At 73.2% G+C, this 55,657-nt stretch carries 51 protein-coding genes, 2 pseudogenes and 1 riboswitch (1 of these 54 running past the window's edge); of the genes and pseudogenes, 30 read left to right on the top strand and 23 right to left on the bottom strand.

All coding sequences use genetic code 11. The annotated features are described in order from the left end of the window. The 3 genes from rocD to ACFYW5_RS16115 all read left to right on the top strand — a co-directional run. A protein-coding gene (rocD, locus tag ACFYW5_RS16125; RefSeq protein ID WP_389417612.1) for an ornithine--oxo-acid transaminase crosses the window boundary here: on the top strand, window positions 1-130 show its final stretch. The gene continues 1,094 nt to the left of window position 1, outside the view; the window shows 130 of its 1,224 coding nt (coding positions 1,095-1,224); the start codon falls outside the window, past its left edge; the stop codon is at window positions 128-130. Between the two features lie 112 nt (window positions 131-242). After that, window positions 243-2,690: a SpoIIE family protein phosphatase gene (locus ACFYW5_RS16120; RefSeq protein ID WP_389417611.1), complete on the top strand. Its 2,448-nt coding sequence runs from the start codon at window positions 243-245 to the stop codon at window positions 2,688-2,690. 134 nt (window positions 2,691-2,824) lie between these two features. After that, a complete protein-coding gene (locus ACFYW5_RS16115) occupies window positions 2,825-3,547 on the top strand; it encodes a lysophospholipid acyltransferase family protein (RefSeq protein WP_389417610.1) in 723 nt (240 codons plus the stop codon). 28 nt (window positions 3,548-3,575) lie between these two features. Here ACFYW5_RS16115 and ACFYW5_RS16110 read toward each other — a convergent pair whose 3' ends face one another. The 6 genes from ACFYW5_RS16110 to ACFYW5_RS16085 form a co-directional block, all read right to left on the bottom strand. Beyond that, complete coding sequence (locus ACFYW5_RS16110; protein ID WP_389417972.1) at window positions 3,576-4,337, bottom strand: urease accessory protein UreD; 762 nt, start codon at window positions 4,335-4,337, stop codon at window positions 3,576-3,578. Next, complete coding sequence (ureG, locus tag ACFYW5_RS16105; RefSeq protein WP_389417609.1) at window positions 4,334-5,011, bottom strand: urease accessory protein UreG; 678 nt, start codon at window positions 5,009-5,011, stop codon at window positions 4,334-4,336. Before ureG ends, ACFYW5_RS16110 begins: the two co-directional genes overlap by 4 nt. A 62-nt stretch (window positions 5,012-5,073) precedes the next feature. Further along, on the bottom strand, window positions 5,074-5,748 hold the full coding sequence (locus tag ACFYW5_RS16100) for an urease accessory protein UreF (RefSeq protein ID WP_389417608.1): 675 nt from the start codon (window positions 5,746-5,748) through the stop codon (window positions 5,074-5,076). Beyond that, a complete protein-coding gene (locus tag ACFYW5_RS16095; protein ID WP_389417607.1) occupies window positions 5,748-7,469 on the bottom strand; it encodes an urease subunit alpha in 1,722 nt (573 codons plus the stop codon). The genes ACFYW5_RS16100 and ACFYW5_RS16095 overlap by 1 nt, the downstream gene beginning before the upstream one ends. Then, entirely contained in the window at window positions 7,462-7,773 is a 312-nt protein-coding gene (locus ACFYW5_RS16090) for an urease subunit beta (protein WP_328869781.1), read from the bottom strand. Before ACFYW5_RS16090 ends, ACFYW5_RS16095 begins: the two co-directional genes overlap by 8 nt. A gap of 10 nt (window positions 7,774-7,783) precedes the next feature. After that, the gene (locus ACFYW5_RS16085; protein ID WP_389417606.1) at window positions 7,784-8,086 is read right to left on the bottom strand and encodes an urease subunit gamma; all 303 of its coding nucleotides are present in this window, start codon (window positions 8,084-8,086) and stop codon (window positions 7,784-7,786) included. 659 nt (window positions 8,087-8,745) lie between these two features. Continuing rightward, window positions 8,746-8,949, top strand: a riboswitch (cyclic di-AMP (ydaO/yuaA leader). A 3-nt stretch (window positions 8,950-8,952) separates the two neighbouring features. On the opposite strand from ACFYW5_RS16085, the gene ACFYW5_RS16080 reads away from it, so the two are divergent. Then, window positions 8,953-9,426 (top strand): C40 family peptidase, encoded by a 474-nt coding sequence (locus ACFYW5_RS16080; RefSeq protein ID WP_389417605.1) that lies wholly within the window; start codon window positions 8,953-8,955, stop codon window positions 9,424-9,426. 125 nt (window positions 9,427-9,551) lie between these two features. On the opposite strand, the gene ACFYW5_RS16075 is transcribed toward ACFYW5_RS16080, so the two are convergent. Beyond that, entirely contained in the window at window positions 9,552-10,010 is a 459-nt protein-coding gene (locus ACFYW5_RS16075; protein WP_389417604.1) for an ATP-binding protein, read from the bottom strand. A 212-nt stretch (window positions 10,011-10,222) separates the two neighbouring features. Between ACFYW5_RS16075 and ACFYW5_RS16070 the strand changes: the two genes are divergently transcribed. Continuing rightward, a complete protein-coding gene (locus ACFYW5_RS16070) occupies window positions 10,223-11,089 on the top strand; it encodes a helix-turn-helix domain-containing protein (RefSeq protein ID WP_389417603.1) in 867 nt (288 codons plus the stop codon). Between the two features lie 9 nt (window positions 11,090-11,098). After that, window positions 11,099-11,326 (top strand): DUF397 domain-containing protein, encoded by a 228-nt coding sequence (locus ACFYW5_RS16065; RefSeq protein ID WP_389417602.1) that lies wholly within the window; start codon window positions 11,099-11,101, stop codon window positions 11,324-11,326. A gap of 87 nt (window positions 11,327-11,413) precedes the next feature. Here ACFYW5_RS16065 and ACFYW5_RS16060 read toward each other — a convergent pair whose 3' ends face one another. Continuing rightward, on the bottom strand, window positions 11,414-12,541 hold the full coding sequence (locus tag ACFYW5_RS16060) for an 8-amino-7-oxononanoate synthase (protein ID WP_389417601.1): 1,128 nt from the start codon (window positions 12,539-12,541) through the stop codon (window positions 11,414-11,416). Between the two features lie 147 nt (window positions 12,542-12,688). Between ACFYW5_RS16060 and bioB the strand changes: the two genes are divergently transcribed. From bioB to ACFYW5_RS16040, 4 genes are all read left to right on the top strand, one after another. Beyond that, the gene (gene bioB, locus ACFYW5_RS16055) at window positions 12,689-13,864 is read left to right on the top strand and encodes a biotin synthase BioB (RefSeq protein WP_389417600.1); all 1,176 of its coding nucleotides are present in this window, start codon (window positions 12,689-12,691) and stop codon (window positions 13,862-13,864) included. Next, window positions 13,857-15,137, top strand: a complete 1,281-nt coding sequence (locus ACFYW5_RS16050; protein ID WP_389417599.1) for an adenosylmethionine--8-amino-7-oxononanoate transaminase — start codon at window positions 13,857-13,859, stop codon at window positions 15,135-15,137. Before bioB ends, ACFYW5_RS16050 begins: the two co-directional genes overlap by 8 nt. 1 nt (window position 15,138) lies before the next feature. Further along, entirely contained in the window at window positions 15,139-15,849 is a 711-nt protein-coding gene (bioD, locus tag ACFYW5_RS16045; RefSeq protein ID WP_389417598.1) for a dethiobiotin synthase, read from the top strand. A 144-nt stretch (window positions 15,850-15,993) separates the two neighbouring features. Next, window positions 15,994-16,680: a class I SAM-dependent methyltransferase gene (locus tag ACFYW5_RS16040; protein WP_389417597.1), complete on the top strand. Its 687-nt coding sequence runs from the start codon at window positions 15,994-15,996 to the stop codon at window positions 16,678-16,680. 15 nt (window positions 16,681-16,695) lie between these two features. Here the strand turns inward: ACFYW5_RS16040 and ACFYW5_RS16035 are convergent, their stop codons facing one another. Both ACFYW5_RS16035 and ACFYW5_RS16030 read right to left on the bottom strand, forming a co-directional pair. Continuing rightward, a complete protein-coding gene (locus ACFYW5_RS16035) occupies window positions 16,696-17,070 on the bottom strand; it encodes a fic family toxin-antitoxin system, toxin component (RefSeq protein ID WP_389417596.1) in 375 nt (124 codons plus the stop codon). Window positions 17,071-17,077: 7 nt separating this feature from the next. Further along, window positions 17,078-17,302: pseudogene (locus ACFYW5_RS16030) on the bottom strand (antitoxin); the annotation flags it as partial. A gap of 134 nt (window positions 17,303-17,436) precedes the next feature. Here ACFYW5_RS16030 and ACFYW5_RS16025 point away from each other — a divergent pair. The 8 genes from ACFYW5_RS16025 to mug all read left to right on the top strand — a co-directional run bounded on the left by ACFYW5_RS16025 (window position 17,437) and on the right by mug (window position 26,711). Then, window positions 17,437-18,252 carry an ABC transporter ATP-binding protein gene (locus ACFYW5_RS16025; RefSeq protein WP_389417595.1) on the top strand — a complete coding sequence of 272 codons (816 nt, stop codon included), beginning with the start codon at window positions 17,437-17,439 and terminating at the stop codon, window positions 18,250-18,252. 4 nt (window positions 18,253-18,256) lie between these two features. Continuing rightward, window positions 18,257-20,824: an ABC transporter permease gene (locus tag ACFYW5_RS16020; RefSeq protein ID WP_389417594.1), complete on the top strand. Its 2,568-nt coding sequence runs from the start codon at window positions 18,257-18,259 to the stop codon at window positions 20,822-20,824. 57 nt (window positions 20,825-20,881) lie between these two features. Then, window positions 20,882-21,307: a GNAT family N-acetyltransferase gene (locus tag ACFYW5_RS16015; RefSeq protein ID WP_389417593.1), complete on the top strand. Its 426-nt coding sequence runs from the start codon at window positions 20,882-20,884 to the stop codon at window positions 21,305-21,307. A gap of 146 nt (window positions 21,308-21,453) precedes the next feature. Continuing rightward, window positions 21,454-22,800: a hemolysin family protein gene (locus tag ACFYW5_RS16010; protein ID WP_389417592.1), complete on the top strand. Its 1,347-nt coding sequence runs from the start codon at window positions 21,454-21,456 to the stop codon at window positions 22,798-22,800. Beyond that, the gene (locus tag ACFYW5_RS16005; protein WP_389417591.1) at window positions 22,797-23,810 is read left to right on the top strand and encodes a hemolysin family protein; all 1,014 of its coding nucleotides are present in this window, start codon (window positions 22,797-22,799) and stop codon (window positions 23,808-23,810) included. Before ACFYW5_RS16010 ends, ACFYW5_RS16005 begins: the two co-directional genes overlap by 4 nt. 60 nt (window positions 23,811-23,870) lie before the next feature. Further along, window positions 23,871-24,647 carry an SGNH/GDSL hydrolase family protein gene (locus ACFYW5_RS16000; RefSeq protein WP_389417590.1) on the top strand — a complete coding sequence of 259 codons (777 nt, stop codon included), beginning with the start codon at window positions 23,871-23,873 and terminating at the stop codon, window positions 24,645-24,647. Window positions 24,648-24,720: 73 nt separating this feature from the next. Then, window positions 24,721-26,163: an adenylosuccinate lyase gene (gene purB / locus ACFYW5_RS15995; protein WP_389417589.1), complete on the top strand. Its 1,443-nt coding sequence runs from the start codon at window positions 24,721-24,723 to the stop codon at window positions 26,161-26,163. Then, on the top strand, window positions 26,160-26,711 hold the full coding sequence (gene mug, locus ACFYW5_RS15990) for a G/U mismatch-specific DNA glycosylase (protein WP_389417971.1): 552 nt from the start codon (window positions 26,160-26,162) through the stop codon (window positions 26,709-26,711). Before purB ends, mug begins: the two co-directional genes overlap by 4 nt. Here mug and ACFYW5_RS15985 read toward each other — a convergent pair. From ACFYW5_RS15985 to ACFYW5_RS15975, 3 genes are read right to left on the bottom strand one after another with little or no spacing between them, the layout of a single operon-like run. Further along, the gene (locus ACFYW5_RS15985; protein ID WP_389417588.1) at window positions 26,689-27,072 is read right to left on the bottom strand and encodes a hypothetical protein; all 384 of its coding nucleotides are present in this window, start codon (window positions 27,070-27,072) and stop codon (window positions 26,689-26,691) included. The two genes, mug and ACFYW5_RS15985, sit on opposite strands and share 23 nt — an antisense overlap. A 56-nt stretch (window positions 27,073-27,128) precedes the next feature. Continuing rightward, window positions 27,129-27,854, bottom strand: a complete 726-nt coding sequence (locus tag ACFYW5_RS15980; protein ID WP_389417587.1) for an ABC transporter permease — start codon at window positions 27,852-27,854, stop codon at window positions 27,129-27,131. Further along, a complete protein-coding gene (locus ACFYW5_RS15975) occupies window positions 27,851-28,777 on the bottom strand; it encodes an ABC transporter ATP-binding protein (protein ID WP_389417586.1) in 927 nt (308 codons plus the stop codon). Before ACFYW5_RS15975 ends, ACFYW5_RS15980 begins: the two co-directional genes overlap by 4 nt. Before the next feature lie 108 nt (window positions 28,778-28,885). On the opposite strand from ACFYW5_RS15975, the gene ACFYW5_RS15970 reads away from it, so the two are divergent. From ACFYW5_RS15970 to ACFYW5_RS15960, 3 genes are all read left to right on the top strand, one after another. Further along, window positions 28,886-30,040 (top strand): sensor histidine kinase, encoded by a 1,155-nt coding sequence (locus ACFYW5_RS15970; RefSeq protein WP_389417585.1) that lies wholly within the window; start codon window positions 28,886-28,888, stop codon window positions 30,038-30,040. Window positions 30,041-30,054: 14 nt separating this feature from the next. Further along, complete coding sequence (locus ACFYW5_RS15965; protein ID WP_389417584.1) at window positions 30,055-30,717, top strand: response regulator; 663 nt, start codon at window positions 30,055-30,057, stop codon at window positions 30,715-30,717. Window positions 30,718-30,838: 121 nt separating this feature from the next. Beyond that, window positions 30,839-31,996 carry an ROK family protein gene (locus tag ACFYW5_RS15960; RefSeq protein ID WP_389417583.1) on the top strand — a complete coding sequence of 386 codons (1,158 nt, stop codon included), beginning with the start codon at window positions 30,839-30,841 and terminating at the stop codon, window positions 31,994-31,996. Window positions 31,997-32,060: 64 nt separating this feature from the next. Here ACFYW5_RS15960 and ACFYW5_RS15955 read toward each other — a convergent pair whose 3' ends face one another. Together ACFYW5_RS15955 and ACFYW5_RS15950 are read right to left on the bottom strand one after the other, a co-directional pair. Then, window positions 32,061-32,822, bottom strand: a complete 762-nt coding sequence (locus tag ACFYW5_RS15955; RefSeq protein ID WP_389417582.1) for a GntR family transcriptional regulator — start codon at window positions 32,820-32,822, stop codon at window positions 32,061-32,063. A 121-nt stretch (window positions 32,823-32,943) separates the two neighbouring features. Beyond that, complete coding sequence (locus ACFYW5_RS15950) at window positions 32,944-33,918, bottom strand: RNA polymerase sigma-70 factor (protein WP_389417581.1); 975 nt, start codon at window positions 33,916-33,918, stop codon at window positions 32,944-32,946. A 184-nt stretch (window positions 33,919-34,102) separates the two neighbouring features. Here ACFYW5_RS15950 and ACFYW5_RS15945 point away from each other — a divergent pair, with 184 nt between their 5' ends. Next, the gene (locus tag ACFYW5_RS15945) at window positions 34,103-34,933 is read left to right on the top strand and encodes an alpha/beta fold hydrolase (protein ID WP_389417580.1); all 831 of its coding nucleotides are present in this window, start codon (window positions 34,103-34,105) and stop codon (window positions 34,931-34,933) included. 102 nt (window positions 34,934-35,035) lie between these two features. On the opposite strand, the pseudogene ACFYW5_RS15940 reads toward ACFYW5_RS15945, so the two are convergent. Next, window positions 35,036-35,821, bottom strand: a pseudogene (locus tag ACFYW5_RS15940) (DMT family transporter); the annotation flags it as partial. 47 nt (window positions 35,822-35,868) lie between these two features. Here ACFYW5_RS15940 and ACFYW5_RS15935 point away from each other — a divergent pair. From ACFYW5_RS15935 to ACFYW5_RS15915, 5 genes are all read left to right on the top strand, one after another. After that, complete coding sequence (locus tag ACFYW5_RS15935) at window positions 35,869-37,314, top strand: PLP-dependent aminotransferase family protein (RefSeq protein WP_389417579.1); 1,446 nt, start codon at window positions 35,869-35,871, stop codon at window positions 37,312-37,314. 121 nt (window positions 37,315-37,435) lie between these two features. Further along, on the top strand, window positions 37,436-39,010 hold the full coding sequence (locus ACFYW5_RS15930) for an alkaline phosphatase D family protein (RefSeq protein WP_389417578.1): 1,575 nt from the start codon (window positions 37,436-37,438) through the stop codon (window positions 39,008-39,010). A 129-nt stretch (window positions 39,011-39,139) separates the two neighbouring features. Beyond that, window positions 39,140-40,558 (top strand): SWIM zinc finger family protein, encoded by a 1,419-nt coding sequence (locus ACFYW5_RS15925; protein WP_389417577.1) that lies wholly within the window; start codon window positions 39,140-39,142, stop codon window positions 40,556-40,558. Beyond that, window positions 40,555-43,179: a DUF6493 family protein gene (locus ACFYW5_RS15920; protein WP_389417576.1), complete on the top strand. Its 2,625-nt coding sequence runs from the start codon at window positions 40,555-40,557 to the stop codon at window positions 43,177-43,179. Before ACFYW5_RS15925 ends, ACFYW5_RS15920 begins: the two co-directional genes overlap by 4 nt. Window positions 43,180-43,378: 199 nt before the next feature. After that, window positions 43,379-44,785, top strand: coding sequence for a GNAT family N-acetyltransferase (locus ACFYW5_RS15915; RefSeq protein WP_389417575.1), 1,407 nt, complete (start codon window positions 43,379-43,381; stop codon window positions 44,783-44,785). Here ACFYW5_RS15915 and ACFYW5_RS15910 read toward each other — a convergent pair. Beyond that, window positions 44,782-45,981 (bottom strand): trans-sulfuration enzyme family protein, encoded by a 1,200-nt coding sequence (locus ACFYW5_RS15910; protein ID WP_389417574.1) that lies wholly within the window; start codon window positions 45,979-45,981, stop codon window positions 44,782-44,784. The two genes, ACFYW5_RS15915 and ACFYW5_RS15910, sit on opposite strands and share 4 nt — an antisense overlap. Window positions 45,982-46,041: 60 nt before the next feature. On the opposite strand from ACFYW5_RS15910, the gene ACFYW5_RS15905 reads away from it, so the two are divergent. After that, window positions 46,042-46,533, top strand: a complete 492-nt coding sequence (locus ACFYW5_RS15905; protein ID WP_389417573.1) for an Lrp/AsnC family transcriptional regulator — start codon at window positions 46,042-46,044, stop codon at window positions 46,531-46,533. Between the two features lie 32 nt (window positions 46,534-46,565). Then, window positions 46,566-48,254, top strand: a complete 1,689-nt coding sequence (locus tag ACFYW5_RS15900; protein ID WP_389417572.1) for a DUF885 domain-containing protein — start codon at window positions 46,566-46,568, stop codon at window positions 48,252-48,254. Window positions 48,255-48,422: 168 nt separating this feature from the next. Here the strand turns inward: ACFYW5_RS15900 and ACFYW5_RS15895 are convergent, their stop codons facing one another. Beyond that, window positions 48,423-48,905 carry a rhodanese-like domain-containing protein gene (locus ACFYW5_RS15895; RefSeq protein ID WP_389417571.1) on the bottom strand — a complete coding sequence of 161 codons (483 nt, stop codon included), beginning with the start codon at window positions 48,903-48,905 and terminating at the stop codon, window positions 48,423-48,425. Window positions 48,906-49,069: 164 nt separating this feature from the next. Here ACFYW5_RS15895 and ACFYW5_RS15890 point away from each other — a divergent pair, with 164 nt between their 5' ends. Further along, the gene (locus ACFYW5_RS15890; protein ID WP_389417570.1) at window positions 49,070-49,516 is read left to right on the top strand and encodes an Lrp/AsnC family transcriptional regulator; all 447 of its coding nucleotides are present in this window, start codon (window positions 49,070-49,072) and stop codon (window positions 49,514-49,516) included. Window positions 49,517-49,520: 4 nt separating this feature from the next. On the opposite strand, the gene ACFYW5_RS15885 is transcribed toward ACFYW5_RS15890, so the two are convergent. From ACFYW5_RS15885 to ACFYW5_RS15865, 5 genes are all read right to left on the bottom strand, one after another. Further along, window positions 49,521-52,514 (bottom strand): AAA family ATPase, encoded by a 2,994-nt coding sequence (locus tag ACFYW5_RS15885; RefSeq protein WP_389417569.1) that lies wholly within the window; start codon window positions 52,512-52,514, stop codon window positions 49,521-49,523. Beyond that, entirely contained in the window at window positions 52,511-53,674 is a 1,164-nt protein-coding gene (locus ACFYW5_RS15880; protein ID WP_389417568.1) for an exonuclease SbcCD subunit D, read from the bottom strand. Before ACFYW5_RS15880 ends, ACFYW5_RS15885 begins: the two co-directional genes overlap by 4 nt. A 104-nt stretch (window positions 53,675-53,778) precedes the next feature. Further along, on the bottom strand, window positions 53,779-54,405 hold the full coding sequence (locus ACFYW5_RS15875) for a YigZ family protein (RefSeq protein ID WP_389417567.1): 627 nt from the start codon (window positions 54,403-54,405) through the stop codon (window positions 53,779-53,781). A 24-nt stretch (window positions 54,406-54,429) separates the two neighbouring features. Beyond that, window positions 54,430-54,972: a SixA phosphatase family protein gene (locus ACFYW5_RS15870; RefSeq protein ID WP_389417566.1), complete on the bottom strand. Its 543-nt coding sequence runs from the start codon at window positions 54,970-54,972 to the stop codon at window positions 54,430-54,432. Continuing rightward, on the bottom strand, window positions 54,969-55,187 hold the full coding sequence (locus tag ACFYW5_RS15865; protein ID WP_389417565.1) for a hypothetical protein: 219 nt from the start codon (window positions 55,185-55,187) through the stop codon (window positions 54,969-54,971). Before ACFYW5_RS15865 ends, ACFYW5_RS15870 begins: the two co-directional genes overlap by 4 nt. Between the last annotated feature and the right edge of the window lie 470 nt (window positions 55,188-55,657).

Genomic DNA, 55,657 nt, shown 5'->3' with positions numbered 1-55,657 from the left:
GATGCGGGAGGGTGTGCTGGTCAAGGACACCCACGGCTCCACCATCCGGCTCGCACCCCCGCTGACGATCACCGCGGAGGAGCTGACCGGGGCACTCGCCTCGCTGGAGAAGGTGCTCGGGCAGGTCTGATCCGCGCGGTGGCCGTCTTTGCTCCTCGCTGCGAGGGTGAACACTGGGATCAGAGGTGGTAGACCACTGACGTGGACCGCTCTCAGCGAACCCAGCGACGGAGAGGTCGGCCGTGGGCACACACGAGGAGCACGCCGCGGAGCGGCATCGGTTCGACGTGGCCGATGCCGCCCCCGTGCTGCTCGACGCCCAGGGGCTGGTGACCTGCTGGACCAGCGGGGCCCAGCGGCTGTTCGCGTACCCGGCGGCGGAGGTGGTGGGCCGGCCGGTCTCGGGGCTGCTGGCGGCCGGGGACGCGGCCCGCGTCCCCGAATTGGCCGAACGCTGTCGCCGGGACGGCGGCTGGGCCGGGCTGCTGACCGCCCGGCGGGCGGACGGCCGTGAGGTACGGGTCATGGTGCGGGTCGTGGCGGCGCCGGAGCCGGGCGGTCCGGCCCGCTGGCTGGCGCTGCTGTCGGAGATGGAGCAGGAGCCCGGCTGGAACATGAGCCGGCCGGTGCTGGAGCAGATGGTGGCCCGCTCGCCCGTCGGCATAGCGATCGTCGACACGGACCTGCGGTTCGTGTGGTCCAACGCCGCGCTGGAGCAGTTCGGCGGCGGACCGGCCCACCAGCGGCTCGGGCGGCGGCTGGGCGACATACAGCCCGGTCTGGACGCGGCGGGCGTCGAGGCACAGATGCGGCGCGTGCTGGAGACCGGGGAGCCGGTGGTCGGGTACGAACACCTGGGCCGGGTGCGCTCCGCCCCGCACCGGGAGACGGCGCACATGATGTCGTTCACCCGGCTGGACGACGACCGGGGCCGGGCGATGGGCGTGTACTACACGGTCGTCGACGTCAGCGAGCGGCACCGGGCCCGCGGGCGGCTCGCCCTGCTGGACAAGGCGGGCCGGCACATCGGCCGCACCCTGGACGTGGTGCACACCGCCCAGGAGCTGGCCGACGTGGCCGTGCCCGGCTTCGCCGACCTGGCCCGGGTGGACCTGCTGGAGTCGGTGATCCGCGGCGGGGAACCGGCGCCGGGGCCGCTGAGCGACAGCGAGCCGGTGGAGCTGCGCCGGGCGGGCCATCGCTCGGTGCACGAGGACGGGGCCGTCGGCATCGGCTCGGTCGCCACCTATCTGGCCGGATCGCCGCCGATCCGCTGTCTGACCACGGGCAGCTCCTGGCGCGCGGAACAGCTGGATCCGCTGGCCCGGGAGTGGGCGACGGACGTGCTCGGCCGGGAGGCCACCTTCCGGGAGCTGGGCCTGCACAGCGTGATGATCGTGCCGGTCCGGGCCCGGGGCGTGACCCTGGGCATCACCACGTTCTTCCGGCGGGGCCGCCAGGAGCCGTTCGACGAGGACGATCTGCGGCTCGCCGAGGACCTGGTGTCGCGGGCCGCGGTCTGCGTGGACAACGCCCGCCGCTACACCCGCGAACGGGACGCGGCCCTCGTCCTTCAGCGCAGCCTGCTCCCCCACCGGCTGTCCGACCAGGACGCCGTGGAGGTCGCCGCCTGCTACCGGCCCGCCGACGAGCTGACCGGCCTCGGCGGCGACTGGTACGACGTGGTGCCGCTGTCCGGGGCGCGGGTCGCCCTGGTGGTGGGCGAGGTCCCGGGGCACGGCATCGGCGCCGCCGCGGCCATGGGCCGGCTGCGTACGGCCGTACGGACGCTCGCCGCGCTGGACCTGCGGCCCGAGGAGGTGCTGGCCCACCTCGACGACCTGGTCGGACGGTCGGCCCGGGACGACGGCGTGGCCCCGGACACGGAGGGCTCCGGCAGCATGCGGGCGGTGGGATCCGGGTGCGTGTACGCGGTGTACGACCCGGTCGACGGGCAGTGCACCATGGCCGCCGCGGGCCATCCCACCCCGGCCGTGGTGCTGCCCGACGGGGAGGTCACCTTCGTCGATCTGCCGCAGGGCCCGCCGCTGGGCATCGGCGGCCCGCCGTTCGAGTCGGTCGAGATGGTCCTCGCCGAGGGCAGCGTCCTCGCCCTGTACACGGACGGTCTGCTGGCCCGCGGGGACTCGTGGGCCGTCGACACGGACCCGGACCGGCTGCGGCCGGCCCTGGAGCGCCCGGCGGCCTCGCTCGCGCTGCACTCCCGTGCCGTGGTCGACGAACTGGTGCCGGTACGGCCGCGCGACGACGTGGTGCTGCTGATGGCCCGCACCCGGCTGCTCGGTGACGGCCAGGTCGCGGACTGGGACCTGCCGAGCGACCCCGCCATGGTCGCCGAGGCCCGCAAGAGCGCCACCCGCCAGCTCACCGAGTGGGGTCTGGAGCCGCTGGCCTTCACCACCGAGCTGGTCGTCAGCGAGCTGGTCACCAACGCCATACGGCACGCCTCTGGGCCCATCCGGCTGCGGCTGATCAAGGAACGCTCGCTGATCTGCGAGGTCTTCGACGGCGGCGCCTCCGCACCCCATCTGCGCCATCCCCGCGCCACGGACGAGGGCGGCCGGGGACTGCTGCTGGTGTCCCAGTTCGCCCAGCGCTGGGGCACGCGCTTCGCCCCCGAAGGGAAGATCATCTGGGCCGAGCAGTCGCTCACCGAACCGGTCGAGTGAGCACGGCCGCCGCTGTCAAGGTCGCCGGAAAGGTCTGCGCCAGTCGTCCCGGCCCGGTTACGGGCGCCCCTGCCTGCGCCTACACTGACACCCCCACAACACGCCGGTTGACCAGCACGTAGAGGAGCGCCTCTTTGTTCTACTACCTGCTCAAGTACGTGTTGCTGGGCCCCTTGCTGAGACTGGTCTTCCGCCCGCGCATCGAGGGCCTCGGACACGTTCCGTCGTCCGGGGCGGCGATCGTCGCGGGCAACCACCTCTCCTTCTCGGACCACTTCCTGATGCCCGCGATCCTGAAGCGGCGCATCACCTTCCTGGCCAAGGCCGAGTACTTCACCGGCCCCGGCATCAAGGGCCGTCTCACGGCCTTCTTCTTCCGCAGCGCGGGGCAGATCCCGGTCGACCGCTCCGGCAAGGACGCGGGCCAGGCCGCCATCCGCGAGGGCCTCGGGGTACTGAGCAAGGACGAGTTGCTGGGCATCTACCCGGAGGGCACCCGCTCGCACGACGGCCGCCTGTACAAGGGCAAGGTGGGCGTGGCCGTGATGGCGCTGAAGGCCGGGGTCCCGGTGATCCCCTGCGCGATGATCGGCACCTTCGAGGCCCAGCCGCCCGGCAAGGTCATCCCCCACATCCACCCGGTGGTCATCCGCTTCGGCGAGCCCCTGGACTTCTCCCGCTACGCGGGGATGGAGAACGAGAAGGCGGTCCTGCGCGCCATCACCGACGAGATCATGTACGCCATCCTGTCGCTCTCCGAGCAGGAGTACGTCGACGAGTACGCGGCCGTGGTCAAGGCGAAGGAGGCCGAGGCGAGCGGCCCCCGGCGCAGGTTCCGGAAGATGCCGCTCGGCTGAGCCCTCCGACGGCGCAGGGCCGGGCGGTTCACGCAGTGAGCGCCCCCAGCGCCCGGTCCAGCACCTGACGCAGCACCCGCGCGTCCGGCGCCACGGCGGTCACCAGTGCGGCCGGGCCCGCCAGCGGAACCAGCACGGCGTGCTCGGCGAGGATGCGGGGCGTCACGGGCTCAACCGCGAACTCGGGCCGTACGACGACGAGTTGCCCGAGCGCGCGATGCCCCGCCAGTCCGGCGGGCCCGTCCCAGCCGCCCGGCGCTCCGGGCCCGCAGGCGAGTTCCTGGTCCAGGACGGTCCGCCCGGCGATCCGCACGGTCAGCCGGCTGGTGAGCCGCCCCGGCTCCTCCCCCACCCGCCCGAGCACCTGCTCCTCGCGCAGCACCAGCCGGGCTCCCGCACCGAGGTCGGCCCGGGTGGTGACGTACAGATCGCTGCCGCCGGCGCAGATCAACTGCTCGGGCAGCCAGCGCAGTTCGCCGCCGTCGGCGACGGTGAGCCGGACGTCGTAGCGGGCGTCGCCCTTGGCCTGGCCGGGCAGGGCGATGGTCGCGGCGGCGGATCCGACGTGCAGGCGGGCCCCCTGCGCCACGTCGGCCTCGACGGCGAAGCGGTCACCGCCGAGGGGGCCGCTCATCGCGCCGACGAGCATGACCCGGGCCTCGCTCCCGCTCCCCCGGGTGCGCCGCAGCGCCAGCGGCCCCTCGCCCTCCAGCACGGGCAGCGCCGTACCGCCCCGGCCGTCGTCGCGGGCGCCGATCCGGGCGGTGGCGGCGACGCCGGTGGCGATCACGCCGACCACGCGGCGAGTTGCGCCCGCACCCACGCGGCGACGTCCCGCACGCCGTGCTCGGAGCGCAACGACTGGAAGATCACCGGAAGTTCGGCCCGCTGCGCCTTGGCGTCGGCCGCCATGCGGGCGAGGTCGGAGCCGACGTAGGGGGCGAGGTCGGTCTTGTTGACGACGAGCAGATCGGCGGTGGTCACGCCGGGTCCGCCCTTGCGCGGGATGTCGTCGCCGCCGGCCACGTCGATCACGAAGATCTGCGCGTCGACGAGCCCCTTGGAGAAGGTCGCCGTGAGGTTGTCCCCGCCGGACTCCACGAGGATGAGCTGCAGCGGCCCGACCTCGTCCTCCAGGTCCTCGACGGCTTCGAGGTTGGCGGAGATGTCGTCCCGGATGGCGGTGTGCGGACAGGCGCCGGTCTCCACGGCGGTGATCCGCTCGGGCGGCAGCACGGCTTCCCGCAGCAGGAACTCGGCGTCCTCGCGGGTGTAGATGTCGTTGGTGACGACGGCGAGGGACAACTCGTCGCGCAGGGCCCGGCAGAGGGCTGCGACGGTGGCGGTCTTCCCGGACCCCACGGGCCCGCCGAGCCCGATCCGCAGGGCACGGCGGGAGCCGTCGGGGCGCCGGGCGTCGGCGCTGAGGGCGGCGGGCCCGTCGTGGGAGTGGTCGAGATGCATGTACGGCTCCTTCTCTGCCGGCCTGGTCCGTTCAGCCCGTCGGGCCGGCCTTGCGTGTGATCTCAGGACGCGAACAACCGCACCGCCCAGGAGGCGTGCACCTCCGCGCCGATCTCCAGCAGCGGCGAGGACGCGGCGGGCAGCGCGTCGACTCCCTCGTCGGCCACCGCCCGCGCGGCCTGTACCGCCTGGTCCACGACCCGGTCCAGCTCGGGAGCGAGCCGGGCCAGCACGGCCGTGGCCTCGAACGGATCGAGGCTCAGCAGTCGTACGGTCGCGGACGCGGGCCCGCTGACGCTCTCGTAGACGGCGCAGTACGCCGCCTCCACCGGTCCGAGCCCCGCCGCCCGGGCAGCGACCCCTAGCACCACCGGCTGGTGTGCCCCCTTGGGGAACTCCCGCGCCAGCGCGTCGAGTTCGTCGCAGGGCCAGACGGCCCGGGCGGCCCGCAGCAACTGCCGCCCCAGCTTCCGCGCGGCGGTCCGCAACGCGGGCGAGGGGGTGCGGGCGTCCGCGGCCGCGTCCAACGCCACCGCGTCCACCCCGAGCGCGGCCGACGCGGCGAGGGCCGCGGCGACCCGCCCCGCCGTGTGCAACCGCCCGCGGCAGAAGTCCTCCAGGGTCCCGGTCCCGGTGATCCGTCCCGCCTTGACCGCGGCCTCGGCCCCGCCGGAGTGCGCGTGGCCCCCGGCGGGGAACCGTCCGTCGGCCAGGACGAGCAGCGCTGCCCTGGACATCAGAAGAGGAAGTAGCGCTGCGCCATGGGCAGTTCAGCGGCGGGAGCGGCCTCGACCAGCTCCCCGTCGATGTGCACGGCAAAACTGTCGGGATCCACCCGCACCTCGGGCCGGGCGGAGTTCTCCCGCATGTCGGCCTTGGTGACCCCCCGGGTCGACTCGATCCCCACGAACCGCTTGCCGAGCCGCAGCCGCTCGGGCAGCCCGTCCTCGAGCGCCAAGGGGGCCACGAAGTTCAGGGAGTTGGCGGCCGGGCCGCGGCCGATCGCGCCGTACATGGGGCGCGACAGGATCGGCTGCGGGGTGGGGATGGAGGCGTTGGCGTCGCCCATCTGCGCGTAGGCGATCTGCCCGCCCTTGATGACCAGGTGCGGCTTGACCCCGAAGAACGCCGGCTCCCACAGCACCAGGTCGGCGAGCTTCCCGGTCTCCACGGACCCGACCTGCCCGGCGATGCCCTGGGCGAGGGCGGGGTTGATCGTGTACTTGGCGACGTACCGCCGTACCCGGAGATTGTCCGCGCGCCCGTCCCCGGGCAGTGCTCCCCGCCGCCCCTTCATCACATGCGCGGTCTGCCAGGTCCGCATGACGACCTCGCCGACGCGTCCCATGGCCTGCGAGTCGGAGGAGATGATCGAGATGGCGCCGAGGTCGTGCAGGATGTCCTCGGCGCCGATGGTCGAGGGCCGGATGCGGGACTCGGCGAAGGCGAGGTCCTCCGGCACCGCGGGGTTCAGGTGGTGGCACACCATCAGCATGTCGAGGTGTTCCTCGGCGGTGTTGACGGTGAACGGCCGCGTCGGGTTGGTGGAGCTGGGCAGCACATGCGGCTCGGAGACCACGGTCATGATGTCCGGCGCGTGCCCGCCGCCCGCGCCTTCGGTGTGGTAGGCGTGGATGCCCCGGCCGCCGATGGCGGCGAGGGTGTCACCGACGAACCCGGCCTCGTTCAACGTGTCGGTGTGGATGGCGACCTGGATGCCGGTGCGGTCGGCGACGGTCAGCGAGGCGTCGATGACGGCGGGCGTGGAGCCCCAGTCCTCGTGCAGCTTCAGCCCCATCGCGCCGCCGCGGATCTGCGACAGCATCGCCTCGTGCGAGACGGTGTTGCCCTTGCCGAGGAAGCCGACGTTGAGGGGGTACTGCTCCATCGCCTCCAGCATCCGCGCCAGGTGCCAGGGCCCCGGCGTCACGGTGGTCGCCTTGGAGCCCTCGGCCGGTCCGGTGCCGCCGCCGATCAGCGTGGTGATCCCCGCCGCCAGCGCCTCGTCGGCGATCTGCGGGCAGATGAAGTGGACGTGCGCGTCGATGGCGCCGGCCGTGAGGATCCGGCCGTTGCCCGAGATGATCTCGGTCTCGGGGCCGATGACGAGGTCGGGGTGGACCCCGTCCATGGTGTCGGGGTTGCCCGCCTTGCCGAGGCCGGTGATCCGTCCGTCGCGGATGCCGACGTCCGCCTTGACGATCCCCCAGTGGTCGATCACGACCGCGCCGGTGATCACCGTGTCCGGGGTGCCTTCGGCGCGCGTGGCACGCGACTGTCCCATGGACTCGCGGATGACCTTGCCGCCTCCGAACACGGCCTCGTCACCGGAGAGTCCGGGACCGCCGGAGCGGTCCTCCTCGATCTCGACCAGCAGATCGGTGTCGGCGAGCCGGATCCGGTCGCCGGTCGTCGGGCCGAACAGGTCGGCGTACGCGGCCCGGGAGATCTCAGGCATCGAGGGCACCTCCGGTCTCCCCGCGCAGTCCGGGCACGACGCGGGCGCCGGCCAGCGGGACGAGTTCGACGTCGACGGGGATGCCGGGCTCGAAGCGCACGGCGGTGCCGGCGGCGATGTTCAGGCGCTTGCCGCGGGCGGCGGCACGGTCGAAGTCCAGGCCGGGGTTGGCCTCGGCGAAGTGGTAGTGGGAGCCGACCTGGACGGGCCGGTCGGCGGCGTTCAGGACGGTCAGCCGGGTGACCTCGCGGCCCTCGTTGAACACGACGGGCTCGTCCGCGAACAGGATCTCTCCGGGAATCATCGCAGCCCCCTCAGACGATCGGTTCGTGGACGGTGACGAGCTTGGTGCCGTCCGGGAAGGTCGCCTCGACCTGGACGTCGTGGATCATCTCCGCGATGCCGTCCATGACGTCGTCCCGGGTGAGCAGCTTGCGTCCGGAGGCCATGAGCTCGGCGACCGTACGGCCGTCCCGCGCGCCTTCGAGGATGTGCGAGGTGATGAGGGCGACCGCCTCCGGGTGGTTGAGCCTGAGCCCGCGGGCCCGACGCTTCTCGGCCACGTCGGCCGCCACATGGATCAGCAGTCTCTCTTGCTCGTGCGGGGTCAGTTGCACAGCCCACCTCACAGTCCTCGCTCCGGACCGTGCGGGGCCCGGTTGCCGCTGCCACGGGCAAAGTCCCTGGTGGCGTGGAGGGAGGCTAGTTGGACCGGGTTTCGGGCACGTTAACCGAGCTGTGACCCGTCAGGGGCCCAGGGCGCCGCCTCCGGAGCTGCCGGCCGGGCGGAAGCCGGTGGGGGGCCGGGCGAGCGATCCGGCGGCCCGGACCGAGGAACTGACGCGCATTCGGGCCCCACGCCGGCGCGCGCACTGCGGGTGTTGGACGGCGAGCGCCGCACGGCTCGTGTCACGCTGCCGCCTCGCCCGGACAGTTGACGCAGGTGAGCCCGGTCCGGCCATTCGGCGATGGCGTCGAGGCGTCCGGACCGGAGTCGAAACGGACCAAAGGAGGTACCCCCTTTCGGCGTAGTCGTGTCTCCTGCCGTGGGCCCGTCAGGGTTGCGCAACGAGGCTAGGCCCTCACCCGAAAGAGACGTTCCGGTGCTGGTCCGGGCATCCTCCGTAGCCTCGACGCTGGTTCGAACGGAGCAGTGTCCACCCGAACGGGTGAGTGGTGAGTAACGCCACAAATCCCCGGTTCCGTTGGGATTTTCGGACATCCGTGAGCCAAGATCCCTGACTGACGACAAGCCCCCGCCACCACGGCGGGGCGATCCGGGCGGACGCCGAGTCCTGCCGCCGCCCGGATGACCGGTCGACAGGAGTGGATCGGCAGGAGTGGAGGACCCGAGCACGACGGGTCGCCGGCACGGATGTCCGTGCCGAGCAGCCCTTGGGGTGAAGCCGCATCGCGGCCGGGCAACTTCGCCAGCCCGAATCCGACAGGTCATCCTTCACAGGCGGCTGACGAAGGGTTGCGCATGACTGCGCTCAATCGTGTCCCGTCGCTCATGGCCCGGGCCGGTACGGCTTCGGCTCTGACCATCGCCGCCGTGGGCGGTTCGCTCGTGGCCCCGGGCCTCTCCGCGGAAGCGGAGGCGGCTACGCCGGCGACGAAGGCACTCCAGGTCGCGGCCTCCAAGAAAGGCTCCCCGTACAAGTACGGCGCCACGGGCCCGTACCGCTTCGACTGCAGCGGGCTCACGCTCTACTCGTTCAAGAAGGCGGGCAAGAAGCTGCCTCGTACGGCGGCCCAGCAGTACAACAAGACACGCCACATCTCCGCCAAGAGCCGCAAGGCCGGCGACCTCGTGTTCTTCCACTCGGGGTCGAACGTCTACCACGTCGGCATCTACGCCGGGAAGGGGAAGCTCTGGCACGCCCCGAAGACCGGGGATGTGGTGAGGCTGCAGAAGATCTGGACCAAGAGCGTCTGGTACGGCCGGGTGAGCTGACCGGCCACCCGAAGGGCGGTGGCGCCCCTGACACGCCGCCGCCCTGACGGGTGCCCGAGTGACCGCCGCGAGGAGCCGGACCGCTCCCGGGGCGGTCAGCGCTGTACCGCCCGCAGGGGCGCTCGCTAGGGCTCCTGCTGACCGGCGGTGGTGACCGGCTGGGCCGGTACGGTCCAGGGAAGTTCGATGGAGACCGTCTTGCCGCCCTCACGGGTCGGCCTGACTCTGAGTCGGCCGCCGCACTCGGCGGTCAGCCAGCGGATGATGACCAGACCGCGGCCGTTGTCCTGCTGGACAGCGGCCGGCAGTCGTTTGGGGAACCGCGGGTGGCTGTCGGTGACCCCGATGCGCAGGTGTTCGTCATGGCTCAGTTCGAGGTCCACCGTGAAGGTGGGTGACTGGCCGAGGGTGTGCTGTACGGCGTTGGTGGCGAGTTCGGAGACGATGAGCCGGATGGTGTCGGCCACGTCCGTCCCTGCGGGCAGTCCCCATTCCTCGAGAGTGCTGACCACATAGCCGCGGGCCGCGGAGACCGAGGCGGGATCGCTCGGCAGAGTGACGGATGCTTCCAGATGGTCTGCCATGGCGGCGTCGTCCCTTTCCCACGGGACCGCGGTCCGACACGGAGCGGATGGTTCGAGTACGGTCCCGGACTGGTGCTTCCTCGCCAGACTGCCATTACCGCGTCGGTCACGGTGGCGATCCACCAAGATATGCATATATCTGTCGCTCGATGCGGTGAACTCTGCGACGCGAGAGCGTATTTGGGCGGCCCGGTTGGAGTAAGGAGTAGCGCATGCAGCACGGTCCCGCGGTACGCCGCCGGAAGCTGGGCGCCGAACTGCGTGCGTTGCGCGCCGGTGCGGGGCTCACCAGTGGTGAGGCGGCGCGGCTGGTGGGCTGGCACCAGTCGAAGGTCAGCCGGATCGAGACCGGCGCCAGCGGGGTGAAACCGGCCGATGTGCGGTTACTGCTGGACGCCTACGCCGTCGCCGACTCCCAACTACGGGAGTTGCTGCTGGTATTGGCGGGCTCCGACGACGGCGCGGGCCGGCACCACTGGTGGCACGCCTACCGCGGGGTGCTGCCGCCGACCTACCGGGACTTCATCAGCCTGGAGTCCCAGGCGAGCGCGATGCGCACGCTGGAGACCTCCGTGGTGCCGGGGCTGCTCCAGACGCCCGAGTACGCCCGGGAGGTGACCCGGGCCGCGGTAGGCGGCCTGGACGACACGGACGAGCGCCTCGACACGCTGGTGGAAGTGCGGCTGGCCCGGCAGGACGTGCTGCGCGGCGAGCCGCCGCTGGAGCTGAGCGCGGTGCTCGACGAGGCGGTGCTGCACCGGGAGATCGGCGGCCCCGGGGTGATGGCCCGGCAGCTGTGGCAGCTGGTGGAGGCGGGACGCCTGCCACAAGTGCGGCTGCAGGTACTGCCGTTCACGGCCGGGGCGCACATCGGAGTCACCGGGCCTTTCGTTATTTTCTCATTTTCGCGCACTTCTGATCTGGACGTGGTTGTTCTCGACCACTTGACGAGTAGCCTCTACCTCGAACGGAAAGAAGACCTCCAGGCGTACACGGAGGCCTTCACCACCCTTCAGATCCACGCCCTTTCGCCCGAGGAATCGCTGGATTACATCGCCGGGCTAGCTGACGGCGCGTAAGGAGGCACCATGACTGCACTGCCTCGGAACGTACCTTCCAGTACCGAACTGCACGACGTGCAATGGCTGCGCAGCAGTTACAGCACGGGTGCGAACAACTGCGTGGAGACCGCTCGGCCGCTGACCGGCCCCTGCGCCGGACTGTTCGCCGTACGCGACTCCAAGGCCCCGGCCGGACCCGCGCTGCTCTTCTCCCCCGAGAGCTGGGCGGACTTCACGGCCGCGATCCGGTCCTGACAGTTGCGATCAGGTTCCGAGCAAGCACCGAGCAAGTTCTGATCAGCGTCCATCAGTTCCACGGCGGCAGGGCCGTGTCACGCCGACTCATGGTCGTGTCTCGCCGATGACCCGTACAGCGCGTTCGATCTGACCGCCCGTGAGATCCGCGCGGGCGGTCAGCCGCAGCCGCGAGATGCCGTCGGGCACGGAAGGAGGACGGAAGCAGCCCACGGCCAGACCCGCCGCCCGGCAGTCCGCCGCCCAGCGCAGAGCCCCCTCGGGGGACGGCGCGCGCACGGAGACGACCGCCGCGTCCGGACGCACCGCCTGATGGCCCGCGGCCGTCAGGCGGGCGTGCAGTTCGCTCGCCACCGCACGCGCCCGGGCCGCCCGCTCCGGCTCCCGGCGCAGCAGCCGCAGCGCCGCGAGGGCGGCACCGGCCGCGGCGGGGGCGAGTCCGGTGTCGAAGATGAACGTCCGGGCCGCGTTGACCAGGTGGTCGATGACCCGGGCCGGGCCGAGCACGGCGCCGCCCTGGCTGCCCAGTGACTTGGACAGCGTCACCGTGACCACCACGTCGTCGGCGCCGGCCAGCCCCGCCGCGTGCGGAGCGCCCCGGCCGCCGTCGCCGAGCACGCCCAGGCCGTGCGCGTCGTCCACGACCAGGCCCGCCCCGTACTCCCGGCACGCCTCGGCGAGCCCGGCCAGCGGGGCCGCGTCGCCGTCGACCGAGAAGACCGTGTCGGAGACGACGACCGCCGGCCCGTCGTGCGTCCGCAGCGCCTTGCGCACGGCGTCCGGTTCGGCGTGCGCGACCACCTGGGTCGTGCCGCGGGCCAGCCGGCAGCCGTCGATCAGCGAGGCGTGGTTGCCGGCGTCGGACACGATGAGCGAGCCGTGCGGCCCGAGCGCGGTGACCGCGGCGAGGTTGGCCGCGTAGCCGGAGGAGAAGACCAGCGCCGCCTCGAAGCCGCAGAAGTCCGCCAGCTCCCGCTCCAGCTCGCCGTGCAGCTGGGTCGTACCGGTGACGAGCCGGGAGCCGGTGGCGCCGCCGCCCCAGGTCCGCGCCGCGCGCGCGGCGCCCTCGGTGACCTCGGGGTGGTGGGTCAGGCCCAGGTAGTCGTTGCCGGCCAGATCCAGCAGCGGCGAGTCGGCCGGGCGAGGGCGCAGCGTCCGTACGAGTCCGGCGCGGCGGCGCAGCTCCGCCTGCTCGTCGATCCAGCCGAACGCCATGAGTCCTCCGGAGATTTTGTAGGCAGCGCACAGACACTAGCGGGACGACCAGGCACCCACGGTGTGGCAATACCCACACGTCGAAGGGGCCGAGTTGTACGAACTCTCCTTGGCCGGGGACCACTCCTTAGGACAGGATCAGCTCTCATGGACCTGCTGAACACGCTGCTGGACAAGGGGCTGCGGCGCGAGCTGCCGACCCGCGAGGAGGCCCTGGCCGTCCTCGCCACCTCCGACGACGACCTGCTCGATGTGGTGGCCGCGGCCGGCAAGGTGCGCCGGCACTGGTTCGGCCGCCGGGTGAAACTGAACTACCTGGTCAACCTCAAGTCCGGCTTGTGCCCCGAGGACTGCTCCTACTGCTCGCAGCGGCTCGGCTCGACCGCCGGCATCCTCAAGTACACCTGGCTCAAGCCGGACGAGGCCTCCAAGGCGGCGGCCGCCGGTCTCGCGGGCGGCGCCAAGCGGGTCTGCCTGGTGGCCAGCGGACGCGGCCCGACCGACCGTGACGTGGACCGGGTCTCGGACACCATCAAGGCGATCAAGGACCAGAACGAGGGTGTCGAGGTGTGCGCCTGCCTCGGGCTGCTCTCCGACGGCCAGGCCGAGCGGCTGCGCGAGGCGGGCGCCGACGCCTACAACCACAACCTCAACACCTCCGAGGCCACCTACGGCGACATCACCACCACCCACACCTACGCCGACCGCGTCGACACCGTGCAGAAGGCGCACGGCGCCGGTCTGTCCGCCTGCTCCGGTCTGATCGCGGGCATGGGCGAGAGCGACGAGGACCTGGTGGACGTGGTCTTCTCGCTGCGCGAGCTGGACCCGGACTCGGTGCCGGTGAACTTCCTGATCCCGTTCGAGGGCACCCCGCTGGCCAAGGAGTGGCACCTCACCCCGCAGCGCTGTCTGCGGATCCTGGCGATGGTGCGGTTCGTCTGCCCGGACGTCGAGGTGCGCATCGCGGGCGGCCGTGAGGTCCACCTGCGCACGATGCAGCCCCTCGCGCTGCACCTGGCCAACTCGATCTTCCTCGGTGACTACCTCACCAGTGAGGGCCAGGCGGGCAAGGCCGACCTGGAGATGATCGCGGACGCCGGGTTCGAGATCGAAGGCGCCGGCGAGGTGACGCTGCCCGAGCACCGGGTGAGCGGTGGATGCGGTTCGCACGAGGGCGGCGGGGGCTGTGGTTCCGCCGCGCAGCCGGAGGGTGGCGGGAGCTGTGGTTCCGCCGCACAGCCGGAGCCGGGCGAGGCCCGCACCGACCTGGTGGCCGTACGCCGTCGGGGTGCCGGAACGGACCTCGCGCCCAATGCCTGACCTGAGCGTGCCCGAGCTGCTGGACCTGGACCGCCGGCACGTGTGGCATCCGTACGGTCCCATGCCGGGCCGGCAGGAGCCGCTGGTCGTGGAGTCGGCGAACGGGGTGCGGCTGCGGATGGCGGACGGCTCGGGCGAGCTGGTCGACGGGATGTCGTCCTGGTGGTCGGCCATCCACGGCTACAACCACCCGGTGCTGAACGAGGCGGCGCGCGAGCAGCTCGGCCGGATGAGCCATGTGATGTTCGGCGGGCTCACCCACGAGCCCGCCGTCCGCCTCGCGAAGCTCCTTGTCGACATGTCGCCTGAAGGTCTGGAGCATGTGTTCCTCGCCGACTCCGGCTCGGTGTCGGTCGAGGTCGCCGTCAAGATGTGCCTCCAGTACTGGCGCTCCCTCGGCCGTCCCGGCAAGCAGCGGCTGCTGACCTGGCGGGGCGGCTACCACGGCGACACCTGGCAGCCGATGTCCGTGTGCGACCCCGAGGGCGGGATGCACGACCTGTGGACGGGCGTGCTGCAGCGCCAGGTCTTCGCGGATCCGCCACCGGCCGAGTACGAGGAGTCCTACGCCGACCAGCTGCGCGCACTGATCGAGCGGCACGCGGACGAGCTGGCCGCGGTGATCGTCGAGCCGGTGGTGCAGGGCGCGGGCGGGATGCGGTTCCACTCCCCCGCGTATCTGCGGGTGCTGCGCGAGGCGTGTGACGCCCACGGCGTGCTGCTGGTGTTCGACGAGATCGCGACCGGGTTCGGGCGCACCGGCGCCCTGTTCGCAGCGGACCACGCGGCGGTGACGCCGGACGTGATGTGCGTGGGCAAGGCCCTGACCGGCGGGTACCTGACGATGGCCGCCACGCTCTGCACCGCGCGCGTGGCCGACGGGATCTCGCGGGGCGAGGTACCGGTGCTGGCGCACGGGCCGACGTTCATGGGCAATCCGCTGGCGGCGGCCGTCGCCTGCGCGTCGATCGAGCTGCTGCTCGGCCAGGACTGGCTCGCGGAGGTCAAGCGGATCGAGGCGGGCCTGCGGGAAGGGCTGGCGCCCGCGGCGGAGCTGCCGGGGGTGAAGGACCTGCGGGTCCTCGGGTCCATCGGCGTGGTCCAGCTGGACCACCCGGTGGACATGCGGGCGGCGACGGCGGCGGCCGTGCGCGAGGGCGTGTGGCTGCGGCCGTTCCGCGATCTGATCTACACGATGCCGCCCTATGTCACGGGCGACGCCGATCTGGCGCGGATCGCACGTGCGGTGTGCGCGGCGGCACGGGAGGGCTGAGATGACGATTCTGGTGATCACGGGCACCGGCACGGAGATCGGCAAGACGGTCACGACCGCCGCCGTCGCCGCCACGGCTCTCGCCGCCGGGCGCACGGTGGCCGTGCTGAAGGCCGCGCAGACGGGGCTGCGGCCGGACGAGCGCGGGGACGCGGACGAGTGCGCGCGGCTCGCCGGCGCGGTGACGACGGCCGAACTCGCCCGCTACCCGGAGCCGCTGGCCCCGGCGACGGCGGCGCGCCGGGCGGGGCTGCCGCCGGTGCGTCCGCACGAGATCGCCGAGGCCGCCGCGAAGCTGGCCACCGAGCACGACCTGGTGCTGGTGGAAGGAGCGGGCGGACTGCTGGTCCACTTCGACGACGAGGGCGGCACGCTGGCCGACGCCGCCGAACTGATGGCCGCGCCGGTCCTGGTGGTGGCGTCGGCGGGCCTGGGCACGCTGAACGTCACCGAGCTGACGGCCCGTGAACTGCGGTCACGCGGGCTGAACTTGTTCGGTGTGGTGATCGGCAGTTGGCCCGACTCCCCCGATCTGGCCTCGCGTTGCAACGTCACGGATCTGCCGAAGGTGGCCCGGGCACCGCTGCTGGGGGCCCTCCCGGCCGGATTCGGGGCGCTGACACCGGCCGACTTCCGTACGACGGCACCGACGTGGCTCGCTGCCGAGCTGGGCGGGACGTGGGACGGCGGGGCCTTCCGGGACGGCATCTGATCGCCCGGGTGCCGGGAAGCCCGGTGACTGTGGCTGTGACGTGGGCCGGCTTCGTCGGCACGGTTCCGTGGGTGCACAGCGGGGGTGCGTCGGGGCCGACGGGGGGACAATCGGGGTAGTGCCCGTCCTGCCCGGGAGGTCCTCATGCCCCTTCGGTCCGCCCGTACCGGCAAGGTGCCGCGGGATGCCGTGCACCATCCGCTGTTCGCCCGCTACTACGCCCGTATGAGCGTGAGCGCCGAGACGAAGCTGGGCATGGGCGCCGTACGCGACCGGCTGCTCACCGGTCTGTCCGGGCGGGTGATCGAGATCGGCGCGGGCAACGGCCTGAACTTCGCCCATTATCCGGGCACCGTCTCGGAAGTCGTGGCGATCGAGCCGGAACGGGTGCTGCGGAAGCTCGCCGTGGAGGCGGCCCTGCGCGCCGAGGTGCCGGTCGACGTGGTGCCGGGCGCGGCGGAGGCCCTGCCGGTCAAGAGCGAGGCGTTCGACGCGGCGGTGGTCTCGCTGGTGCTGTGCAGCGTCCGTGACGTGCCGCGCGCCCTCGGGGAGATCCGGCGGGTGCTGCGGCCGGGCGGCGTCGTGCGGTTCCTCGAGCACGGCCGGGGCGGCGGACGGGTGATGACGTTCACCCAGCAGGCACTCGACCGTACGGTGTGGCCACTGCTGACCGGCGGCTGCCATGTGGGCCGGGAACCGATCGCGTCCCTGCGCGGCGCGGGGTTCGAACTCGGCCCCTACCGGCGGATGCTGATCCCGGAGAAGGGACCGGTGCTGCCGACGTCGTACTGCGTGCTGGGCACGGCGTGGCGGCCCGGCGCCCCGGACTGATCACCGCGTCGCGGCTCACTCGCACCACTGCCGCAGTTCGTCCGCGATGTCCTGCACCGTGGCCTCACCGCTCTTGACCAGCCGGGCCAGTTCGCGGACCCGTTCCGGCGAGGTGACGACCTTCAGGCCGCTTGCGACCAGATAGGCGTAGGCCACGGCGGAGGCGAACAGGGCGTTGGAGCGCTCCAGCGCGGGGACGTGGATCAGCAGTTGGAGCAGTGCCGCGGCGCGGGCGTACGGGCCGTCGCAGACAGGGACGTCGAAGATCTCGGCCTCGTGCCGGGCGACGGCGGCGATCAGCGCGCCCCAGTCGGTGACCCGCGGATCCCCGGGGGTGTTCTGCTCGGCGAGCATCAGCAGCCAGGCGAGGTCGATCCTCACGGGGCTCAACGGATCGGCGACGGCCTTCGCGCTCGGCGCCGAACTCCTCGGCGAACACGGACTCGTACTGCTTCATGAAGTCGGCGGCGGCCTCCACGAAGGTGTGGCCGGTCTCGCCGGTGTCCTGCCGGACCAGTTCCTCGATGTACCGGTTGACGCTCATGCCGCGCGCGAGGGCGCGTTCGCGGGCCGCGCGGGCGGTGCCCTCGTCGACGCGGACGTTCAGCTGGGTCTTCGCCATGTCCCGAAGCCAGCGCCGAGACGCTAGCAGCGGCAAGGGCGTCATTCCTGGGGTGGAGACCGGCTCGGACCCACGGGGGATATCCGGTGTGCGCCGGATCACACTACGCTCGGGGCCCTGACAAGGACGTCGCGATGTCCAGGATCGAGGAGGCACCCTTGTCCACTCCTGCTGCGGCACACGACCCGGCCGACGGGATCGCGGCAAGGGCCCGCGGTCTGACCAAGGCCTACGGCTCGGGCGAGACCACGGTGCTGGCCCTGGACGCGGTGGACGTGGACATCGCGCGCGGCCGGTTCACCGCGGTCATGGGCCCCTCCGGCTCCGGCAAGTCCACGCTCATGCACTGTCTCGCCGGGCTCGACAACGTCTCGGCCGGACAGGTCTGGCTCGGCGGCACCGAGATCACCGGCCTGAAGGAGCGCGAACTGACCCGGCTGCGCCGGGACCGGATCGGGTTCATGTTCCAGTCGTTCAACCTCATACCGACGCTGAACGCCGCCGAGAACATCACCCTGCCCATGGACATCGCGGGCAAGAAGCCCGACGAGAAGTGGCTGGACCAGGTGATCGACACGCTCGGTCTGCGGGACCGCCTCAAGCACCGGCCCGCCCAGCTCTCCGGCGGCCAGCAGCAGCGCGTCGCCTGTGCCCGGGCCCTCGCCTCCCGTCCCGAGCTGATCTTCGCCGACGAGCCCACCGGCAACCTGGACTCGCGGGCCGGCCTCGAAGTGCTCGGCTTCCTGCGCGACGCCGTGGACCAGCTCGGGCAGACCGTCGTGATGGTCACCCATGACCCGGGCGCCGCCGCCCACTCCGACCTGGTGCTCTTCCTCGGGGACGGACGCATCGTCGACGAGATGGCCCGCCCCACGGCGGAGGCGGTGCTGGAGCGCATGAAGCGGTTCGACGTGATCCGGGGGGCCGCCGACTCCTCCGAGGAGGACTGACCCGGTGCTGAAGGCGACCCTGCGCAGCTTCCTCGCCCACAAGGGACGGCTGCTGCTCTCCGCGCTCGCGGTGATCCTGTCCGTCGCGTTCGTCGCGGGCAGCCTGATCTTCTCGGACACCGTCGGCCGTACCTTCGACCGGCTCTTCGCCTCGACCGCGGCCGATGTCACGGTCAGCCCGAAGGAGAACCTGGACGAGGCGATCCCCTCCGGATTCACGCCCACCCTGCCGGCCTCCCTGGTGGACCGGGCGGCCAGGGTCGAGGGCGCCGCCTCGGTGCGCCTCGAGGTGGACGTGGAGGGCATCACCGTCGCCGACGAGGACAACGAGTCCGTCGGGCCGACCACCGGCGCGCCCACCATAGGAACCAACTGGAGTCCCAGCGACCGCAGTCCGGTCGAGCTGACGTCGGGGCACGCGCCCGAGGGCCCGGGCCAGGTGCTGATCGACGCGGACACCGCCGACTCCCAGGACGTCGGCATCGGCGACACGCTCACGGTCATCGCCGCGCCGGGCTCGTTCCGGGCCGAGGTCGTCGGCATCGCCACCTTCACCACCACCAACCCCGGCGCCGCGCTGGTCTTCTTCGACACCAAGACCGCGCAGACCAGGCTGCTGGGCGACGCGGACGCCGCCACCAGCATCTCCGTCGAGGCCGCGGAGGGCCTCAGCGACCCGCAGCTCAAGCAGCGGGTCGCCGAGGCGCTCGGCGCCGGACGCTACGACATCCGCACGGCCGACGAGCAGGCCGAGTCGGACGTCGAACAGCTCGGCGGATTCCTCGACATCATCAAGTACGTGATGCTCGGCTTCGCCGGGGTCGCCGTGCTGGTCGGGGTGTTCCTGATCGTCAACACCTTCTCGATGCTGATCGCCCAGCGCACCCGCGAACTGGGCCTGCTGCGCGCACTCGGCGCGGACCGGCGCCAGGTGCGGCGCTCGGTGCTCACCGAGGCGTTCCTGCTCGGGTTCGTCGGCGCCACGCTGGGGCTGGCCACCGGGATCGGGCTGGCCATCGGGCTGATCGAGCTGATGGGCCTGCTCGGCATGAACATCCGCTCCGCGGACATGGTGATCGGCTGGGCCACCCCGGTCTCGGCGTACGTCGTCGGCCTCGGGGTCACCTTCGTCGCCGCCTACCTCCCGGCCCGGCGCGCGGCGACCGTCTCCCCGATGGCGGCGCTGGCGGACGCCGAGATCGCCGGGGTGGGCCGGCCGCTGCGGGTGCGCGCGGTGGCGGGCACGGTCGTCGGGGCGCTCGGCGTGGCCGCGCTCGTGGGCTGCGCCACCGCCTCCGAGACCTCCTCGTCCGCCTCCCTGCTCGGCCTCGGTGTGCTGCTGACCCTGATCGCGACCGTGATCGCGGGGCCGCTGCTGGTGCGCCCCGTGATCCGGGTGCTGGGCGGGGCGTTCCCGGCGCTGTTCGGCCCGGTCGGCCGGATGAGCCAGCGCAACGCCCTGCGCAATCCACGCCGTACCGGCGCCACCGCGGCCGCCCTGATGGTGGGGCTGGCGCTGGTCGGCGGGATGTCGGTGGCGAGCGCCTCGATGACCGAGTCGTTCGACGAGCAGATCGACAAGACGCTGGGCGCCGACTTCGTCGTGCAGAACACCAACTTCGTGCCCTTCCCCCGGGAGGTCACCGAGAAGGTGCGCGACACCGACGGCGTCGGCCTGGTGGTCCGCTCCCGGCTCACGCCCGTCGCGGCACGGCTCCCCGACGGCGACCGTGTCGAGACGACCGCCGCGGGCTACGATCCGCAGCTCGACGAGGTCGCCAACATCACCTACGCGCGGGGCGACACGGCCGCCGCGCTGGCCGACGGCCGCATGGCCATGGACCGGGAGTTCGCCCGGGACCACGGGGTGCGCGTCGGCAGCACGATCCCGCTGGAGTTCCAGGGCGGGCGCACGGCCGAGCTGACGGTGGCGGCGCTGACCGACCAGGACGCCGCCGACGGCTTCGGCACCCAGGGCGGCATGTACGTCGGCCTGGGCACCCTGGAGCGGTACGCGCCGGGCGGCCAGGACGCGGCGGTGTACGTCAACGCGGCGTCCGGCACCAGCGCCGACGACCTGCGCGCGAATCTGGAGCGGACGCTGGACACCTATCCCCAGGTGCAGGTCAGGGACCTGGCCGACTACAAGGAGCTGGTCCGCGACCAGATCGCGGTCCTGCTGTACCTGGTCTACGCGCTGCTCGGGCTGGCGATCGTCATCGCGGTGCTCGGTGTGGTCAACACCCTCGCCCTGTCGGTCGTGGAACGGACCCGGGAGATCGGCCTGCTGCGGGCGATCGGCCTGTCCCGGGTCCAGCTGCGCCGGATGATCCGGCTGGAGTCGGTGGTGATCGCGGTGTTCGGGGCGGTGCTGGGGCTCGCGCTCGGCCTGGTGTGGGGGGTGTGCACCCAGCAGGTGCTGGCCCTGCAGGGCATGACCGCGCTGGCGATTCCGTGGGGCACGATCGTCGCCGTGGTGATCGGCTCGGCGGTGGTGGGCATCGTGGCGGCCCTGCTGCCCGCGCTGCGCGCCTCGCGGATGAACGTGCTGACGGCCATCGCGCACGAGTGACTGTCCGTACTGCGGAATTCCGGGCTCCCGGCCGAGGCTGCGTGATGTGATCATGGCATGACTGAGCTACGGATACGGGCCGCCGGCCCCGAGGATCTGGACGCCGTACTGACCTTCTGGAAGGTCGCCGCCGAGGGCACCAGCATCAGCGACGACCGGGACGGGGTGGAGCGGCTGGTCGACCGCGACCCCGAGGCGCTGATCCTGGCCGAGCGCGGCGACGCGTTGGCCGGCACGGTGATCGCGGGCTTCGACGGCTGGCGCTGCCATCTGTACCGGCTGGCGGTGCACCCGGACCATCGCCGCCAGGGCATCGGCGCGGCTCTGCTCGCCGCCGCCGAGGAGCGCTTCGTCCGGCTCGGCGGCCGGCGCGGGGACGCCATGGTGCTCCAGCGCAACGAACGAGCGCAGCATGCCTGGCGCGCGGCCGGGTACGTGCCGGAGGAGCACTGGCGGCGGTGGGTCAAACCCCTCGCGGACTGACCCTTTTGCTGCTCCTTTACCCTTGGGGGACCACTTACGGTCCTCGAACGAAAGGTGTGTGAGCGTCCGCCCATGGGCGAGCCTCCCAGTACGCGACATCGCGCGTTCCCAGCCACCCTGTCCGATCATGGGACGGAGGTGACCCGATGACCGAAGTGCTTCTGCTGCTCGTGGCGATTTCGCTCTCACTGGCCTGCGGCGCCTTCGTCGCCGCCGAGTTCTCGCTCACGACCGTCGAGCGCGGCGAGCTCGAAGCGGCCGTGGAGCGCGGCGAGCGGGGCGCCTCCGGGGCCTTGAAGGCCGTACGGAATCTGACCTTCCAGCTGTCCGGCGCCCAGCTCGGCATCACCGTCACCAACCTGGTGGTCGGCATGCTCGCGGAGCCGTCCATCGCGCGGCTGCTCGCGGGGCCGCTGGAATCGCTCGGCACCTCGCCCTCCACGGCGAGTTCGATCGCCCTGGTGATCGGCACCGCGCTGTCCACGGTGGTCCTGATGGTCGTCGGCGAACTGGTCCCGAAGAACTGGGCGATCTCCTCGCCGCTGGCCGTGGCCAAGCGCGTGGGCAACGCGCAGCGCTGGTTCAGCGCCGCCTTCCGCCCGTTCATCACCCACCTGAACAACACCGCCAACCGGATCGTCCGCCGCTTCGGCGTGGAGCCCGCCGAGGAGCTCGCCTCCGCGCGCGGTCCCCAGGAGCTGGCGGCGCTCGCCCGGCACTCCGCCAAGGAGGGCGCCCTGGAGGCGGACACCGCCGAACTCTTCGTGCGGACCCTGAACCTGGCGGATCTCACCGCGGAGAACGTGATGACCCCGCGCGTGCAGGTCATCGCGTTGGAGGCGTCGGCGACCTGCGAGGACGTGGCGAACGCCACCCGCGCGACCGGCCTGTCCCGGTTCCCCGTCTACCGCGGCACCCTCGACTCGGTCGTGGGCACCGCGCACATCAAGGACGTCCTGGCCGTGCCCGCCGCCCGGCGGCCGCGGGTACGGGTCGCCGAGCTGATGCGCGAACCACTGCTCGTGCCGGAGACCCTCACCGTCGACCGGCTGCTGGACCGGCTCTCCGGCAAGCGCACCATGGCCGTCGTCATCGACGAGTACGGCGGTACGGCGGGCGTGGCCACCCTGGAGGACATCGTCGAGGAGGTCGTCGGCGAGGTGCGCGACGAGCACGACCCGCACGAGACCCCCGACCTCGCCCCCGCCGGCAGCGACGACAGCGGCCGCGCCCTGTTCTCGGCCGACGGCTCCGCCCGCGTCGACCAGCTCGCTCGCGTCGGCCTGCGGGCCCCCGAGGGGCCGTACGAGACGCTGGCCGGGCTCGTGGCGAACGAGCTCGGCCGGATCCCGGAGACCGGTGACCGCGTGCAGGTCGCCGGCTGGCAGCTGGACGTCACGGACGCCTCGGGGCACCGGGCGGCGCGGGTGCTGATGCGCGCCCCGCTGGACGAGGCCCTGGCGGGCGCCGACGACAAGGAGGGGACGCTGTGACCGCGATCCAGTTGCTGATCGGTCTGGCGACCCTCGTCGTCAACGCCTTCTTCGTCGGCGCCGAGTTCGCGCTGATCTCGGTGCGCCGCAGCCAGATCGAGCCGTACGCCGAGGAGGGCGACCGGCGCGCGAAGAGCGTGCTGTGGGGTCTGGAGCACGTGTCCGCGCTGATGGCCGCTGCCCAGCTCGGCATCACCCTGTGCACCCTGGTCCTCGGTGTGGTCGCCGAACCGGCCATCGAGCACCTGCTGGAGCCGTTGTTCCACGCGGTGGGCATGCCGGCAGGCGCGGGACACGCGGTGTCCTTCGTGATCGCGCTGACCTTGGCGACGTATCTGCACATGCTGCTCGGCGAGATGGTGCCCAAGAACATCGCGCTGGCCGAGCCGGTGCGCAGCGCGCTGCTGCTCGGGCCGCCCCTGGTGACCCTGTCCCGCGGGCTGCGCCCGGTGATCTTCACCATCAACGCCTTCGCCAACGCCCTGCTGAAGCTGTTGCGCGTGGAGACCAAGGACGAGGTCACCGCGACCTTCTCGGACGCCGAGCTGGCCCGTCTGGTGCGGGACTCCGGCGAGGCGGGCCTGATCGACGACCGCGCCAGGGAACGGCTGCACGACGCCCTGGAGCTGGGCCGCCGGCCCGTGCGGGACGTCGTCCTTCCGCTGGAACGCGTCGTCTACGCGCGCGTGGGTGTCACGCCGGAGCAGTTGGAGGGCCTGTCGGCCGACTCCGGGTTCTCCCGCTTCCCGGTGGTCGACGAGGGCCGCCGTATCGTCGGCTACCTCCATGTGAAGGACGCGCTGGACGCCTCGCCGCGGGACCTGCCGTTCCGGGTGCCGGACATGCGGCCCATCGCGCGCGTGCGGGAGAGCACACCGCTCGACGACGTGCTCACCGCGCTGCGCGGCAGCCGTACCCACCTGGCGGCGGTCCTCGGGAACGACGGACGGCTGTCGGGCCTGGTGACCATGGAGGACGTGCTGCGGGAGCTGTTCGGCCAGCGCGCCTGACAGGGGATCCCGGGGCGACCGACCGACGGGTATGCGCCCCGGGATACCATCTTTCCCGCCATGGAGACGAACCCCTCTTACACCAGCATGGTCGCCCTCGGCGACTCCTTCACCGAAGGCATGTCGGACCTGCTCCCGGACGGTACCTACCGGGGCTGGGCCGATCTCCTCGCCGCGCGGATGGCGGCCCGGGCGCCCGGCTTCCGCTACGCCAACCTCGCGGTGCGGGGCAAGCTGATCGGCCAGATCGTCCAGGAGCAGGTCCATGTCGCGGCGGCCATGCAGGCCGACGTGATAACGCTGGTCGGCGGCCTCAACGACACCCTGCGCCCGAAGTGCGACATGGGCCGGGTGCGCGCCCTGCTGGAGGAGGCCGTGGAGCTCCTCGCGCCGGCCTGCAAGCAGCTGGTGCTGATGCGCAGCCCCGGCCGCCAGGGCCCGGTGCTGCAGCGGTTCCGGCCGCGCATGGAGGAGCTGTTCACTTACATCGACGACCTGGCCGGACGGCACGGCGCACTCGTCGTCGACCTGTACGGCGCCCCCTCGCTCGCCGACCCGCGCCTGTGGGACGTGGACCGGCTGCATCTGACCGCGGAGGGCCACCGCCGGGTCGCGGAGGCGGTCTGGCAGACACTCGGCCACGAGCCGGAGGACCCGCAGTGGCGCACCCCGCTGCCCGCCTCGCTGCCGCCGGGCTGGGCCAGCCGCCGGGTCGCGGACGCCCGGTTCGCCCGGCAGCACCTGCTGCCGTGGATCGGCCGCCGCCTCACCGGGCGCTCCTCGGGCGACGGCCTGCCGCCCAAGCGGCCGGACCTTCTGCCGTACGACCTGCGGTGACGCGCGTCTCGTAGGTTCCGCCGAAGGGGCCCGCGGAGCAGACCTGCACGAACCGCCAGTAGAATCCGGTCACGTGACTTCAGCGCCCGCCAAGCCCCGCATCCCGAACGTCCTCGCCGGACGCTACGCCTCCACCGAGCTCGCCACGCTCTGGTCCCCCGAGCAGAAGGTGAAGCTCGAGCGTCAGCTCTGGCTCGCCGTGCTGCGGGCCCAGCAGGACCTCGGGATCGAGGTGCCGGACCAGGCGCTCGCCGACTACGAGCGTGTCCTCGACACCGTCGACCTGGCCTCCATCGCCGAACGCGAGAAGGTCACCCGGCACGACGTGAAGGCGCGGATCGAGGAGTTCAACGACCTCGCCGGGCACGAGCACGTGCACAAGGGCATGACCTCCCGCGATCTGACGGAGAACGTCGAGCAGCTGCAGATCCGGCTCTCCCTGGAGCTGATGCGCGACCGCACGGTGGCGGTCCTCGCGCGCCTCGGCAGGCTCGCCGGCGAGTACGGCGAGCTGGTCATGGCCGGCCGCTCGCACAACGTGGCCGCGCAGGCCACCACCCTCGGCAAGCGCTTCGCGACCGCCGCGGACGAGCTGCTCGTCGCCCACGGCCGGGTCGAGGAGCTGCTCGGCCGCTACCCGCTGCGCGGGATCAAGGGCCCGGTCGGCACCGCGCAGGACATGCTGGACCTGCTCGGCGGTGACACCGCCAAGCTCGCCGAGCTGGAGCAGCGGATCGCCGGGCACCTCGGCTTCTCGCAGGCCTTCACCTCGGTCGGCCAGGTCTACCCGCGCTCGCTGGACTACGAGGTCGTCACCGCGCTGGTGCAGCTGGCGGCGGCGCCGTCCTCGCTGGCCAGGACGATCCGGCTGATGGCCGGCCACGAGCTGGTGACCGAGGGCTTCAAGCCGGGCCAGGTCGGCTCCTCCGCGATGCCGCACAAGATGAACACGCGGTCCTGCGAGCGCGTCAACGGCCTCATGGTCATCCTCCGCGGCTACGCCTCGATGACCGGCGAGCTGGCGGGTGACCAGTGGAACGAGGGCGACGTGTCCTGCTCGGTGGTGCGTCGGGTCGCGCTGCCGGACGCGTTCTTCGCGCTGGACGGTCTGCTGGAGACGTTCCTGACGGTCCTCGACGAGTTCGGCGCCTTCCCCGCCGTCGTCGCCCGGGAGCTGGACCGCTACCTGCCCTTCCTGGCCACCACCAAGGTGCTGATGGGCGCGGTGCGCGCGGGCGTCGGCCGTGAGGTCGCGCACGAGGCGATCAAGGAGAACGCGGTCGCCTCCGCGCTCGCCATGCGGGAACAGGGCGCGGAGCGCAACGAGCTGCTCGACAAGCTGGCCGCGGACGAGCGCATCCCGCTGGACCGCGCTCAGCTCGACGCGCTGATGGCCGACAAGCTGTCCTTCACGGGCGCCGCCGCCGATCAGGTCGCCACGGTCGTGGACCGGATCGAGGAGATCGTCAAGCAGCGGCCGCAGGCGGCCGGTTACACCCCCGGAGCGATCCTCTGACCCGCTTCACCCGCGCGGAGCTGGAGGCCGCCCGCGACCGTCTGGTACCGGACGTGGTCGCGGACGGCCTTCGCGTGCTGTTCTGCGGCATCAACCCCGGGCTGATGACGGCGGCCACGGGCCACCACTTCGCCCGTCCCGGCAACCGCTTCTGGCCGGCGCTGCACCTGTCCGGGTTCACGCCGAGGCTGCTGAAGCCGTCGGAGCAAGGGGAGTTGCCGGCCTACGGGCTCGGCATCACCAACGTCGTGGCGCGGGCGACGGCTCGCGCGGACGAGCTGACCGCCGAGGAGTACCGGGAGGGCGGGCGGCTGCTGACCGCGAAGGTCGGCAGGCTGCGGCCGGCGTGGCTGGCGGTGGTGGGGGTGACGGCCTACCGCGTGGCCTTCGACGACCGCAAGGCCCGGGTGGGGCCGCAGGAGCGCACGATCGGGGACACCCGGGTGTGGGTGCTGCCCAATCCGAGCGGGCTGAACGCGCATTGGACCTTGCAGACGATGGCGGAGGAGTTCGCCCGGCTGCGGATCACGGCGGATCCGTCGTCGTGACCACGACGTGCACCTGGGGATGCCCGGCGTCCTGGTCGACGACCGTCAGGACGACCCAGTGGCCGGCCACTTCCCAGGTCCGCAGTTCTGTCGCCACCGCGCCGAGCATGCCCCACGGCTCGGGTATGGGTTCCCCGCGCGCGGCGCGCTCGACGAGCGTGGTGGTGCCCCACCGCGACGGTTCACCCCACCGCTCGGTCAACCGCTCGGCCATGGCCGCCTCGTAGGCGTAGCAGTCCTCCGCGCTCCGCCAGGGGCGCGGCCCTAAGACGGCCTGGCGGTAGCGGTCTTCGTCCGGCTGCGCGGGCACGACGCCGGTACGGAGCCCGTCGATCAGGGCGAGGTCCTTCGCGATGTCCATGTGATCCAGTAAACCGGCCACCACTGACAATTGGCGCGGCGTCAGCCGACGACCGGTCAGGCGTCCCGTCGCCGCACGCTCCAGGCCCCGGCGACCAGCGCGGCCGCCGTCCACAGCGCGGTCACCGCCAGCCCCGACCACGGGCCGAGCGTCCCGTCGTACCTCTCGTACAGGACGACCTGACCCGCCTTGTCGGGCAGGAAGCCGGTGGCGGTGCCGGCCGCGTCGCCGAGGACGAAGGAGACGACGAGCACGAACGGGATCAGCAGGGAGAGCGTGGCCACGCCGCTGCGCAGCAGGGCCGTGAGCCCGGCCGCGAACAGGACCATCAGTGTGAGGTAGAGCGCGGATCCCAGGACACCGCGGACCTGTTCGCCCGCGCTGAGGCCGCTCGCCGCGTCGCCGAGCCCGGCGCGGCCCACGGCGAGGGCGGACAGTGCCGTGGCCACTCCCACGACAAGGGCGGGTACGGCGATCGCCGTCATCTTGGCCGCGAACCACCGTCCGCGCCGCGGGACCGCGGACAGCGACAGCCGGAGCGCGCCCGTGTGGTACTCGGCCGAGACGGCCAGCGCGCCGAAGCTGATCGCCGCGATCTGGCCGGGCAGCACCCCGGACAGTGCCGTGAACAGCGGGTCGAGGCCGGGCTCCGGGGCCTCCGCCGAGGCCAGCGCCGAGAACGCCGTCGTCGCGGCGAACAGGGCCGCGAGCGTGCCGTACAGGGAGCGCAGGGTGCGGATCTTCAGCCACTCGGCGTGGAGGGCGGGGGCGAACGTCGTCATGGCCTGGCCTCCTGAGTGGGTGCGGTGAACTCGGTCTCGGCGGCCGTCAGATCGAGGTAGGCCTGCTCCAAGGTGGCCTCTTCGGCGGCGAGTTCGAGGAGGGGGACGCCCGCCTGGGAGACGACGCGGCCGATGTCGTCCACGCGTGCGTGGTGCACGGTCCAGTGCCCGTCCTCGTGCCGCACGGGGTCGTGGCCGGCCCGGGAGAGGGCGGCCCTCAGGGCGGTCGCGTCCGTCGTGCGGATCCGGACCCGCGGCCGCACGCGCGCGTGGATGAACTCCCGCATCGGGGTGTCGGCCAGCAGGCGGCCCCGGCCGAGGACCACGAGGTGGTCGGCGAAGGAGGCGGTCTCGTTCATCAGGTGGCTGGAGACCAGGACCGTGCGCCCCTCCCCGGCCAGCGTGCGCAGCAACCCCCGGATCCAGATGATGCCTTCGGGGTCCAGGCCGTTGGACGGTTCGTCGAGCAGGATCACCTCGGGGTCGCCGAGCAGCGCGGCGGCGATGCCGAGGCGCTGGCGCATGCCCAGGGAGTACGTCCTCACCCGGCGCCGGGCGACCGCGGCGAGGCCCGTCTGCTCCAGCACCGACTCGACCCGCTCCCGTGGGATGCGGTTGGCGGCGGCGAGGACGTGCAGGTGGTCCCGGCCGGTGCGCGAGCCGTGCGCGGCCTGCGCGTCGAGCAGGGCGCCGACCCGGCGCAGCGGCTCGTGGAGTTCGCGGTAGCGGCGGCCGCCGATGGTGGCGGTGCCGGAGGTCGGCCGGTCGAGGCCGAGGACGAGCCGCAGGGTGGTGGACTTCCCGGCGCCGTTCGGACCGAGGAAGCCGGTGACCCGGCCGGGGAGCACGCTGAAGGTGAGGTGGTCCACGGCTCGGCGGGTTCCGTACTGCTTGGTGAGGGCTTGGACTTCGATGCTGGTCATGGCCTCAGCGTGGGGTGTCGCGGGGGGCCGGGGCCTCCCCCGCGCGTGGAGATCGTCTCCCCCGTGCGGGGGAGGCCCGGTGTCAGGGGCGGCTGGCACGATGACGCGATGGCCCGCCTCTTGCGCCCGCTGCTGCGGGGGACGACGTACACCCGCCTGCTGCACCTGTGGGTGCCGATGCTGTTCGTCAGCGTGTGGATGTTCATCGACCCGTCGACTCCCTGGGTGCCCGCGCTGGTGCTGCTGCCGTTCGGTCTGATCCCGGCCGTCCGCAGGGGCGAGGGCGTGCAGGCGCGGCTGCTGCTGATGCCGGCCGACGAGGAGTCGGTCATCTCCGTCAAGGCGTCGGCGAGCCGGCGGGACCGGCTGCGTACCGTGCTGTGGCTTCAGGTGCGCATGGCGCTGGGTGCGGTGGCGATGTTCGCCACCGTCTGGCTGCCCGTCCTCACGGTGGAACTGGTACAGGTCGCGGTCGGCGGGAATCCCGGAGACACCCCGGTGCTGCGGGACGCACGACCGCACTGGGCGTACGCCCTCCTCGCGCCCCTCCCCCTCGTCCTGCTGTACGGCGTGGTGACGGGGCTGGGCGAGCTGGTGACCCATGCCGCCCGCCGGCTGCTCGGTCCGTCCGCCGCCGAGCGGCTCGCCGCCCTGGAGGAGCGCACCGAGCGGCTGCTGGAGCGCAACCGCATCGCCCGGGAACTGCACGACTCGATCGGCCACGTGCTGACCGTCGCCGTCGTCCAGGCCGGAGCGGCGCGCGCGGCCGGCGACCCGGCGTTCACCGACCGGGCCCTGGACGCCATCGAGGAGACCGGCCGGGCCGCGCTCGAGGATCTGGAGCGCGTCCTGGGCATCCTCCGGGAGTCCGACCGGCCCGTGAGCGGCCGGCCGACCATGGTGGACGCCGGCCGGCTGCTGGAGTCGGCGCGTGCTTCCGGGGCGAAGGTCGACGCCGAGATCACCGGCCCGCTCGACACCGTGCCGGGGCCGGTCTCCCGCGAGGGGTACCGCATCCTCCAGGAGTCGCTGACCAATGTGCTGCGGCACGCGGGAACGGTCCCCGCCGGGGTGCGCGTCGACGTCACCGACCGCGCGCTCGTCCTGGAGGTCCGCAATCCGCTGACGGCGGCGACACCCGGTCCGGGCCGGGGCAGCGGGCTGCGGGGCATACGGGAGCGGGCCGCCCTGCTCGGCGGGCGGGCCCGCACCGGCCCCGCCGACGGTGACTGGCAGGTGCACGTCGAGCTGCCGTTGCGCTGATCTACGCTGGCCGGATGCCGGTCACCGTTCTCCTCGTCGACGACGAACCCCTCGTACGCGCGGGCCTGCGGGCCGTGCTGGACGCGCAGCCCGACATCGAGGTCGTCGGGGAGGCCGCGGACGGTGCGGCGGTGATCCCGCTGGTGCGGACCCTGCGGCCGGACGTCGTCGCCATGGACGTACGGATGCCGCTGCTGGACGGGATCGAGGCCACGCGCGCGGTGCTGCGGACCATCGACGATCCGCCGAAGATCCTCGTGGTGACGACGTTCGAGAACGACGAGTACGTCTACGAGGCGCTGCGCGCCGGGGCCGACGGGTTTCTGCTGAAGCGGTCCCGGCCCGCCGAGATCGTGCACGCGGTCCGGCTGGTCGCGGAGGGCGAGTCGCTGCTGTTCCCGGCATCGGTGCGGCAGCTCGCCGCCGAGCACGGCGAGGACGGCGGCAACCCCGCCGCGCGCGCGGCGATGGAGCGGGCGCAGCTGACCGAGCGGGAGGCGGAGGTGCTGCGGCTGATGGCGCGCGGGCTGTCCAACGCGGAGATCGCACAGCGGCTGGTGGTCGGCACCGAGACGGTGAAGTCGCATGTGAGCGGCGTACTGGCGAAGCTGGGGGCCCGGGACCGGACGCAGGCCGTGATCGCGGCGTACGAGTCGGGGTTCGTGGCGCCGGGCTGATCCGGCGCCCGGGACGGCCTGGACGGACCGGTCGGTAGGGCGCCGACCGCCCGGCGCTCGCCGGGGTCCGCCGGGCCGAGTACGATCCGGCCAACACGCGCACGAGCTGGGAGGACGGACGGTGGGGCGGCTGACCGGCGGGGATCCCTCGCTGCTGCGAAGGATCAACTCCGCGGTGGTGCTGCACGCGCTGCGTGCCACGGACTGCGCGACGCTGACCGAGATCACCCGGGTGACCGGGCTGTCCCGACCGACCGTCGAGGGCGTGGTCGAGGACCTCATCGGCACGGGCTACGTCGTGGAGAAGGCCGCCGACGACAGCGTCGCGAGGCGTCAGGGGCGGCCGGCCCGGCGGTACCGGTTCCGGGCCGAGGCCGGGCATCTGCTGGGCCTGGACATCGGCCCGCACCGGGTGGCCGCGCTCCTGTCCGACCTCGACGGCCGGGTGCTCGGCTCGATCGCCAAGAACGTCGAGGAGACGGCCACCGCCGACGAGCGGCTGGAGAAGCTGCGGACCGCGGTCGCCGAGTTGCTGCGCCGGGCCGGGGTGGCACGCGGCTCGCTGCGGGCCGTGGGCGCCGCGACACCGGGGATCGTGGAGGCGGACGGCACGGTGCGGCTGAGCACGGCGCTGCCGCAGTGGTCGGGGCTGCCGCTGGGCGAGCGGCTGAGCCGGTCCTTCAAGTGCCCGGTGCTGGTCGAGAACGACGCCAACGCCGCCGCCGTGGCCGAGCACTGGAAGGGCGCGGCGACCGAGTCCGACGACATCGTGTTCGTGCTGGCGGGGCTCAGTCCGGGCGCGGGTTCGCTGATCGGCGGGCGGCTGCACCGGGGGTTCGGCGGGGCGGCGGGCGAGATCGGCGCCCTGCACCTGCTGGGCCGGGAGGCGACGCCGGAGACCTTGCTGTCCACCACGGACGAGCCGCTGCACCCGCTCGACGAACAGGCGGTCGCCGAGGTGTTCGCCAAGGCGCACCAGGGCGACCAGCGGGCCCGCGCGGCCGTGGACCGGTTCAACCACCGGCTCGTGCACGACGTGGCCGCCCTGGTGCTGGCGCTCGACCCGGAACTGGTCGTCGTGGGCGGCTGGGCGGCCGGTCTGGACGGCGTACTGGAGCCGCTGCGCCGGGAGTTGGCGCGCTACTGTCTGCGGCCGCCGAAGGTCACGCTGTCCCTGCTCGGCGAGGCGGCGGTCGCGACGGGGGCGCTGCGGCTGGCGCTGGACCATGTGGAGGAGCAGCTGTTCGCGGTCGAGGGGACGGTCACGGCGCGCCGTTGACCGTGCAACGCCGCGCGCCCCGGTGGAGTTCCGGGGCGCGAGGAGCGATGCGGGCTGACTGTGGTCACGACGCCCGGCGTTCGGGGCCCTCGTCGATCTCCACACCGCCGGAGTCGCCGAAGGTGAGCCGGCAGGTGTCCGCCCGGTAGGTGGCCACCGACAGGGCCGCGGTGCGGCCCTCGGCGACGTAGCGGGTGGTGACGACGAGGACGGGCGCCCCGGGGAGCCGGTCCAGCTGCTTGGCGTCGTCCGCGCGGGCCGAGCCGAGTTCGACGGCCCGCTCCCGGCCCTCGAGTTCCCGTCGCTGCAGCTCGCGCAGTACCGCACGCGCGCGTGCCGCTCCGGCGGGCGCGTCGATGGCGGTCAGGTCGGGCACCGAGGACGCGGGCACGTAGAGCAGTTCCGCGGCGACGGGCTGGCCGTGCGACACCCGCGAGCGGCGCACCAGGTGCACCGCCTCGTCGGCGCCGGTCTCCAGGGCCGCGGCGACGGACGCCGGCGGCACCTCCAGGGTGCTGTCGACGGGCTGCCAGTCGTCGCCGGTCCCCCCGGGCCAGACGTGCTGCTCGGTGCCGACCGCGACCCCCACGCGCGGCGGCGCCACCGTCGTGCCGACCCCGCGGCGACGCTGCAGCCTGCCTTCCAGTTCGAGCTGTTCCAGAGCCTGTCGGAGCGTGGCGCGGGCCACGCCGAAGCGAGCGGCGAGATCGCGTTCGTTGGGCAGGATCTCGCCCACCGCGAACTCGGAGTCCAGCGCCTCGCTGAGCACGGTCTTGAGATGCCAGTACTTCGGTTCCGGCACCGGTTCCAGTTGCGTGGTCCCCACCCTGTCCTCCGCAATCGCCGTGGTCCGGCAGCGTTTCAGCGCCTTGTTTATTAAAGGTTGTTGCACTTCTCTGCGACCATAGGGCGGCCCCCACCCTTGGTCAATACCAATCCTCGGCCCCTTATGGACGGCGCGTCGGCCGTGCAGCAGAGCGTTCACGGGGCGTTCGCACAGGGCTGTTTTCCTGACGCGACGGCAAAGATCCGTCGCCTCGGCCGAGCTCCAGCGACCGCAGTTTGTCGGGGTTGCGGATGACGTAGATCGACTGGATGCGGCCTTCCAGGACCTCCAGCTGGAAGACGCTGTCGGGCCTGCCGTCACCCAGGGCGAGCACGGCAGGGCCGCCGTTGACCTCCAGGAAGCGGAACGACACGTCGGGTGCGCCCTTGTCCGCGGCGCCGACGAGGAAGCGGCCCACCTTGTCGGCGCTCTCCACGACGCGCAGGGGCGCCCGGGACTTGCCGCCGCTGTCGCCGACCAGGCGTACGTCCGGGGCGAGCAGGGCCATGAGTCCTTCCAGGTCACCCTCGGAGGCGGCGGCGAGGAAGCGTTCGGTGAGGTCACGGCGTTCGGCGGGGTCGACGTCGTAGCGGGGGCGGCGCTCGTCGACGTGCCGGCGCGCCCGCCCGGCGAGCTGACGGACCGCAGGCTCGCCCCGGTCGAGCATCGAGGCGATGTCCGCGTAGGGGTAGCCGAAGGCCTCCCGGAGCACGAACACCGCCCGCTCCAGCGGCGACAGCGATTCCAGGACGACGAGCACGGCGAGGGAGACGGTGTCGGCGAGGACGGCCCGTTCGGCGGTGTCCGGAACGGTGTCGCCGAAATCGGTGACGTACGGCTCCGGCAGCCAGGGCCCGACGTACGCCTCTTTGCGTGCCTTGAGCCGGCGCAACCGGTCGACGGCCAGTCGGCTCGTGACCCGTACCAGGTAGCCGCGCGGGTCGCGCACCTCGGCGTGGTCCGCGGCCGTCCAGCGCAGCCAGGCCTCCTGGACCACGTCCTCGGCGTCGGCGACGCGTCCGAGCATGCGGTACGCGACCTCCAGGAGGACGGGGCGGTGCTCTTCGAAGACGTCGGTCACGATGTCGGTGCTCACGCCACCATCCCAGCCGACCTGCCCGGCCGTGTCCAGGCGAGGCATCGCAGACGCAAAGAACACCGCTCGAATCACGCCGTGTTCACGGCCGCCGACAACGGCGCACGCCGGGGTCTACCCGTCGGTAGTAATTGCTGACAAGCTGTCTACGACGTTCGACGAGTCCCAGACGAGGAGCACTCCATTGTCCGCCACCGTCTCCTTCGAGGTCCCCTCCGCGCGGGGCCCGCGGTCCGTGACCCTCTCCTACGCGCGCGTGGGCCGCGGCGAGCCGCTGCTTCTGCTGCACGGCATAGGTCACCATCGGCAGGCCTGGGACCCGGTGCTGGACATCCTCGCGACCGAGCGTGAGGTGATCGCCGTCGACCTGCCCGGGTTCGGCGCGTCCCCCGCGCTGCCCGAAGGGCTCGCGCACGACCTGCCCACGATGACCGCCGCGCTGGGCGCCCTGTGCGAGGCGCTGGAGATCGAGCGGCCGCATGTCGCGGGCAACTCGCTGGGCGGGCTGCTCGCCCTGGAACTCGGCCGGGAAAAGCTCGTGCGGTCGGTCACCGCCCTGTCCCCCGCCGGGTTCTGGACGCAAGCCGAACGCCGGTACGCCTTCACCCTGTTGCTGTCGATGCGGCGGATCGCCCGCGGCATGCCGCTGCCCCTGGTGGAGCGGCTGTCCCGCACGGCGGCCGGCCGCACCGCGCTGACCAGCACCATCTACGCCCGGCCGCACCGCCGTTCACCCGAGGCCGTGGTCGCCGAGACGCTGGCCCTCGCGAACGCCACGAGCTTCACCGAGACCCTCCGGGCCGGGAACGCGGTCCGGTTCACCGATGACCTCCCCGGCCTTCCGGTCACCGTGGCCTGGGGCAGCAAGGACCGGGTGCTGATCCGCCGCCAGGGGGTCCGCGCCAAGCGGATCATCCCCCGCGCGCGGCTGATCCGGCTGCCCGGCTGCGGTCACGTCCCGATGAACGACGACCCCGCGCTCGTCGCGCGCGTGCTCCTCGACGGCAGCCGCTGAGACGGCGGCCGCCGACCCGCGCCGGGCGAACGCGCCCGATCCCAGGGCGACTCCGGCACCGACCAGGGCGCTGCCCGCGGCCTGGGCGGCGCCGTAGGAGCCCGTGCCGACCAGCGGCGCGGTGCAGGCCGCGGCGACCGGGATGAGGCCGGAGAACAGCGTGGCGCGCTCTGCGCCGATCCGCTGCATGCCCATGTACCAGCAGACGAATCCGATCACGGTGACGATCACCGCCTGCCACAGCAGCGCGGCCGTCTCGGTGGCGTCCGGCCGGCGCAGCCACCCGGTGCCGTCGACGAGCAGCGCGGCCGCCGCGGACTCGACGGCGGCGACACCGCACACCGTGGCGGACAGCAGCCGCGGGCCCAGGGGGCGCAGGACGGGCACGGCTAGGACGGCGAACCCGACCTCGCCGACCAGCGCGCACACCGAGAAGGCGATGCCCGCCGCGTCCGTACGGCCCCAGCCCTGGACGGTGAGGGCGCCGACGGCGACAAGGGTGGCCCCGCACAGCACGACCCGCTGCGGACGGCGGCCGTCCAGCAGCGGGACGAGGACGGCGACGACCACCGGGGCGCAGCCCACCATCACGCCCGGGACGGCCGGTTCGGCGGTGCGTTCGGCGGCGATGACGGCCAGGTTGAAGCCGACCATGCCGACGGCCGCGAGCAGCGCCAGGCGCCCCCACTGGCGGGCGGTGAGCCTCCTCAGCCGGGCCGTGGCGCCCCGGCCGGCGAGCGGGACGAGCAGCAGACAGGCCAGGGCGTAGCGCAGGAACTGGCCGCCCGCGTATGGGTAGTCGCCGAGGACGCTGTTGGCGGTGAAGGACCCTCCGACGAGGACACAGGCGAGCGCGGCGAGCAGGGACCCGCGCGTGGTGGAGTTCATGGGAGCGACGCTAGGAAGTGCGGCGGTTCGGATTAAGGTCCACTTTCATGACGGCGTCACAGACCAATCCGGATGACCACACGGGGGCGGCCCGGACGGGCACGGGCTCGGCCGCGTGGGAACTGCTGCTGCCCGCCGCCTCCGCGCCGGCCCGCGCGCGTGGGCGGGCGTTGCAGGCCGCGTTGCGGGAGGCGGTGCGCTCCGGGCAGCTCACTCCGGGAACGCGCCTGCCCTCGAGCCGCGACCTCGCCGCCGACCTCGGGGTGTCCCGGGGGCTGATCACCGAAACGTACGAGCAGCTCACGGCGGAGGGCTATCTGCGCAGCGGCCGGGGCGCCGGGACCTGGGTGGGCGGTGCCGTACGGTCGGCGCGGCCCCGTGCGCACGACCTCGCGCCGCGCTCTCCGGGCGCCCGGGCCGACTTCGTGCCCGGCACCCCCGACCTGTCGCTGTTCCCGCGCGCCGCCTGGGCCGCGGCGCAGCGGGGCGTACTGGCCGAGCTGCCGCACCAGGACCTCGGCTACCCCGACCCGCGCGGGCTGCCCCGGCTCCGTACGGCGCTGGCCGAACTGCTGGCCCGGCGACGGGGTGTGGTCGCGGACCCGGAGCGGCTGGTGGTCGTCTCCGGGGTGGCGCAGGCGACGACGCTGCTCGGTTTCGCGCTGCACGCGCGCGGGATGCGCACGGTCGGCGTGGAGGACCCCGGCAGCCCCCAGCACAACGCGCTCTACGCCGCCGCGGGCGTCGCCGCCGTGCCGCTGCCCCTGGACGAGGAGGGCCTCGCCCTCGACCCGCTGCGGGCCTCGGACACCCGGTCCGTGGTGACCACCCCCGCGCACCAGTACCCGACCGGGATCGCGTACTCCGCGCGGCGCCGCGCCGAACTGCTGGACTGGGCGCGGTCCGTGGACGGATTCGTCCTGGAGGACGACTACGACGGCGACTTCCGCTACGACCGCGCTCCGGTGGGCGCGCTGCAGGGCCTGGACCCGGAGCGGGTGGCCTACGCGGGCTCGGTCAGCAAGTCGCTCGCGCCGGGACTGCGGCTCGGCTGGCTGCTCGTCCCGGAGGCGCTCGCCGACGACGTCGTCGAGCGCAAGCGGACGATGGATCTCGGCCATCCCACCATCGACCAGGCGCTGTTCGCCCGGTTCGTGGAGCGCGGGGACTACGACCGGCAGTTGCGCCGCTGCCAGCGCGCCTACCGGGAGCGGCGCGACGCCCTGGTCGCCGCGCTGGAGGAGTACTTCCCGGGGTCCCGGGTGTCGGGCATCGCCGCCGGGCTGCATGTGATCGCCCTCCTGCCGAAACGGTTCGGGCCCGAGGAGGACTTCCTGGCGCGCACGGCCGCGGCCGGCGTGGCCGTGCGCCTGCTCTCCCACTGCGCACACGCGCGCGGGGAGCACGACGACGTACGGCTGGTCCTGGGGTACGCGCACCTGTCCCCGGCCCGGATCCGGGAGGGCGTGCGGGCCATGGCCGAGGCGGTGTGAACCGGCCGCCGGTTCCTCTGTCCCGGCGGTCAGTTGTTCACTTGCGGTTTCCGTGGGCGCTGCGGCGCCCCAGTAGGTGTGGCACTGCACACTGGCCGGATCCCGTCCTGGAGGCTCATCCATGTCACACCGTCCGCTCCCCGGCCGCCGCAGCGTTCTGCGCGGCTCGCTCGCCGCCTCCGCGGCCCTGTCCCTGCCCACCGCGCTCGGCGCGGCGCCCGCGTTCGCGCTGTCCGGGCGGCCCGAGGCGGCCTGGGGCGTGCAGACGGGCGATGTGACGGCGGACTCGGGCCTGGTGTGGGTCCGCTCCGACCGGCCCGCCCGGATGATCGTCGAGACGTCCGCCACCGAGTCCTTCCGCAACCCGCGCCGATGGCACGGCCCCCTGCTCGGCGCGGGCACCGACTTCACCGGTACGACCCGGCTGCGCGGGCTGCCCTCCGGCGAGCAGATCCACTACCGAGTCCTGCTCGCCGACCCCGACGACCCGCGCCGCACCGGCGAGCCGGTGACCGGTACCTTCCGCACCGCGTCGGCCAGGCGGCGCGACGGTGTCCGGTTCGTCTGGTCCGGCGACCTCGCGGGCCAGGGCTGGGGCATCAACCCCGACCTCGGCGGCTTCCGCATCTACGACACGATGGCCGGCCTCGACCCGGACTTCTTCCTCTGCAGCGGTGACAACATCTACGCCGACGGCCCGATCAGCCCGACCGTGGCCCTGCCCGACGGCCGGACCTGGCGGAACATCACCACCGAGGAGAAATCGAAGGTCGCCGAGACGCTGGCGGAGTTCCGCGGCAACTTCCGCTACAACCTGCTCGACGAGAACCTGCGCGCCTTCAACGCCCGGGTCCCCTCGATCATCCAGTGGGACGACCACGAGGTCACCAACAACTGGTACCCGGGCGAGATCCTCGGCGACTCCCGCTACACCGAGAAGCGCGTCGACGTGCTCGCCGCCCGTGCCCGGCAAGCGTTCGCGGAGTACTACCCGATCTCCACGCTGCGCCGCCCCGACGGCCGCGTCTACCGCACCCAGCACCACGGCCCGCTGCTGGACGTGTTCGTGCTGGACATGCGCACCTACCGCAACGCCAACTCGCCGGACGACCAGACCACCGATCCGGTGGGCATCCTCGGCCAGGAGCAGCTGGAGTGGCTCAAGCGCGAGCTGTCCCGCTCCCGGGCGGTGTGGAAGGTCATCGCCTCCGACATGCCGATCGGCCTGGTGGTGCCGGACACCGGCGACGGGAAGCCGAACATCGAGGCGGTCGCGCAGGGCGACCCGGGCGCCCCGCTCGGCCGGGAGCTGCAGATCGCCGAGCTGCTGCGGTTCATCAAGCACCGGCGGATCACCGGCACGGTCTGGCTGACCGCCGACGTCCACTACACCTCGGCGCAGCACTACCAGCCCTCGCGGGCCACGTTCACCGACTTCGCACCGTTCTGGGAGTTCGTCTCGGGTCCGCTGAACGCCGGCTCCTTCCCCGCCAACGCGCTCGACAACACCTTCGGGCCGGAGCGGGTCTTCCTCAAGGCTCCGGCGGTCGCCAACGTCTCCCCCGCCGACGGCTACCAGTTCTTCGGCGAGGTCGACATCGACGGCGACAGCGGCGAGCTGACGGTACGGCTGCGCGAGCAGGACGGCACCGTGCTGTTCACCCAGGTGCTCCAGCCGGGGCGGGTCGGCCAGTAGGCGGCGTACCCTTCACCCGTGTCGCGCACCGGCGTCATCCCCCGGCGCGCGGCACCTTCAAGACGGCCTCGCTGAGGGCGTTTTCGCAGGTGGGAACCGGTTGTCAGTGGTGGCCTCTACGGTTTTCCCATGACGCGATCACTGCACGCAGTGGCCTATCGCCGACCCTCCGTGCTGGACTCCACCGCGGACGGCCGGCGCCTGGGCCTGGAGACCTCACGGGGCGCGACGCCCACCGGCACCACCGACCATCCCCGCTTCTTCACGGGGTTCCTGACGGCCCCTCAGGCGGCTTCCGCCGGGCTGCTGGCGGTGGCCGACGTGGCGGCGGCGCGCTACTTCCAGCGGCAGTTGCGCGCCTCGCTCGATCCGGTGGTGACCGGCAACGGCGACCGGCTGCGCTTCGAGTCGTTCTCCGGCTGCGGCGGCGTATACGCCCGGCTCGACGTGCTGACGGCGGGCCTGGACGGCGACGAGGTGGGCCACGGCACGACCAACGTGGACGTCAACAACCCGCTGCGCGAGGCGCTGTCCAGGATCGGCACGGACGATCCGCTGCACCTGCGCGTCGGTCCCGACGACCTGACGGTGACCACGCTGGACGGGCCGGTGGTGGAGAAGAAGGTCCCGCTCCCCGACCGCTGGCTGCGCGGATTCGCCGAGTCCCAGGTGATCGCCGCCGGCTTCGACCTGCGCGCCGAACTGCCCGCCGCCGAGGCGGTGCGGTTCCTGCGCGCGCTGCCGAAGGCCGGACCGCGCGGCGCGGTGGGAGGTCCGCGCTGGGTGGTCCCGGCGGGCCGCGGACTGCGCCCGACCACCCGCGCGGTGCCCGGCGCGGTCTGTCTGCCGGGCCCGGAGCGGCTGAGCGCGCTCCAGCGGGTCCTCCGGCACGCCACCACCTTGCGGGTGTACGGCCCCGCGGTCGGCGCGGGTTCGGCGGCGACCGCCAGTGCCTGGGAGATGGTGCTCCCGGGGATGCGGCTCACCCTCACCCTGTCGCCCGACGCCTCCCGCGGCTTCTCCGGCGAGGGCGGCGTCCTCGACGCGCTCGCCACCGACGAGGCCGCCGGGGACGCGGAGCTGATCTCGGTGCTCCTCTCCTGGGAGCCGCGCATCGACGTCACCGACCTCGCCGCCGCCTCGGGCCTCGCCCCCGACCGGGTGCGCGCGGCCCTGGTCCGCCTGGGCACCTCGGGCCGGGTCGGCTACGACACCGCGGAGGCGGCCCATTTCCACCGGGAGCTGCCGTACGACTCCGCGCGCGTGGAGCGGCACAATCCCCGGCTGCGCTCCGCCCGGGCCCTGGTGGCGGCGGGTGCGGTCGCCCTGGACGGCGCCCTCGGCACGGTGACCGCGGAGGACGGCCATCTGCACCGGGTGCGGGACGAGGCGGGGGTGCTGAGCTGCACCTGCCTGTGGTGGGGGAAGTACCGGGGCGGGCGCGGACCCTGCAAGCACGCCCTGGCGGTACGGATGGTGCGGCGCGGCGCCGCGGCTGAGCAGGGGACGGCAGCGGCGACGGCACGAGTCGACGGGGGTGTGCGATGAGTTCGCTGATGGACGCGGTACGGGCGGGACGGATCGCCGAGGTGGCGAGCCTGCTGGACGGGATGACGGACGCCGAACGGCGGGACATCTTCCCCGAGTTGAAGGCGCTGCGCAAGGAGTTGCGTCCGGACCGCTGGAGCGAGCGGGGGCAGCGCATCCTGCCCGCCCTGCATCTGGCCGGCGCCGCCTGCCAGACCGGGGCCGCGGCCGTGGCGAACTGGCTGGCGGCGACCGACTTCCTCTGGGCGTCCGCCTCGCCGGCCCGGCTGGTCGACGCCCTCGCCGACCGGGACCTCGTCTGGATCGCCGATGTCATCCACCGGCTCGCCCGGCGTCCGGTCGGTGCCCGCGTCCCCTTCGAGCTGATGACGGGCCTGGTACGGCTGGCCGCCTGCCCGGTGCCCACGACCGACGCGTACCTCCAGGGCTGGCTGAGGCACGTCGGCAGCACCTGGGCGCGCCTGGGCTCCCTCTCCGACCGGCTCCGTCAGGAGCCGCAGCTGGCGGAGCTCGTGGCCGCGCTCTTCGAGATCGAGGACATCGGCTCGGTGCTCGGCTGGATCGCCGGGGAGGGACACAACAGCTGGCCCGCGTCCCTGGCCCGCCTCACCGAGGACGGCACCCTGGACCGCAAGTCGATGCTGGACGGCTGTGTGGCGCGCCTGCTGCGGGGCGGCCGGGCGTCCGACGTGCGGGTGTTCCTCCAGCTGTTGCAGGCGCTGGCCCCGACCCCTCAGGAGGAGCGGGAGCGGGTGGCCGACTGGACGGCGCTCGCGGCGGACGCCGCCTCCCCGGTCGCCGGGCACGCCCAGTCGGTACTGGCCGGGCTCGCCCTGGCCGGCGAACTCCCGCCCCGGCGGCTGGCGGAGATGTCGGAGGCGGTGCTGTTCCGCACCGAGAAGAAGCTGCTGCGGGCCCAGCTCGTGCTGCTGGGCAAGGTCCTCGCCCAGGACGCCTCCGGGGTCGACGCGCTGCTGCCCGCCCTGGCACAGGCCCTCGGGCACCCGGACTCCGAGGTGCGGGAACGCGCGGTCAAGCTGGTGGAGCGGCACGCGCCGAGGATCGGCGACCCGCGAGTGCGGGAGGTACTCCTCGCCGGCGCCGAACAGGCCGGTCCGGTCCTGCGTGCCCGGGTGGCCGAGGCCCTGGGCAGCGTCCCCGTCCCGACGCAGGGGTACGAGGAGGCGCTGCCACCGGTACCGGTGCCGTTGCGCCTGGCGCCCGCCGCGGAGTCTGCGGCCGAACTCGCCGAAGAGGTGGGGGCGTTGCTGGCGGGCGGCGCCGATGACATGGTCGCCTTCGAGCGCACCCTCGACGGCTTGGTGCGCCATGCCCACCGGGACCCGCGCGCCCTGCGGGAAGCCCTCGAACCGGTGGTGAGCCGACTGAGCTGGTTCACCGCCGACACCGTCCATGCGAGCAGCTTCTTCGGCCACCGTCATCTGGAGGTCGTCCTCGCGGGCCTGCTGCGCACGTCACCGGGTGAGGGCTTCCGTGCGCCGCTCCAGGACCCGCTGTCCGGGGCGGGCTGTGTGCACAGCCCTCTCGGTCGCGCCTTCAACGCCCGGATATGGGAGATCGCGCACCGGGTCCACGCCGATCCGCCGCCCTTCCTCCTGTCCACCCCCACCTGGAGCACCGGCATTCTCGAGCCTGACGAGCTGGTCACCCGGCTCGGCAGCTACCGCGAGCTCGGCGTCCGGGTGGTGCCCGCCGACTTCGCCCAGGCACTGCTGCGGGTCCGCCGCCAGGACCACACGGCGGCCGGGGCAGCCGCGCAGCGGGCGGCGGCGCTCGGCAGCCCCGAGGGCACGCGTCTGGCACAGTGGCTCACCGCCGACGGGCCGGCCCTGCCACCCGTGCGACGGCGCACCGTGGGGCCCCGGGTCCTGTTGGAGTCCGGCGAACTCGCGGAGCTGCAGCAGGACTTCCCGCCGGACTTCCAGCCCCTGGGCGGACCGGTGACCGTCTACCAGGAGCGCTGGCGCTGCTACCACTGGGACGCCGACCTGCGCCCGCACTGGACGGCCCTGCTGCCCGAGCGGCGCGAACTCGTGGCGGTCCGGCTGCTGCGGGACTTCTCCTCGCTGGCCGTGGACGACACCCGGGGCGCCGCCGGGATACTCCCCCGGCTCGCCGAGTCGGACGGCGCGGCAGGTCCCGCCCTGCATCTGGGCGTCGCGTACGCGCTCGGCGCGCGGCACGAGGAGGACCGGCTCGCCGCCGTGGACGCCCTGCTGGTGCTGGCCGCACGGGGACAGCTCGACGCGGAGCGGCTGGGTGCCGACCTCGGGGAGCTGATGGGCAGGGGGGCGGTCAAGCCGGTGCGGCTCGTGGAGTCCGTGCGGACGGCGGCGGCGACCGGGGCGAACTCCACGGTCTGGGAGATACTCCGGCACACGCTGCCCGCCCTGCTCGCCGGCCTCGCCGGTGACCGGCCGCCCGCCCCGCCACGCGGGCTCGCGGATCTGCTGGCCCTGGCGGCGGACTGCGCCGAGCGGGCCGGTGCGCGGGGCGAGGTGCCGCACCTGGCGCAGACGGCCGGGCGGGGCGGCTCCTCCCGTCTGGTGGCCCAGGCCCGTCGGCTGCGCAGCACGCTGGTCACGGAAGTGGCCGCCTGACGTAGCCCACTACGCCGTATGCCCGGGGCCCGGCGTGGACACGGGCGGACGACCGGGCAGGAGGCGGAGGTCGGCCGACGCCAGCGACACAACAGCAACAGAAACGACAAAAGGTGCAGAATCGATCTTTACCGCCCGGACACAAAGCGTTCGTGATCACGCAACACCATTCCTTCACAGTGGCTGCATGAGTCGAGACATGTCTGATGTGACGCGTGCGAAGCACGGGCGCCCCGTCCACCACTGGCGGCGGGACGTCATCGAACTCGCCGCGCTCTTCACGGCCGTCGCGGTGGCGGACGCCGTGGCCAACCTGGTCGGGCACGGCCCGGACGGACCGGAGCTGCTGCTGGTGTCGGCGGTCCTGCTGGTCGCCACGGCCGCGTTCCACACGTGGTGGTCACGCCGCCACGGCCACGCACCGCCGACGGACGATACCGGTGCCCGGCCCGCCGCTGAGCGGCAGGCCGGGCCGTCGGACCCTTCGTCGCAGCAGCCGGCCGGGGGCACCCCCGGCGAGAGCACGCTGTGGCGGATGCGGACGACCGTGAAGGACGAGCCGGGATCCCTGGCCGTGCTCTGCACGGCCCTCGCCGAGCGGCGGGTCGACATCCTGAGCCTCCAGACCCATCCGCTGGGCGACGGCACGGTGGACGAGTTCCTGCTGCGCGCCCCCGGCGACCTCCCGGTCGCCGAGATCACCCGGGCCGTCTCCCGGGCGGGCGGCACCAGCACCTGGACCGAGCGCGCCGATGCCCACGACCTGGTGGACGCGCCGACCCGGGTCCTGGGCCTCGCCACCCGCACCGCCCTGGACGCGGCGGAACTGCCGCTCGCGCTGCGGCAGTTGCTGGGCCGTTGCACCATCCGCCAGCTGCCCGCAGCGCCGGTCGCCGGACGGGCGCCGGAGGGCGTTCCGGTGGAGGGCGTCCTGGAGGACACCGTGATGCGGCTGCGGGCCCCCGAGGGCGGAGTGATCACCGTGGAGCGGCCCTATCTGCCGTTCACCCCCACCGAGTTCGCGCGGGCGCGGGCCCTGGTGGAACTGGACGCCCGGCTCGGCCCCCGGGTGCCGCGCAGCCAGGACGTGCTGACGCTGCAGGAGGGCAGCGACATCACCGTCCGGCGGGCCGACACCGGCGATGTCGAGGCCGCGAAGGCCATGCACGAGCGGTGCTCGTCGCGGACGTTGGGCACGCGGTACCACGGGCCCGTAGGTGACGCGGACCGGTATCTGAACCACCTCCTCAGCCCGCGGTTCGGGCGGACGCTCGCGGTTCGGACGGCGTCCGGGCGGATCGTGGGACTCGGCCACCTCCTGTGGGACGGGGACGAGACGGAGGTCGCGCTGCTGGTCGAGGACGCGTGGCAGCGGCGCGGGATCGGGACGGAGTTGCTGCGCAGGCTGGTGGGGATGGCTGTCGAGGCCGGGTGCGAGAGCGTGTACGCGGTGACTCAGTCGTCGAACACCGGGATGGTGGCTGCCATGCGAGGGCTCGGGTTGCCGCTCGACTACCAGATCGAGGAGGGCACGCTGGTGATCACGGCCAGGCTCGCCTCGCAGGTGCGGGTGGGTGTGGAAGAGGCCGCGCGCCGTAGGAGCTAATGCCGTATGGCGGGTGCGGGTGTTCTGTGGCTTGTCGCGCAGTTCCCCGCGCCCCTAGGTGGGTTCCCGCCCAGGGCGTTGTCCAGATCTGTCCAGAGGTCTTCCACGTCCTCCAGGCCCACCGACATGCGCAGCAGTCGGTCGCTCACCCCGGCGTCCCTTCGGTCACCCTCGTTCACGATGCGGTGGCTGATGGACGCCGGGTGCTGGATGAGGGTGTCCACGCTGCCGAGGCTGACCGCCGGGGTGATCAGGCGGACCGCGGCGATGACCTCGTGGGGGTCTTCCGCCACCTCGAAGGCGACCATCGCGCCGCCGATGCCCGGGTAGTGGACCCGGGTCACCCGGGGGTCGGCGGCGAGGCGGCCGGCCAGTTCGGCGGCGGTCGCGGAGGCCGCGCGGACCCGCACCGGGAGCGTGGACAGGCCGCGCAGCAGCAGGTAGCCGGCGAGCGGGTGCAGGACCCCGCCGGTGGCGAAGCGGATCTGCCGCAGGCGTCCGGCCAGTTCCTCGTCGCAGGCCACCACGCCCGCCATCACGTCGCCGTGTCCGCCGAGGTACTTGGTCGCGCTGTGCAGCACCAGGCGCGCCCCCTGCTCGGCGGGGCGCTGGAGCACCGGGGTGGCGAAGGTGTTGTCCACGAGCAGCGGGACCGAGCCGCAGGCGTGGGCGACGGCACGCAGGTCGACCTCGGCGAGGGTCGGGTTGGCCGGGGACTCCACCATCACCAGGCCGGTGTCGGGACGCAGCGCGTCCTCGATGCCGGCCGGGTCCGTCCAGGTCACCTCCGAGCCGAGCAGACCGGCGGTCAGCAGGTGGTCGCTGCATCCGTACAGCGGGCGTACGGCGACGACATGGCGCAGGCCCATCGAGGCCCGTACCAGCAGCACCGCGCTCAGCGCGGCCATGCCGCTGGCGAACGCCACCGCGCAGTCGGTGCCCTCCAGCCGGGTCAGGGCGGTCTCGAAGCGGGCGACGGTCGGATTGCCGAGGCGTCCGTAGACGGGCGGTCCGTCCGGGTCGGCGCCGGTCTCGGCGAACGCGTCGATGCGGGCGGCCTCGCCGCGGCTGTCGTAGGAGGGGTAGGTCGTGGACAGGTCGATCGGCGGGGCGTGCAGGCCCAGACCGGCGAGGTCGTCGCGGCCGGCGTGCACGGCTTCGGTGGCCAGAGCTCTCGAGCGCACAGGGATCTCCATGGGCGGAAGAGTGAACGCCGACCGGGTCACGGGAGGCGAACACCGTGCTACGTTCGGCCGGTGGCCGAAACTGTCGTACTGGATCCGGTGGATCTTCACCTGCTGCGGCTGTTGCAGAACGACGCCCGGACGACGTACCGGGATCTCGCCGCGCAGGTCGGGGTCGCGCCGTCGACCTGCCTCGACCGGGTGACCCGGCTGCGGCGGGCGGGGGTGATTCTCGGCCATCAATTGCGGCTGGACCCGGCGAAGCTCGGGCGTGGGCTGGAAGCGCTGCTGTCCGTGCAGGTCAGACCGCATCGGCGGGAGCTGGTCGGGCCGTTCGTGGACCGGATCCGGGCCCTGCCGGAGTCGCGGACCGTCTTCCACCTCACCGGTCCCGACGACTACCTGGTCCATGTCGCGGTGGCGGACATGACCGATCTTCAGCGGCTGGTTCTGGACGAGTTCACCTCGCAGCGGGAAGTGGCGCGCGTGGAAACCCGGTTGATCTTCCAGCAGTGGGAGTGCGGCCCGCTGCTCCCGCCTTCGCCCTCGGCTCAATCCGGGTGACGCCCGGCGGGCGCCGTACGAGGATGGTCCGCATGTCAGAGACCAAGAGCCCGCTGCCCCGCGCGGTCGCCGACGCCTATGTCGACGACCTCATCGCCCTCGATCCCGTGACCGGTACCTATCTCGGTGTGAAGGAGAGTTCGAGCCGTCTGCCCGACCTCTCGCCCGCCGGCCAGGAAGCGCTGGCGGAGCTGGCCCGGGCCACCCTGGCACGGCTCGACGAGGCCGAGCGGCAGCCCGGCGCGGACAGCGACATCGAGCGCCGGTGCGCCCGCCTGCTGCGGGAACGGCTGACCGCCGAACTCGCCGTGCACGAGGCCGACGAGGGCCTGCGCGCGGTCGGCAACCTGGGCACGCCCGCGCACTCGGTGCGGGAGATCTTCGCCATCACCCCGGCCGAGACCGAGGAGGACTGGGCGGCCATCGCCGAGCGGCTGCGCGCGGTGCCCGCGGCGCTGGCCGGTTACCGCGAGTCGCTCACGCTGGGCCTGGAGCGCAAGCTGTACGCGGCACCGCGTCCGACCGCCACCTTCCTGCAGCAGCTCACCGAGTGGGCGGACACCGGTGCGGGCCGGGGCTGGTTCGAGGACTTCGCCGCCGCGGGCCCCGAGGCGCTGCGCGGCGAGCTGGACAAGGCGGCCCGCGGGGCGACCGCGGCCGTGGTGGAGCTGCGGGACTGGATGCGGGACGTGTACGCCCCGGCCATCGAGGGCGCCCCGAACACGGTGGGCCGGGAGCGCTATGCCCGGCTGGCGCGCTACTTCAACGGCACCGATCTCGACCTGGACGAGGCGTACGCGTACGGCTGGTCCGAGTTCCACCGTCTCCTCGGCGAGATGCGGCAGGAGGCGGAGAAGATCCTGCCCGGCGCCGAAACGCCGTGGGTGGCGCTCGGGCATATCGACGAGCACGGCCGGCACATCGAGGGCGTCGACGAGGTGCGGGCCTGGCTCCAGGGCCTGATGGACCGGGCGATCGAGGAGCTGGACGGCACCCACTTCGAGCTCGCCGAGCGGGTGCGCCGGGTGGAGTCCCGTATCGCCCCGCCCGGCGGCGCGGCAGCCCCGTACTACACCGGTCCGAGCGAGGACTTCTCCCGTCCGGGCCGCACCTGGCTGCCGACGATGGGCAGGACCCGCTTCCCGGTCTACGACCTGGTGTCGACCTGGTACCACGAGGGAGTTCCGGGCCATCACCTCCAGCTGGCGCAGTGGGTGCACGTCACGGACCGGCTCTCCCGCTACCAGGCCACCGTCGGCCAGGTCAGCGCCAACTGCGAGGGCTGGGCGCTGTACGCGGAGCGGCTGATGGACGAGCTGGGCTTCCTCACTGACCCCGAGGAGCGGCTCGGCTACCTCGACGCGCAGATGATGCGCGCGGCCCGCGTCATCGTCGACATCGGCATGCACCTGGAGCTGGAGATTCCGGCGGACTCGCCGTTCCACCCGGGTGAGCGCTGGACGCCGGAGCTGGCCGAGGAGTTCTTCGGTGCGCACAGCAGCCGCTCGGCGGAGTTCGTGGAGAGCGAGCTGACTCGCTATCTGACGATTCCGGGGCAGGCGATCGGCTACAAGCTGGGCGAGCGGGCCTGGCTGCTGGGCCGCGAGAAGGCGCGCGAGCGCCAGGGCGACGCCTTCGACCTCAAGGCCTGGCACATGGCGGCCCTCTCGCAGGGCTCGCTGGGCCTGGACGACCTGGTCGACGAACTCGCCCGGCTGTGAACCGGACCGAGCGGCGGCAGCCGCCCGCCTGAGCGGTGCCCGGTCCGCCTCGTCCGGCGCGAGCCGCGCGACGAGGCGGACCGGGCCGCCGCCCTCGACAGCCCCGGCAACCCCCTCGCCGGGCCGGCGTACGGAATCGGTGTCCCCGGCACCTGTGGGCGGGCGCTGTCAGCAGCCGCAGTCCTCGCTGTCGACCGGCGCGGTGAGCGGGTCGGCGGCGCCGCGAGCGGGGCCCTGCCAGGTCTCGTACGCGAAGCCCTCGCGGGCCCAGTACTCGAAGCCGCCGAGCATCTCCTTGACCTGGAAGCCGAGTTCGGCGAGGGCGAGGGCGGCCCGGGTGGCGCCGTTGCAGCCGGGGCCCCAGCAGTAGGTGACGACGGGCACGGACTTGTCGAGGAGCTGCTCGGCCTGCTCGGGGATGAGCGCGGTGGGCAGGTGGACGGCGCCGGGGATGTGGCCCTGGTCCCAGGAGGCGGTGGACCGGGAGTCCAGGACGACGAACCCGGGGTCGCCGTCGGCCGCCAGGGCGGCGGCCACGTCGGAGACGTCGGCGTGGAAGACCAGGCTGGCGCGGAAGTAGGCGGCGGCCGCGGCCGGGTCCGCCGGGGCCACCCGCAGGACGGGGTTGACGGCGGTGGTGACGCTGCTCATGATCGAGCCCTTCCGTGGTCGCTCCTTCGGCCTCGCGGTCGCCGCGGTCACGGCTGCCCCGAAGGCTCCTGACCAGAAATCTACGGCCCGAAGATCAACTCCCTGAAGGGCCGATCCCCGGCACTCCTCTTGATCGGCCGGGGAATCCCCTGTTAGCTCCGGCCATGACCACGTATTCACCGGACGCCACCGACTGGCGCATCCTCGATGTCCTCCAGCGCGAGGGCCGGGCCAGCTTCGCCGAGCTGGCGCGGGCCGTGTCGATGTCCGCGAGCGCGGTCACCGAGCGGGTGCGCAGGCTGGAGGAAGCCGGTGTCATCCAGGGCTACTCGGCCGTGGTGGCGCCGGAGCAGCTGGGCCTGCCGATCCTGGCCTTCGTCCGGCTGCGGTATCCGACCGGCAACTACAAGCCGTTCCACGACCTGGTGGCCGTGACGCCGGAGATCCTGGAGGCGCACCATGTCACCGGCGACGACTGCTTCGTGATCAAGGTCGCCGCCCGCTCGATGCGCCACCTGGAGGAGGTCTCGGGCAAGATCGGCGCGCTCGGCTCGGTGACCACGTCCGTCGTCTACTCCTCCCCGCTGCCCCGCCGACCGCTGGGCCGGTAGCCGCTCAGCCGGCGCCGCGCTGCCGCAGGGTCGATCCCGAGCGGCCCTTCACGACCTCCAGCTGGGCGTGGATGCGCCGCCGCAGATCGGCGACGTGGCTGACGATGCCGACGCTGCGGTCGCGTTCCCGCAGCGAGTCGAGGACGTCGAGGACCTCGTCCAGGGTCTGGTCGTCGAGGCTGCCGAAGCCCTCGTCGATGAAGAGGGTGTCCAGGCGCACCCCGCCGGCCTCGTCGGTGACGACGTCCGCGAGGCCGAGGGCGAGGGCCAGCGAGGCGAAGAAGGTCTCGCCGCCGGAGAGCGTCGCCGTGTCCCGCTCGCGCCCGGTCCAGGCGTCGACGACATGCAGCCCGAGACCGCTGCGGCCGCGTCCGGCGCGGTCGTCGGAGTGGACGAGGGTGTACCGGCCGGACGACATGCGCCGCAGCCGTACGGTCGCGGCGGCGGCCACCTGTTCCAGGCGGGCGGCGAGGACGTAGGACTCCAGGCGCATCTTGCGTTCGTTGTCCGCCGAGGTGCCCGCGGTGAGGGCGGCCAGGCGGGCAACCCGGTCGTACTGGGCGCGCAGTGGCGCGAGCCGCCGTGCGCCCTGGGTCGAGCGGGCGGAGAGCCGGTCGAGTTCGGCGCAGCGCCGCTCGGCGGCGTCCCGCGCGGAGGCGGCGGCCCGCAGCCTCCGGCCCGCCTCGGCCGCGGCCTCCTCCGCCCCGGCCAGGTCGGCGGCGGGTCGCTGGGCGGCGGCCGTCGTGTCGGCCTCCCCGAGCACGGCTCGTACGGCGGCCTCCTCGGACTGCCACGCGTCCAGGCGCCGTTGCAGTTCCCGGTGGGCGGTGTCGTCCAGGAGGGCGTCGGCGGCGGCCTGCGGTGTCTGGAAGCCCGCGCGGAACGCGGCGTCCGCGAGGCGCGCGTCGGCGGCCTTGAGCCGCTGCGCGCTGTCCTCGGCGGCGCGGGCGCTGTCGGCGGCGTCGGTGAGCAGAGCGACCTGGCGCTCCAGCTCGGCGGCCCGGGCGGCCACGCTGTCCAGGGCGCCGCGCGCCTCGGTCAACACCGCTTCCAGGGAGTCCCGTTCGCGGTCCAGGCGGTCCCGGTGGCCGATCCGCGCGGCGGCCCTGACCTCCGCCTGCTGACGTGCCGCCACCCGCCGCTCGTGCTCCTGCTCGGCGCGGCGCAGTTCCTCGTGCGCGGGGTGCAGCGCGGAGGCGTCCCGGCGGGCCTCGGCGAACAGGCGCTCCAGCTCCGCGACCTCGTCGGCGAGTGCGGGGGTGGGCGTGTCCCCGGCCTCGGCGGTGGCGGCGGCCAGCGCCTCGCGGACGACGCCGAGCCGCCGTTCCCGCTCGGCCTGGCGCTCCTCCGCGGCCTGGAACGCGGCAAGCGCCGTCTCCTCGGCCTCGCGGTCGACGTGCCCGGCGTCCTTGCGGGCGGGCGCGGGGTGCTCGGTGGCGCCGCAGACGGCGCAGGGCTCGCCGTCGGTGAGCTGGGCGGCGAGTTCGGCCGCGATACCGTTCAGGCGGCGCTCCTTCACCTCCAGCCAGTGCGCCTTGGCGGCCAGCGTGTCGTCCTGCGCACGGCGGGCCCCGTCGGCGGCGGTGTCGGTGTCCTCCGCCAACTGGTCGCGCAGTCTGGCCGCCTTGAGCCGTACGGCCGCGGACTCCCGCTGGACGGCGAGCTGTTCGGCGCGGGAGGCGGCCTCCTGGGCGCTGTCGATCCGCGCCTGGAGTCCCGCGCGGGTCGCGTCCCACCCGGCGAGCCAGCTCTCGGCTTCCTGGAGGATGTCCTCGTCGGCCCGCTCCTGGCGGTCCAGCCCGGTGCGCTCCTCGGCGAGTTCGGCCAGCCGCCGCTCGGCACGGCGGGCCGAGTCCAGGCCGCCCAGCTCCTCGGCGGCCCGGCGCGCGGCGGCCGCGAGTCCGGCGGCGCCCGCGTCGGCGAAGGCGGCCGGCAGCAGGCCACGCGTGTGGGCCCCGGCCGCCGACGCCCGCCGGTGTTCGGCCTCGGCGGCGTCCCGCAGCTCCAGGGCGGGGGCCACCGCCTCGGCCTTGCGGCCCCGCTCCATCCGCGCCTGCGCCGCGCGGTGGCCGTCGGCGCGCTCCTCCAGTGACCGCGCCCGCTCCCGCGCCTCGGCGAACCTGCGCTGCAACCGGGCGGTTTCGCGTACGTCGGCCAGTGCGCGCTCGGCGCCGGCCTGGGCGGACTCGGCGGCGGCGAGGCGGCAGTGGGCGACGGTCAGTTCCTCGCGAGCGGTGCTCCGGGCCACGGCGGCGGCGCTCAGGACGGCCTCGGCGAGTCCCGGTTCGCCCGGCGTCAGGTCGGGCAGCTCCATGGCGTCGCCCGCCGCCTGTTGCATGCGGTGGGCGTCGGCCAGCAGGGCGGCGTCGCCTTCGCGGACCTCCGCCTCGGCCGCGCGCCGGCGCTCGGCGAGGCGCTTTTCGACCTCGGCGAAGCGGTGGGTGTCGAAGAGCCGGCCGAGCAGTCGGCCGCGCGCCTCGGCGTCGGCGCGCAGGAAGCGCGCGAAGTCGCCCTGGGGCAGCAGCACGACCTGGCAGAACTGTTCGCGGCTCATGCCGAGCAGCTGGGTGATCTCCTCGCCGATCTCCTGGTGGGAGCGGCTGAGGTCCTTCCAGGCGCCGGTCGTGGCGTCGTACTCGCGCAGCCCGCTCTGTGCCTTGTCCAGGGTGGTGCCCGAGCCGCGCTTCTTGGGGCGCTCCCAGGGCGGCTGCCGGGTGATCTCCAGCCGGCGTCCGGCGACGGTCAGTTCGAGGGTGACGGAGGTACGGGTGCCCGGCGCGGCGTGGTCGCTGCGCAGGGTGAGGCCCTGGCCGTTCTGCCGGGCCCCGGGCACCGCGCCGTACAGCGCGTAGCACACGGCGTCGAGCACCGAGGTCTTGCCCGCGCCGGTGGGGCCGTGCAGCAGGAACAGTCCGGCCGCGGACAGGTCGTCGAAGTCGACGCTCTGGGAGCCGCCGAAGGGGCCGAAAGCGGTGATGTCGAGGCGGTGCAGCCTCATCGGGCCACCTCCCGCACCACCGCGTCCGCGCGCACGGTGTCGAACGCGTCCCGCAGCACCCCTTGCTCGTCCTCGTCCGGTCCGGCGCCGCGCACATGGGCGACGAAGTCCTCGGCGATCTGCTGGTCGCTGCGTCCGGCCAGCCGTCTGGCGTAGGAGACGTCCGGGTCGTCCGGGGCGCGGTCGGGGTCGAAGACGAGGCTGAGGGTGTGCGGGAAGCGCTCGGTGAGCCGGGCCATGGGGTCGGCCGGACGGACCGCGTCGGTGAGGGTGGCCTCGATCCAGGCGTCCTCGTGCCGGGCGAGGGCCGGATCGGCGAGCAGGTCCGCCAGCTCCCCCCGGATCCGGGCGAGGGCGCGCGGCGCGGGGCAGTCGATCCGCTCGGCCGTCACGACGCCGTCGGCGTCCAGGTCGACCAGCCACATGGTCTTGCGGTGGTCGGCCTCCGAGAAGGAGTACGCCAGCGGGGAGCCGGAGTAGCGCACGCGCTCGGTGATGGTCTGACAGCCGTGCAGATGCCCGAGCGCCGCGTAGTCGACGCCGTCGAAGACGCCGGCCGGGACCGCGGCCACCCCGCCGACGGTGATGTCCCGCTCGCTGTCGCTGGCCTCGCCGCCGGTGACGAAAGCGTGCGCCAGTACGACGGAACGGGTGCCGCGCGCGCGTGCGGCGAGGTCGGCGCGGACGCGGTCCATCGCGGCGGCCAGCACCGCCTCGTGCCCTGCCTTCTCCACCGCGAACTCGTCCTTCACCAGGGCCGGTTCGAGGTAGGGCAGGCCGTAGAAGGCCACCTCGCCATGACGGTCGGCCAGCACCACCGGTGTCCCGCACGCCGAGGGTTCGGTGCGCAGATGGATGCCCGCGCGGTCGATGAGCCCGGCGCCGACACCGAGCCGGCGGGCCGAATCGTGGTTGCCGGAGATCATCACCGTGGGCACCCCGAGATCGGCGAGGCGGTGCAGGGCCCGGTCGAACAGTTCCACGGCGGCGAGCGGCGGCACCGCGCGGTCGTACACGTCTCCCGACACGAGCACCGCGTCCACCTCGCGCTCGCGCACGGTGGCGACGAGGTGGTCGATGAACCCGGCCTGGGCGCCGAGCATGTTCACGCGGTGGAACGCCCGGCCCAGATGCCAGTCGGAAGTGTGCAGGAGCCTCATGATCCCCGAAGACTAACGGCCGGGTCTGACATCACGGGCGGTTACTCCCGTATCAGCCCGTCATGACCGCACCGGGCGACGCCCGTTGCGCCCGATTCCATCCGTTATGCGTCTCCGTAGGCCTCTCCCCCGAGCTCGAACCGGGCCGTCCCCGCGGACGCGTCGGCGAGCCAGGACCGGAAGGCGTCCACGTCGGCGTCCGAGAGGCCGATGTCGAGGGTGACGTGCTCGCCGTAGCGCACGTCCCGTACCTCGCGTCCGGTGGCGCGCAGGTCGTTCTGGATCTTCCCGGCGCGCTGGTGGTCGACGGTGACGGTGGCAAGGCGGAAGCGGCGGCGGGTGAGGGTGCCGAGGCTGTCCAGGGCCTCGCCGACGGCACCGCCGTAGGCCCTGATGAGGCCGCCCGCGCCGAGCTTGACGCCGCCGTAGTAGCGGGTGACGACGGTGACGACGTACCGCATGTCGCGGCGCAGCAGCATCTGGAGCATGGGGACGCCCGCGGTGCCGCCCGGTTCGCCGTCGTCGCTCGCCTTCTGGATGCCGGCGTCGGCGCCGATGACGTAGGCGTAGCAGTTGTGGGTGGCGTCGGCGTGTTCCTTGCGGACGGCCGCGATGAAGTCCTGGGCCTCCTGTTCGGTGGCCGCCGGGGCGAGGGCGCACAGGAAGCGGGAGCGGTTGACGTCGGTCTCGTGCACGCCCGCGTGGGCCACTGTGCGGTACTCGTCCTGCATCCGGTCAGCCTATGCCAGGCGCCGTCAGCGCTTCTTTCCCCGGGGCACGGTGAACCAGGTCAGCAGGGCGGTACCGGGGGTCAGGGCGGTCCAGTCGCTGCCGCGCCAGGCCAGGACGGCGACGGCGGAGGTGGGGAACTTCACCCTCACCTGCTCCAACGCGTCGTCCAGGCTGTCCCCGGCCAGCTCGACCACCAGTTCCTCGAGCCCGGGGTTGTGGCCGACCAGCAGCAGCGTCTCCACGGCGGTGGGCGTCTCGTGCACGGCGGCGAGCAGCTCCGGTACGTCGGCCGCGTACAGCCGCGGCTCGTAGCGCACCGGAGGCGGGGTGCCCCACTCGGCGAAGGCCAGCTCCCAGGTCTGTCGGGCGCGTACGGCGGTGGAGCACAGCGCTAGGTCGGGCAGCAGGTCGGCCTCGGCGAGCGCCCGGCCCGCGGCGGGGGCGTCCCGTCGCCCGCGCGGGGCGAGCGGCCGCCGGTGATCGGGCACCCCGTCGGGCCACGCGGACTTGGCGTGCCGCAACACCACCAGCCGCCGCAACGGGCCCGTCCCGGCACGCGCGATCATTCGGGGGCTCCTGGGGCGGGGATCGAATCCGGCCGGCCGGATTCAGCGAGGACGCGGTCCGGGACGCGGCCCCGGGCACGGTCCGGGACGCGGTCGGGGGTGCGGTCCGGGACGCGGTCCGGGGTGCGGTCCGGGACGCGGTCCGGGGTGCGGTCCAGGACGCGGTCGGGGGTGCGGTTCGGGACGGCGGTGCCCCGGCGACGCTGATCGGACACGCCCGCACGGCACAACGGGCCCGTCCCGAGGGGCGTGATCCCGCTGGGGAACCCAGGTCGCTGGGGCGGACCGGACCGAGCGGCCGGCCGACCCGCGGCGGACACCGTCCGGCGGCACCGATCGAGCACGCCGACAGCCCACGACCACCGCACCTCGACCCAGCGACCCGCTCCGATGCGCGCGATCACGTCCGGGACCCCCAACCGCAGGGACGTTCCAGGCCGAACGGCCGGCCGACCCGCGGCGGACACCGTCCGGCGGCACCGATCGAGCACGCCGACAGCCCACGACCGCCGCACCTCGACCCAGCGACCCGCTCCGATGCTCGCGATCACGTCCGGGACCCCCAACCGCAGGGACGTTCCAGACCGAACGGCCGGCCGACCCGCGGCGGACACCGTCCGGCGGCACCGATCGAGCACGCCGACAGCCCACGACCACCGCACCTCGACCCAGCGACCCGCTCCGA

It is taken from the genome of Streptomyces sp. NPDC002779, assembly GCF_042888685.1.
Classification (GTDB): Bacteria; Actinomycetota; Actinomycetes; order Streptomycetales; family Streptomycetaceae; genus Streptomyces.
This window is presented reverse-complemented; position numbering and strand designations above follow the sequence as displayed.

What these genes read in the sequence shown, in the direction of transcription:
- ACFYW5_RS15870 (WP_389417566.1), bottom strand. Translation starts at nt 54,972, where the DNA reads ATGATCGCGCGTGCCGGGACGGGCCCGTTGCGGCGGCTGGTGGTGTTG.
- ACFYW5_RS16100 (WP_389417608.1), bottom strand. Translation starts at nt 5,748, where the DNA reads ATGTCCAGGGCAGCGCTGCTCGTCCTGGCCGACGGACGGTTCCCCGCC.
- ACFYW5_RS15880 (WP_389417568.1), bottom strand. Translation starts at nt 53,674, where the DNA reads ATGAGGCTCCTGCACACTTCCGACTGGCATCTGGGCCGGGCGTTCCAC.
- ACFYW5_RS15975 (WP_389417586.1), bottom strand. Translation starts at nt 28,777, where the DNA reads ATGACCAGCATCGAAGTCCAAGCCCTCACCAAGCAGTACGGAACCCGC.
- ACFYW5_RS16075 (WP_389417604.1), bottom strand. Translation starts at nt 10,010, where the DNA reads ATGGCAGACCATCTGGAAGCATCCGTCACTCTGCCGAGCGATCCCGCC.
- ACFYW5_RS16095 (WP_389417607.1), bottom strand. Translation starts at nt 7,469, where the DNA reads ATGCCTGAGATCTCCCGGGCCGCGTACGCCGACCTGTTCGGCCCGACG.
- ACFYW5_RS15935 (WP_389417579.1), top strand. Translation starts at nt 35,869, where the DNA reads ATGACGGCGTCACAGACCAATCCGGATGACCACACGGGGGCGGCCCGG.
- ACFYW5_RS15910 (WP_389417574.1), bottom strand. Translation starts at nt 45,981, where the DNA reads ATGGAGATCCCTGTGCGCTCGAGAGCTCTGGCCACCGAAGCCGTGCAC.
- ACFYW5_RS15895 (WP_389417571.1), bottom strand. Translation starts at nt 48,905, where the DNA reads ATGAGCAGCGTCACCACCGCCGTCAACCCCGTCCTGCGGGTGGCCCCG.
- ACFYW5_RS15885 (WP_389417569.1), bottom strand. Translation starts at nt 52,514, where the DNA reads ATGAGGCTGCACCGCCTCGACATCACCGCTTTCGGCCCCTTCGGCGGC.
- ACFYW5_RS16000 (WP_389417590.1), top strand. Translation starts at nt 23,871, where the DNA reads ATGGAGACGAACCCCTCTTACACCAGCATGGTCGCCCTCGGCGACTCC.
- ACFYW5_RS16070 (WP_389417603.1), top strand. Translation starts at nt 10,223, where the DNA reads ATGCAGCACGGTCCCGCGGTACGCCGCCGGAAGCTGGGCGCCGAACTG.
- ACFYW5_RS15890 (WP_389417570.1), top strand. Translation starts at nt 49,070, where the DNA reads ATGACCACGTATTCACCGGACGCCACCGACTGGCGCATCCTCGATGTC.
- ACFYW5_RS16015 (WP_389417593.1), top strand. Translation starts at nt 20,882, where the DNA reads ATGACTGAGCTACGGATACGGGCCGCCGGCCCCGAGGATCTGGACGCC.
- ACFYW5_RS16060 (WP_389417601.1), bottom strand. Translation starts at nt 12,541, where the DNA reads ATGGCGTTCGGCTGGATCGACGAGCAGGCGGAGCTGCGCCGCCGCGCC.
- ACFYW5_RS15900 (WP_389417572.1), top strand. Translation starts at nt 46,566, where the DNA reads ATGTCAGAGACCAAGAGCCCGCTGCCCCGCGCGGTCGCCGACGCCTAT.
- ACFYW5_RS15920 (WP_389417576.1), top strand. Translation starts at nt 40,555, where the DNA reads ATGAGTTCGCTGATGGACGCGGTACGGGCGGGACGGATCGCCGAGGTG.
- ACFYW5_RS16065 (WP_389417602.1), top strand. Translation starts at nt 11,099, where the DNA reads ATGACTGCACTGCCTCGGAACGTACCTTCCAGTACCGAACTGCACGAC.
- ACFYW5_RS16090 (WP_328869781.1), bottom strand. Translation starts at nt 7,773, where the DNA reads ATGATTCCCGGAGAGATCCTGTTCGCGGACGAGCCCGTCGTGTTCAAC.
- ACFYW5_RS15985 (WP_389417588.1), bottom strand. Translation starts at nt 27,072, where the DNA reads ATGGACATCGCGAAGGACCTCGCCCTGATCGACGGGCTCCGTACCGGC.
- ACFYW5_RS15875 (WP_389417567.1), bottom strand. Translation starts at nt 54,405, where the DNA reads ATGCAGGACGAGTACCGCACAGTGGCCCACGCGGGCGTGCACGAGACC.
- ureG (WP_389417609.1), bottom strand. Translation starts at nt 5,011, where the DNA reads ATGCATCTCGACCACTCCCACGACGGGCCCGCCGCCCTCAGCGCCGAC.
- ACFYW5_RS15915 (WP_389417575.1), top strand. Translation starts at nt 43,379, where the DNA reads ATGTCTGATGTGACGCGTGCGAAGCACGGGCGCCCCGTCCACCACTGG.
- ACFYW5_RS15980 (WP_389417587.1), bottom strand. Translation starts at nt 27,854, where the DNA reads ATGACGACGTTCGCCCCCGCCCTCCACGCCGAGTGGCTGAAGATCCGC.
- ACFYW5_RS16050 (WP_389417599.1), top strand. Translation starts at nt 13,857, where the DNA reads ATGCCTGACCTGAGCGTGCCCGAGCTGCTGGACCTGGACCGCCGGCAC.
- ACFYW5_RS16025 (WP_389417595.1), top strand. Translation starts at nt 17,437, where the DNA reads ATGTCCAGGATCGAGGAGGCACCCTTGTCCACTCCTGCTGCGGCACAC.
- bioD (WP_389417598.1), top strand. Translation starts at nt 15,139, where the DNA reads ATGACGATTCTGGTGATCACGGGCACCGGCACGGAGATCGGCAAGACG.
- bioB (WP_389417600.1), top strand. Translation starts at nt 12,689, where the DNA reads ATGGACCTGCTGAACACGCTGCTGGACAAGGGGCTGCGGCGCGAGCTG.
- ACFYW5_RS15965 (WP_389417584.1), top strand. Translation starts at nt 30,055, where the DNA reads ATGCCGGTCACCGTTCTCCTCGTCGACGACGAACCCCTCGTACGCGCG.
- ACFYW5_RS15925 (WP_389417577.1), top strand. Translation starts at nt 39,140, where the DNA reads ATGACGCGATCACTGCACGCAGTGGCCTATCGCCGACCCTCCGTGCTG.
- ACFYW5_RS15970 (WP_389417585.1), top strand. Translation starts at nt 28,886, where the DNA reads ATGGCCCGCCTCTTGCGCCCGCTGCTGCGGGGGACGACGTACACCCGC.
- ACFYW5_RS16080 (WP_389417605.1), top strand. Translation starts at nt 8,953, where the DNA reads ATGACTGCGCTCAATCGTGTCCCGTCGCTCATGGCCCGGGCCGGTACG.
- ACFYW5_RS15930 (WP_389417578.1), top strand. Translation starts at nt 37,436, where the DNA reads ATGTCACACCGTCCGCTCCCCGGCCGCCGCAGCGTTCTGCGCGGCTCG.
- ACFYW5_RS16010 (WP_389417592.1), top strand. Translation starts at nt 21,454, where the DNA reads ATGACCGAAGTGCTTCTGCTGCTCGTGGCGATTTCGCTCTCACTGGCC.
- ACFYW5_RS16040 (WP_389417597.1), top strand. Translation starts at nt 15,994, where the DNA reads ATGCCCCTTCGGTCCGCCCGTACCGGCAAGGTGCCGCGGGATGCCGTG.